We start from the raw sequence: 48,224 nt of genomic DNA, 5'->3' as shown, positions 1-48,224 counted from the left end.
TTGATTTGTGAGGAAAGGGAAAACGACGCTTTTCCCTTTCCGTGGAGCAAAAAGTCCCGGATTGGACTTTTTGCGACTCTATCACCTTTAGTCCTTGGTTCTCAGTGAAGGAAGTGCATCATGAACGAGATAGATCGCGTGGAGGCGGTTATTGTGGGGTACGTTCGATCATCCCTTATGGAAAGGGCGTCGGCGCCGCGCCAGGGCCGGGATGCGGCCCTGGAGGCCGTTATCGAGGCCCAGCCTGAGTTTGCCGAAGCCCTCGACGGCATCGGCCGGTGGGACCAGCTCCTCGTGACATGCTGGCTGCACCTCGCCCCCAGAAACACCCTGAAAGTCCATCCCAGGGGGGATACGACCCAGCCCCTTTCCGGCGTTTTCGGCACGCGCAGCCCTGTCCGCCCCAACCCCATCGCCGTCTACACGGTGGATCTTCTGAAGGTGGATGGCGGGCGGCTGCACGTCAGGGGCATCGACGCCGTGGACGGGACCCCGGTGCTGGACATCAAGCCGCATATAGGTAGGTTGGATGATTAAATGAGTGCTTGGTGCTAAGTGCTATGAGCTAAGAAAATCTGACTTCTTAGACCTTAGTCCATAGCTATGCAGTTAAGGAGCGCATCATGAACACGATGCAACGCATTACGATCCTTGTCCATGGCCGTGTCCAGGGTGTTTGCTACAGGGATTCGGCGAGGAGAAAGGCTCTGGAACTGGGTCTCGCCGGGACCGTGCAGAACCTCCCGGACGGCACGGTGAAGATCGTCGCGGAGGGGGCAGGGGATCGCCTCGAAGCCCTCATCCAGTGGGCCCGTTCAGGCCCTCCAGCGGCGGTCGTTGCCGGTCTGGATATCGAATGGGATAACGCCACAGGTATCTTCGACACGTTTCGAATTACCAGTTGAAGCAGAAAAAATGTAGTGATATTATAGATTTAGGATTTTATTAATTTTATAACCGGAGGCAGGGATGAAATACCTTACGGCACTCAGGGACGAGGCGCGCAACCGCGTGGAACAGATCGAAGAGGTCGATCTTATCGTAGGGATCCCCTGCTACAATAACCAGAGCACCATCAGTCATGTCATCCGGCAGGTCAGCCTGGGCCTGCACAAATATTTCCCTGAGAAGCGTTCCGTGATCGTCGTTTCCGACGGTGGATCCGTGGATGACTCCAGGGAGGAGGCACGGGCGGTGGAGGTCGCGCCCTTCCAGGAGATCCTGGTAACCATCTACAGGGGTGTTCCCGGCAAGGGGTCAGCACTGCGCGCTGTTCTGGAAGTTGCCCGTTTCCTCAACGCCAAGGCGTGCGTTGTCGTGGATTCAGACCTGCGGAGCATCAGCCCCCAGTGGATCAATAACCTCCTGTGTCCAATCCTGAGTGACGATTACCAGTTCGTGGCTCCCTACTACAAGCGTTTCAAGCTGGACGGGACCATCACCAACAACATCATCTACAACATGACCCGGACCCTTTACGGGAAACAGGTCCGCCAGCCAATCGGCGGGGATTTCGCCTTTTCCGCCGACGTGGTCAACTACCTGTACAACCGCGATGTCTGGGATACCGACGTGGGGAGGTTCGGCATCGATATCTGGCTGACCACCATGGCCCTGGTCAAGGGGTTCAAGGTCTGCCAGACGCGGCTGGGAGCGAAAGTCCACGATGTGAAGGACCCTTCCGAGAGCCTGGGCCCCATGTTCCGGCAGGTGGTGGCGACCCTGTTCAGCCTGATGGAAGATAACCGGTCGTTCTGGTGGGACGTCAAGGGCAGTGAAAATGTCCCTGTTGTGGGAGAGGCCATCGAAACGGAGCCGGAAAAGTTTCCCATCAACATCCAGGGTCTCATCGACGCCTTCAGGAACGGGTACAGGCAGTTCAGTCCCCTGTGGGAGACCATCCTCAGCAAGGAATCGTTCCGGGAGGTCAGGGAACTGGCCGAAGCCGGGGACGGCTTCGAACTCGACGTAGGCAAGTGGGCCCACATCCTTTACGATGCCGCGTCGACCTATCACTGCTGGCAGTCCAACCGGTTCAAACTCGTTGAGCTTCTGACCCCCCTTTACTACGCACGGGTCGCGAGTTTCGCCAGGGCGGTTGAGCACATGTCAGACGATGAGGCGGAGCAGGAGGTAGAGAGGCAGGCGAAGTTCTTCGAGGATGCAAAGCCGTACCTTCTCAAACGCTGGGCTGCGGTTGACGAGGATATCCGAAACGGGGAAACCTGCGGACAGCCTGCCTGATATGTCTTTCCTTGTACTTAACTGCGGATCGTCCAGTATCAAGGTCACCCTTTATGGTGAAGACTCCGGTGAAGTGATCCATCACTCAGTTACCGAACGGGTCACCGACCACCGCGGCAGCCTGGCCGGGATATTCCAGCAAATACAAGCACTCCTTCCCGGAGGGCTTTCCTCTCTCAGGGCGGTGGGCCACAGGGTCGTTCACGGGGGCCGGCGGTTCAGGGGGCCTGTCATCATCGATGAGGACGTCCTTGCGGGGATCCGTGGGTACGCGGAAATCGCCCCTCTCCACAACCCGCCCAATATCATGGGGATCGAGGAGTCTGCCCGGATGGCCCCGGAAGCCCTGCAGGTCGCCGTCTTCGACACTTCCTTTCACAGCGCCATCCCTTCCCATGCCCACAACTACGCCATCCCCATGGAACTTGCCAAAAAGCACCGGATCCGGCGCTACGGTTTCCACGGGATCAGCCACCAGTACATCCACTGCCGCGCCCTCGCGCTCGCGGGAAAAGGGGAGGGCGGCCTCGAAAGGGTCATCACGTGTCACCTGGGGGCCGGGTGTTCCATTGCGGCGGTCCTCAACGGGAGGTGCGTGGACACATCCATGGGTTTTACCCCCCTTGAAGGGCTGGTCATGGGAACGAGAAGCGGTGACCTGGATCCTGCCATCGTCCATTACCTCCTTTCACCGGAAGGCGGAAGGATGTCCGATGGGCAGGTCTACGATCTGCTGAACCGTGAAAGCGGCCTCAAGGGGCTTTCCGGACTGTCGGCCGACGTGCGGGATCTTATCGAGACGAGGGCGGAGGGGCACGAGGGAGCCGCCCTGGCCCTTTCGGTCTTTAACTACAGGTTGAAAAAGTATATCGCCGCGTATCACGGTGTCCTGGGAGGCGCCCAGGCCCTGGTTTTCTCAGGAGGCATCGGTGAGAATTCACCGGAGGTCAGATCCGAGGCCCTCGAGGGGCTCGGGCCCCTGGGTTTTTCCATCGATCCGGACGCCAACGTCCGCACGGTGGGGGCGGAAAGAGAGATCACAGGTGAAGGGTCGGCCGTGCGGATCTTCGTCGTCCCCACGGATGAGGACCGGATGATCTACGAAGAGGTTCGAAAACTGATAACGAAGTGATAAGAGATAAGAGATCTAAGATCAGTGTGGCAGATCAGCCGACCGCCACCCGGTTCTTACCCGCCCTTTTCGCCTTGTACATCTGCTGGTCCGCTCTCTTGACGATGGAGGCCAGATCGTCGTCGGGCCTGGCTATGGTGGCTCCCACCGTTATCGTGAAGGTGATCCTCTGATCGTTCACAGGAACACTGCTTCTCTCGATGAGCTTTCTGAAACGCTCCCCTATTGACCTGGCAGTGCCGCGATTGATGTTGGTTGTAGCGGCTATGAACTCCTCGCCGCCCCAGCGCCCCAGGATATCCATGGGACGGATAACGCCGTTGAGCGTCCGCGACACGACCTTCAGCACCTCGTCACCTGCATCATGGCCCCAGGTGTCGTTGATATCCTTGAAGTTGTCGATATCCATGAAGAAAATGGCGATCTGGGTATTGTAACGAGCTGTTTCGGCCAGCTTCGATTCCAGTGTCATCTCCAGATATCGACGGTTTCCGATGCGTGTCAGCGTATCCAGCAGAGCCAGCTGCTCGAGTTCGTCGATGCGGCGCTGGTTGGCGACATGAATGGAGTTGTCGCTGAAAATTTCCACTGCGCCAATGATCCGGCCGCCATCGTCGGTGATGGGGGAGACCCGTACAGAGACCGGGAGCCTGTGACCGTCGCGGTGGTGGAGGTAGAGGTCCTGTTCACGAGGTTGACCGTCCGTGAGAACCTCATGGAGGGGACAGCCGTCATCGCAGAGGCGTTTACCGGTATCGTCGACGTGGGCGAGGAAGTTGTCGGAGCAGGAGCGCCCCTGGGCGGTGCTTTTGGAATAACCGGTCAGCCGTTCGGCACCCTTGTTCCAGTAGGTGATGATGCGATCCTTGTCGACGAAATAGACCCCGTCGTAAAGGTTGTCCATGAGTTGCATGTAAAAGGTGTCTTTCATTGTCACCTCCCGGAACAAAAAGTAATTTATCTTATCATAATTTTCACTTGACCAGGACGTTTCTGTCGGTTAAGTTACAATTATGTAACCATGTATATGGCTGCTTTCCTGAGAAGGAGGGGATCATGGAAAACAGAAAACTTCTGCTGGTAGACGATGTGAACCTTTTTCTCCAGTTGGAAAAAACTTTTCTGACCAGGCGGTCCTTCGAGATCCATACGGCGACCAATGGGGATGAGGCCTTTCAAAAGGCCAGGGCTGTCGAGCCTGATCTCATTGTCCTGGACCTGCACATGCCCGGCATGGACGGTGATGTGGTATGCCGTCTTCTCAAGGGTGATCCCGATACCAGCTCTATTCCTGTCATCATGCTCTCCGCCGCCCAGAAGCCGGAAGACAGAAAAAGATGCCTCGATGCCGGCTGCCAGGCCTTTCTGACAAAGCCCGTCAAGAAGGATGAACTCAGCCATGCCGTAGAAGAGCAGCTCAACCTCTCGGTCAGAGACAAGTTGCGTGTCGATGTCAACTGGCCATGCCTGGTCAAGGTCGGCGATCACAAGGAGGCAGGATCTATACGGAACCTCTCGGAGGGCGGGGCTTTCCTGGCCTTCGATGAGACCCTTCACATGGGAAGTACGGTTCGTCTCCAGTTCCAGATCCCCGGGACATCTGGAATGTGCAATGTGTCGGCCAAGGTGTGCTGGAGCGGACGGTTGACTGCGGACGGTTTTCCAGGTTACGGGATCAGTTTCCAGGTAGTCAGCGCGGAGGACCTCGAGGCGATCCGGGATCATATCAGCAAGATCAGATCAGGCAGTATCGGTTCTTTGGCGGTCTCCCTGTAATTTGTGACGGCGGCGAACCTGCCGGTACGGGTGATCCCCATCCAGGTCCCGCCATTGACGAGGTCCTGCCCGGCAAAAAGGAAAGGTTTATCTTTGATAGGGTCGCAAAAAGTCCAATCCGGGACTTTTCCTGGCTCATTAATGTCCTGGGGAAAGGGAAAAGCGTCGTTTTCCCTTTCCTTACAATGACTGCTGATAGATCACCAAAGTCTGTGCGAGACTTTGGCTCAACGGGAAGGGAAAAGCGTGGTTTTCCCTTCCCTCACAGTGACTTCTGATAATCGCAAAAGATCCTGGTGGGACTTTTGCTCAACGGGAACCGAAAAGCGTGGTTTCCGGTTCCCTCACAGTGACTTCTGATAATCGCAAAAGATCCTGGTGGGACTTTTGCTCAACGGGAACCGAAAAGCGTGGTTTCCGGTTCCCTCACAGTGACTTCTGATAATCGCAAAAGATCCTGGTGGGACTTTTGCTCAACGGGAACCGAAAAGCGTGGTTTCCGGTTCCCTCACGGCTCAGTGACCTGTATTTCAGTCACTGATCCGGGCGCCCTCCCCGGGCGCGGCTGTACATCGATCCGGGCGCCCTTCCCAGGCGCGGCTTGTCATTGATTTGGGCGCCCCACGCGGGGCGCGTTGATGACTTTTTGCGAAGTCATCAACTTTAAACCGTAAACTGTTAACTGAAAACTGACCTCGGATGCCCCGCATCCGAGGTTTTGCTTGACCTTTGACCCCCTCTCTATTATCTTGAATTGTTTAATATCAACAACTTAGGAGCGTGTCGGGCGTGGGGACCACCGGCGCCGCGGACATGCAAGGGGAACGTATGTCGAAGGAACCCGATATCCAGTCAGAAAGCCGTATTCTGACGGCTCGAAAAGAGAAGGTCGAGTTGATACGGGGGTCGGGTGTAAACCCCTATCCCAATGATTTTAAAAGGGAGAATATGGCCTCCCAGGTTCACGCCGACATGGATGGTATCGAGCCGGCAAAGGTTCCCGAAACCGGGAAGAGCTACACCCTGGCAGGCCGTATCATGGCCATCCGGGATTTCGGCAAAGCCGCCTTCCTCCAGCTGGAGGACTCTTCGGCCCGGATCCAGGTCTTCATAAAAAAGGACGTCCTGGGCGAGGAGGCCCACGCCCGTTACAAGCAGTGGGACGTGGGTGACATCGTGGGGATAACGGGCACGCCCTTCGTGACCCGGACAGGAGAACTCACCATCGAGGCCGGCACTATCGTCCTTCTCACCAAGGCCGTTCGGCCTCTTCCCGAGAAATGGCACGGTCTCAAAGACGTGGAGATCCGGTACCGGCAGCGGTACGTGGATCTCATCGCCAACCCGGAAGTCCGGGAGGTTTTTAAAAAACGGACCGCCCTTATCCGGGGTATCAGGGATTATCTGGACGAAAACGGGTTCCTGGAGGTGGAGACCCCCATGATGCAGCCCATCGCCGGAGGCGCCGCTGCAAGGCCTTTCATCACCCATCACAACACCCTGGACATGGACCTGTTCCTGAGGGTGGCCCCTGAACTTTACCTGAAGCGCCTCGTGGTTGGAGGTTTCGAGCGGGTTTACGAGATCAACAGAAACTTCCGCAACGAGGGGATCTCCACAATGCACAACCCGGAGTTCACCATGCTGGAGTTCTACATGGCCTATGCCGATTACCTGGACATGATGGAGTTCACGGAGGGGCTGCTGAGATCTGCCGTGGAGGGGGCCACCGGTTCGCCGGTCCTGTCCTACCAGGGCCGGGAACTGGATTTCGGGAAGCCCTTCGTCCGCCTGGCTTTTGGCGACGCCCTGCGGTCCATTGACGGGTTCACGGAGGCAATGGAGACAGACAAGGCCAAGGCCCTGGCCTTTGCGAGGAAGAGCCATGTTCAGGTGTCCGACAAGGATCCCCTGGGCAAGGTCCACCTCAAGCTCTTCGAGCATTTCGTGGAACCGGAACTCATCGATCCCACTTTCGTCTACGATTATCCGGTCGTCGTGTCCCCGTTGTCGCGCAGAAGCGACGCCCGTCCTGAAGTAGCCGAGCGTTTCGAACTGTTCACCGTCGGCATGGAGATCGCCAACGGTTTTTCCGAGCTCAACGATCCGAGGGACCAGGAGGAGCGGTTCCGGCAGCAGGTTGAGGAACTCGCGGCAGGGGACGAGGAGGCCCACAGGATGGATTCGGATTATATCAGGGCCCTGGAGTACGGCCTGCCTCCCACGGCCGGCGAGGGCATCGGCATCGACCGACTCGTCATGCTGGTAACCGATTCGGCGTCCATCCGGGATGTGATCCTGTTCCCCCACCAGCGGGCGGAATAGCCGGAGTAGTAAGAGGAAAACATAAGCATTGACACACAGAGAGCACAGAGGCGGCCCGCTGGTAGGCCGCCCGTCCCACAGAGTTACACAGAGAAAGGCAAAAGTGAAAAGGTTTTCTGATCCAAGGCCCGAAAGGAAATTCTTTGAGATCTTTTGAGTGGATGGTGGCCATGCGCCACCTGCGTTCCCGCAAGAGCAACGCCTTCGTGTCCGTGATCACCGTGATCTCGGTCCTGGGCGTCATGGTCGGGGTAGCGGCGCTTATCACGGTCATCGCCGTCATGACGGGGTTCTCCTCCTACATGCAGGACCGGATCCTGGGGACCACCTCCCATATCCTGGTCACCGGTGTGGACGGGATCTCCCGGGTAGACAAGGTCATGGCCGAGATCCTGGAGCAGGAAGGGGTCGTGGCCGCGGCTCCCTATGTCATGGGTCAATCCCTGCTCAAGGTGGAGGGAGCCGTGACCGGGGTCGTCGTGCGGGGGATCGACCCCGCTTTAGAGGCCCAGGTCACTGAACTGGCCGCTGACATGATCCGGGGATCCATGGCCGAGCTTACCGATGACGGGATCGCCATCGGCGTGGAGCTCGCCCGACAGCACGGGCTCAAGGCCGGGGATACCGTGACCCTGGTCTCCCCGTCGGAGATCTCTTCCCCATTCGGGATGGTGCCCCTCATGGAAAGGTTCACCGTGCGCGGGATTTTCGACACCGGGATGTACGAATATGATACGGGCCTGGTACTGGTGACCCTTGGGGCGGCCCGCTCCTTCTTCGACATGGGCGAGTCGGTGAGCGGGATCGCTGTAAAAACAGACGATATCTACATGACCCATGAGATCTCCGATCGGATTCAGAAAACGGTGGGGTACTCCTACTGGGTCCGCGACTGGCGGGAGATGAACCAGAATCTGTTTTCCGCTTTGAAGCTCGAGAAGATCACCATGTTCATCATCCTGACCCTCATTATCGTGGTAGCCGCGTTCAACATCATCGGTACGCTGATCCTGGTGGTCATGGAGAAGGGCAGGGAGATCGCCATTCTCAAGGCCATGGGGGCTACGAGGAAGAACATCGGGCGCATCTTCATGCTGGAAGGGCTCATTATCGGCCTGGGAGGCACAGTCCTGGGACTGGCCATGGGGCTCGTACTTTGCTACGTCCTGGCCAACTACCAGTTCGTGGAACTGCCCGCCAGCGTTTATTACGTCACGACCCTCCCGGTCAAGGTCCAGATCCTGGATATCCTGGCTATCTGCCTGGCAGCGGTCACCGTGTCCTTCGTGGCCACTGTCTATCCGGCAAGGCGGGCCTCCCTTCTCAACCCCGTGGAGATCCTCAGGTATGAGTGACCTACGGAACCAGGTGGTTTTCGAGACGAAGGGCCTCACCAAGACCTTCACCAAGGGTGGGAAAAAGATCGAGGTCCTCAGGGAGGTGGACCTTGCCCTCGAAAAGGGAGAGGTGGTCGGGATCCTCGGCGCTTCCGGGGCCGGGAAGAGCACCCTCCTTCACCTGGCCGGCGGGCTGGACCGTCCCACCTCCGGCAGCGTCCTTTACGAGGGCCAGGACATTTTCAGACTTTCAGAACCCGCTCTGGCGGCTTTCCGCAACCGGAAGGTGGGGTTCGTTTTTCAGATGCACTACCTTCTTTCCGAGTTCACCTGTCTGGAAAACGTCATGATGCCGGGGATCATCGCGGGGCGGGATCCGCAGTCCGTTCAGGGCCGCGCAGCCGGACTCCTCGAACAGGTGGGTCTCGCCGAGAGGATGGACCACCGCCCCGGGGAACTTTCGGGAGGGGAGCAGCAAAGGGCGGCGGTGGCAAGGGCCCTCGTCAACAGCCCATCTACGGTCCTTGCCGATGAGCCTACCGGAAACCTGGACGACAGGACGGCCAGGTCGGTCCAGGACCTGTTCCTCGAGCTCAACAGCACCCACGGAACCACGTTCCTCGTGGTGACCCACAACCGGGAGATGGCTTCCAGGTTCCACCGCAGGTTCCACATCAGGGACGGCCATCTTCACCAGGAGCGATGATCTTTTGAACAGGACAAGATCGGTCATAACCACATTGCTCATTATTATGTCAGTCGGAAACGTCCTTGCAGCCCGGGCCGCGGGTGTGCCCGTTGTCCGTGAGATCAGGGTCGAGGGCAACCAGAGGGTAGACGCGTCGAGCATCAAGGGGACGCTGTCCTTCTCGGCAGGTGATCCGTTCCAGGACGCCCTGGTCACCAGAAGCGTCAAGGATCTCTATCGTCTGGGTACCTTTTCAAGGGTGTCCATCGAGGAAGAGGCCGGAGAAGAGGGAGTGATCCTCACCGTTCGCGTTGAAGAGTTCCCCATGATCCGGCGGGTCCTGATATCGGGCAACAAGGAGATCTCCGAGGCCGATCTGAAAAAGGTCCTGAAGCTCAAGGCCTTTTCCTTTGCCGATCCGGCCGGGATACCCGCTGACGTCGAGGCGATCAAGGGAGTCTATCGTGCTTCCGGTTATCACGGGGTTGTCGTGACAGCCGGCCTCGAGGAGGTGGAGGGCGGTGCCGTCGTAAAGTACCTTGTCGAGGAATCGGAAAAGAGCCTCATTCATGAGGTCGATATCATCGGAAACCGGTTTGTGGAGGACCACGAGATCCGGAAGGTCATGCAGACCAGGGAGATCGGGCCCCTTTCTTTCATGTCGGATGCCGGTGGATATGACGATCTCCGCATGGCCGATGACCTGAAAAGGATCCAGCTGCTTTATATGGAGAAGGGGTTCCTCGACATCGTGGTCCATGATCCGGAAGTCAGGGTTCACCCGGAGGGGCAAGGGATGTATATCGCCATCCGGGTGGAGGAAGGCCCGGAGTATAAACTGGGAGAAACGAAGTTCACCGGGGATTGGGACGGTCCGCCGGAGTTCACCCGGTCCCGGCCCAGCATCCAGACGGGGGACATCTTTGTCCGGAGCGGGATCTTCCAGGACATGCGGATGTACGAGGACAGCTTCCGGGACCAGGGGTACGCATGGGCCAGGATCGAGCCCCTTTTCAACCGGGACCCTTCCACAGGTGTGGTCAACCTGGACCTGGTCCTTGCCCGGGGGCCCCTGGTGCACATCCGGTGGATCCACGTGGCAGGGAACGTGAAAACACGGGATTACGTCATCAGGCGTGAAATGCGGCTGGTCGAGGGGGACCTTTACAGCCAGAAAGGGCTGGACGATTCAAAAAAATTCATCCGCGGGCTTGGTTTTTTCTCCAAGGTCGAAATCCGGCCGGCCGACGTGGGAGACGGGTTGGCGGACGTCCATGTCACCGTCGGAGAGGGGACGGCAGGTTCACTGTCGGCCGGAGCGGCATACTCAAGTGTCTCGGGGCTTGTGGGAACGCTTCAGCTGGCCCTCGGGAACTTCTCGGGGAGAGGGCAGAGACTGAACCTGAATATCGAGGCGGGCGGGGATTCCTCCACCTACAGCATCAGCTTCAGCGAGCCCCGGCTCTTTTCCGGGGTGTTCTCCCTCGGAGTGGACCTTTTCGACAAGACCAACGAATACACTCAATACAGCCAGAACAGCCGGGGAGGAAGCGTCAGGCTGGGATACAGGCTCGACGATTTTTCAAACCTGTCAGCCCGATACAAATACGTGGACTACGACGTTTACGACATCGCTCTGGATGCCAGCGCGCTGATCCTGGAACAGGAAGGTGAAAGCACAACGTCCTCTGTCCACCTGGGGTATAATTACGACTCCCGGGATTTCCCTATGGATCCCAGGGAGGGTTTCAAACTGTCCTTATCCACCGAATTTGCCGGCGGCCCCCTGGGCGGTACCAACGATTTCGTACGTTACCAGGCCGAGGGCAGCATGTATAACCCCATCGCAGGGGACCTTGTCGGCCTCGCCCACCTGGAACTGGGAGTGATCGAACCGTACGGCGATAGTGAAGTCCCGGTTACCGAGCGGTTCTTCCTGGGCGGTCTTTACACGATCAGGGGGTTCGAATATCGGAAGGTCGGCCCGTTGGAAGATGGAGAACCGGTGGGGGGGACAAAGTCCATCCTCATGAACCTGGAGGCCGCCTACCCGCTCATCAGGGACGCCAACATCAAGGGTATGCTTTTCCTCGACGGCGGGAACGTCTGGGCTGAAGATGAAAAAGTCGAAGGCCGCGACCTCAGGTTCGGTGCCGGGTTCGGGTTCAGATGGTCCGCGCCCATCGGCCTCCTCCGGCTGGAGTGGGGCTTTAACCTGGACCCGAAACCGGATGAGACCCAGCCGGGCTGGGAGTTTTCCATCGGAACACTTTTTTAGCTTTCGCTGAAAAAGTATGAAGAATCACTGTAAACCGTAAACTGTGAACCGTAAACTCGGTTATACCTTTCAAGGAGGTACGGACCCATGCGCAGGAATATGATGATACTTTTCGCCGCGGCATCCCTGATCTTCGGTGCGGTGTCGGTCCAGGCGGCCACTATGGTCAAGATAGGGATCGTCGATCTGCAGGGCGCCCTCAACGCCACTGCAGAAGGGCAGGCGGCGAAGGAAAGCCTGAAGAAGAAGCACACGACCAAACAGGAAGAGGTCGACCGGATGAAAGCCGACCTCGATCTCATGGAGGAAAAGATCAAGAGCCCGGTGCTCAGCGAGACTGCCCAGGCAGAGCTCAAGGAGAAATATCTCCAGAAAAGGTCGGAGCTCATCGAGTTTGTGACCGCTGCCAAGGATGAAGAAGAGCGCGAGAACCAGCTCCTGTCGACACGGATCCTCGAGGGCCTGGTCAAGATCGCCCAGGAGATCGCTGAGGCGGAAAAGTTCACCCTCATCCTGGAGAAAAACGGCAGCGGGGTCATCTTCTACGAGGATGCCATGGATATTACCGAACAGGTCGTCAAGATCTACAACGAGCGTTACCAGGTCGGTCAATAGCAGTGGCAAAGATCACCCTTGGCCAACTGGCCGAAAGAATAGGTGGGGAGCTTATAGGTGATCCTCACCTGGAACTTGCGGGCGTGGCGCCGCTGCACACAGCTTCTTCCGACCAGGTTTCTTTCCTTTCGAACCCGAAGTACGCCGCATCCATCCAAACGACGAGGGCCGGTGCTGTGATCGTTTCCAGAAGCCAGGAAGCGCCGGGTCTGAACCTCATCCGCACCGATGATCCGTACCTCGGATTTGCCCTTGCCATGGAGAGCTTTTACGCGCAGCCGTATGATGCCGCCGGGATCAGCCCACTTGCCTCCGTCCATCCTGGAGCCCGGATCGGCAGCGATCCCAGCCTCCACCCCTTTGCTGTGGTGTGTGACGGAGCGAGGATCGGCTCCAGGGTCACCCTCATGCCCGGGTGCTACGTGGGTCCGGGAGCGCTGGTCGATGACGATGCGGTTCTTCACCCCAACGTGGTGATCGAGAAAGAGGTGGTTGTGGGCCAACGGGTGATCGTTCACGCCGGGACCGTGATAGGCAGCGACGGTTTCGGTTTTGCCAGTGAGAAAGCCGGCCACCGGAAGATCATCCACGCCGGGACGGTCAGGGTAGAGGATGATGTTGAGATCGGAGCCGGGTGCACCATCGACCGGGCGGTCATGGGGGAGACGGTGATCGGCGCCGGCTCAAAGTTGGACAACCTGATACAGATCGGACATAACGTCCGGATAGGGAAAAACTGCATCCTGGTGGCCCAGGTCGCCATCGCGGGCAGCACCGTTCTCGAGGATAACGTCACCATGGCGGGGCAGTCGGGGGCCGCGGGACATCTGACGATAGGTGAGGGGTCGCTCGTCTACGGGAGGGCTGCCGTTGTTAAGGATGTTCCGGCGGGGTCCCAGGTGGCAGGACTCATCCCTGCTGTGGATGTCCGGGAATGGAGGCGGACCGCAGCTGCTCTCGGGAACATCGCAAGCCTGAGGAAGCGGGTGGCCGCTCTGGAAAAAGAGGTCAACAAACTCCAGGGAGGGAGTCGAGAGGGGGAGGACAGCTGATGGATATTAGCCAGATAATGAAGACCATCCCGCACCGGTACCCGTTCCTGCTCGTTGACAGGATCCTCGAGCTGGTTCCGGGCGACATGGCGGTCGGGATCAAGAACGTGACCATCAACGAGGAGTTCTTTATCGGGCACTTTCCGGGACACCCCGTGATGCCCGGTGTGCTTATCGTCGAATCCATGGCCCAGGTAGCCGCCATCCTCGCCTTCCACAGCATCATCAGCGGGGAAGGCGACAGCAGCGGACTTGCGGACAAGGTGGTGTATTTCATGTCCATCGACAAGGTCAAGTTCCGGCGGCCGGTGGTGCCGGGTGACCAACTCAGGCATGAAGTGAAGATGACCCGGAACCGGGGGTCCATCGCCAGCTTCCGGACGAAAGGTTACGTGGACGGGACCCTGGTGGCCGAGGCGGAGATGAAGGCCATGCTGGTGGACCGTGCCGAGGCTGCCGACAAGACGGCGGAAGGACACTGAGATGACCAACGGCGGCCGGAAACAGGCCACCCTTGTGGACCCTAGGGCAGCGGTGAGTCCGGGGGCCCAGCTCGACAGCGGTGTCGAGGTAGGCCCTTTCGCTGTCATCGGCGACCAGGTCCGCATAGGGGCCGGGACCAGGATCGGTCCCCACGTTGTCCTGGACGGCCGGACCACCATCGGTGAGAACAACAGGATATTCCAGTTCGCATCCGTGGGCGCCCCTCCCCAGGACCTGAAATACAGGGGGGAGGAGAGCGAGTTGATCATCGGAGACGACAACGTGATCCGTGAGTGCGTCACCATCCACAAGGGCACCGAGGGTGACAATATGGTCACCAGGATCGGAAGCGGCAACCTTATCATGGCCTACTGCCACGTTGCCCACGACTGTGTTATCGGTGACAGGGTCATTCTTGCCAACGGCGCCACCATTGCGGGTCACGTGACCATGGAGGACAACTCCTTCCTGGCAGGTTACGCGGGAGTCCACCAGTTCTGCCGCGTCGGCACCATGGCATTTGTCGCGGCCGGTTCCATTGTTGTCATGGACGTCCCCCCTTACACCACGGCACAGGGTGACAGGGCCCGGCTCGTGGGGCTCAACCTCGAGGGGCTCAAAAGAAAACAGTTCACCCCGGGTGAGATCTCCGCCCTCAAGAAGGCCTACCGGATCCTTTTCCGCTCGGGACTGGTCATGGACGAAGCCATCGATAAAGTCAGGCAGGAAGTGGAAAACACCGATCACGTCCGGCATCTTCTCGGTTTCATGGATGGTTCGCAAAGGGGGTTCACCAGGTGACACCATCCCCGGTGAAGATCGGGATCATCGCCGGGGCCGGTGAACTGCCCGGCTACGTAGCCCGTTCTCTCGCCCAGGCCGGAAAGAACCTCTACGTTGCCGCCCTGGAGGGAGCCGCGGACCAGATCGTGGAGGACGACCGATGGGAGACCGGCTGGTTCCGGATCCACGACTTGCGGGAACTCCTTGACGGTCTTAAAACCCGCGGAGTTACGGGGATCGTCCTTGCCGGAAGGGTCGCTCACGCGGAGGTTTTCAAGGCCGACACCTTTGACGGGTTTTTCCGGACGTTCCTGGAGGAGCTGGCCGATCACCGGGCATCCACCATCCTGGGCGGAATCGTGGACCTTTTTCGTGACAACGGGATGAAAGTGCTGGCTTTAGACGAGATCGTGCCGGACCTCATGCCCCCGGTCGGCCATCTCGCGGGACCGGCCCCCTCCCAGGATCTCGATCAGGACCTGGTTTTCGGGTGGCGGATCGCCAGATCCGTAGCCGATCTTGATATCGGCCAGACCGTGGTGGTCAAGGACCGTTCGGTGGTCGCCGTGGAAGCCATGGAAGGCACCGATGCTGTCATAAGGCGGGCGATCGAGGTGGCAGGCGGGGGGATCACCGTCGTGAAACTGGCTGCGATAAACCACGATTTCCGGTACGACGTGCCCACTGTCGGGAAGGAAACGGTTGCCCGGATAGCCGAGGGCGGCGGTGCCCTCGTCGTGGAGGGTGGACGCTGTACGATCCTCGGGTTCGAGGAAGTCGTCTCGGTTTGCTCCGAGGGTGGAGTCACCCTGCTTTCCTGCAGGGAGGACAAAAGCGGGGAGGTCCTTTGGACCGGAGGGTGATGATCTTCGCCGGAGAGGCTTCCGGGGATATGTACGGTGGGCTGCTGGCCGGCGCGCTTCGGGGATCAGACCCCGGTCTGAGACTTTCCGGTATCGGGGGAGATGCCATGGCCGCGGCCGGTGTGGATCTCACCGTGCACATCAGGGAACTGTCGGTCATGGGGATCTGGGAAGTGCTCCGGGATCTGAGACGGTTAAGGAAGGTCCTGGAGAAGGCCAAAAGCGCCATGAAAGCCCAGAAACCGGATGGATTGGTCCTTATCGACTTCTACAGGTTCAATATCGAACTGGCCCGCGAGGCAAAGAAACTGGGTATCCCGGTCGTCTACTACGTGGCCCCGAAGCTCTGGGCCTGGGGGAAGGGGCGCATCGTCGAGATGGATTCCCTGGTGGCCAGGGTCCTGGCCATCTTCCCTTTCGAGGAGGAGTTCTATCGATCCCACGGGGTACCGGTGACCTATGTCGGTAACCCGCTGATGGAACTTCTGGCTGCCACCGACGCCGGCCCCCTTCGGGAGGAACTGGCACTGGCAGAGGACGAAACGGTCATCAGCCTCCTGCCCGGCAGCCGGAACCCGGAGGTGCGGATGCTCCTGCCGGTTTTCCTCGAGGCTTCCGCACTCCTGTCCCGGGATCTGGGGGGGAAGGTCCGCATCCTGGTGCCGAGGGCCCACACCATACCACGGGCGGAAATGGAGCGGATGATCGATCAGTCGGGTGTGAAGGCCACGATTATCGACGGCCGTTCGAGGGAGGCCCTCGTGCTGTCTGACCTGGCCCTTGTTGCCTCCGGTACGGCCACACTTGAGGCTTTTCTGCTGGGTGTTCCGCAGGTTGTGGCTTACCGGATGGCCCGTCTCACCTACCACATCGCGAAAAGGCTCTTCAAACTCCCCAGGTTCAGTCTTCCCAACATCGTCGCCGGCCGGGAGGTGGTCACCGAGCTTCTCCAGGACGAAGTCACCCCTGAAAGGCTTGCCGCTACTGCCCTGAACCTCATCGGGAACGAGGAGGCCAGGCGCGACTATCTCGCCGCCGGTGTGGAGATGAAAAAGGTCCTGAAGGGCGAGGAGGCGTCCCGGCTGGCTGCGGGCCAATGCGCTGCCGTCTTCGGGTTCGACGACGGCCAGGCGGATGGGGATCAGGCATTATGAAACAGTCCATAAGGGTTTACAAGCGCCTGCTGCGGTATGTCCGCCCCTACATGGATAAACTCGTCATCTCGGGGATCGCCATGGTGGGGGTGGCCGGCATGACGGCCATGGCGGCGCTCCTTATCAAGAACGTCCTGGATGACGTTTTTATCGCCGGCGACAGGGAGATGCTGCTGCTGGTGCCCGCCGCCATCATCGTCATCTACCTTTTCAAAGGTTTTTTCCGCTACGTCCGCACCTACCTCATGAGCTGGACAGGGCTTAAGATCGTCCAGGATATACGGAACGAGCTCTACGAGCACCTGCACCGTCTTTCCATGTCCTTTTTCACCGAGACCCCGACGGGGGTGCTCATGTCCAGGGTCACCTACGATGTGTCCATGATGCAGAATGCCATCACCGAGGCGCTGGTGGGAGCGGTCCGCGACGTCTTTACCATCGTGGGCCTGACGGCGGTCGTTTTTTACCGCAATACGGAGCTGGGTTTTTTAGCCATTATCGGACTGCCCCTTTCCTTTTACCCCCTGACCAGGTTCGGAAGAAGCATGAAGAAAGCCAGCCGGAAAAGCCAGGAGCGCATGGGTGATCTGAGCAAGCTCATGCAGGAGCGCATCTCGGGAGCGGGGCTGATCAAGGCGTTCGGGACGGAGGAAAAGGAACTCGCGAGGTTCAAGGGAGAGAACGAGCGGCTGGTCAAGACCTTTATCAAGATACAGAGGGTCAAGGCCCTGTCCAACCCTGTCATGGAGTTCATCGGCGCCGCGTCCGTGGCCCTTATCATCTGGATCGGCGGCATGACCGTGATGAATGGCCGGATGACGGTGGGAGAGTTCTTCTCCTTCCTCGCTGCCCTCATGATGCTTTACGAGCCGGTCAAGCACATTACTTCGGTGAACAACATCATTCAGCAGGGCCTTGCAGCCTCCGAGCGTGTTTTCGCGATCCTGGATATCTCTCCGGAGATCGCCGACGCACCCGATGCCGTGGAGCTGCCTTACAGCTCAGGCCGTATCCGGTTCGAGGGTGTGAGCTTCAGGTACGGGGAAGAGTGGGTCCTGAAAAATATTGAACTGGATGTTGAACCAGGCACCAAACTGGCCATTGTCGGCACAAGCGGAGGAGGCAAGACCACCCTGGTCAACCTCATCCCCCGTTTTTACGATGCCACCGAGGGATCTGTCCTCGTCGATGATCACGATGTCCGCCATGTCACCCAGAAGAGCCTTCGCCGGCAGATCTCCATCGTTTCCCAGGAAGTTGTGCTCTTCAACGACACCATACGGAACAACATCTGCTACGGGATGGAGGGCGTTTCCGAGGAGGACCTTCAAAGGGCCCTGGATGCAGCTTACGTCCACGATTTCGTGGCAGCGCTCCCAGGGGGGATCGATACCGTCATCGGTGAGCGCGGAAGCCGGCTTTCCGGCGGCCAGCGGCAGAGGCTGTCCATCGCGCGGGCTATCCTCAAAAACTCACCGATCCTTATCCTCGATGAGGCGACAAGTTCCCTGGACACAGAGTCAGAGCACCTTGTCCAGAAAGCTCTTGAGAACCTCGTCGAGGGGAGGACGACCCTCGTCATCGCCCACCGCATCTCTACGGTGACCGACGCTGACCTGATCATCGTTGTTTCGGACGGACGGATCGTGGAATCGGGCCGACACGACCAGCTCCTCGCAGCTGAAGGGGAGTACTCGCGCCTGTATTCACTCTTGATAGAGGAAGATGGGGCCCATGGAGACCAGGAACCAGAAAACCAGGTGGTTTAGGGAGTTCCGCAAGCGTCAGGCGTACAACGTTCTGCCGGTTTTCCCACCCCTGGTACGGTCCCTGATCAGGGCGCTGGGTTTTACGCTGAGGGGGAGGTTTTCGGGCGAGGGCCCGGTGATGAAAATGGTGCAGGACGGGCAGCCCTTCGTCCTGGCGTTCTTCCACGGAAGGCAGCTCCTCCTCGTCCACGAACTCAGGGGGTGGCCGGTGGTCGTCATGACCGGTATCAGCTATATGGGCGAGATCCAGTCCCGCGTGCTGGCCGGTTTCGGGGTCACGACCGTTATGGGCTCCAGCAAGGGGGGCGGCGCCCGCGTTCTGGCCGGAATGATCAAGCTTGTCCGCAAGGGGATGGTGGGAGCCTTTGCCGTGGATGGGCCCAGGGGCCCTTATGGGGTTGTCAAGCCCGGAGCCGTGTACATATCCAAGAAGCTCGGTATCCCCCTCGTCCCGGTCACGACATCGGCATCCCCGTCAGCCCTGTTCACATCCGTCTGGGACCGTTACCTTCTCCCCATGCCCTTTTCCAGGACGCTGGTCAAATTCGGTGAGATCATGGTGCTGGACCAGGATCTGAGTGATGAAGCCATACAGAGAGACTGCCGGCTTGTAGAGAAGGTCCTGGAAAAGCTGACGAGGGGGGCCGATGAACTCGTCGGCAGGCCCTAAAAAAAGTTCCTGGTTCACGGCAACCTTCATACCGCCCCTTGTGAGGGGGATCATCCGTACGGTGACGGCCACCATGAGGGTGCGCAGCGAGGGTCTGGAGCATCTCGATTGTCTGGAAGGGACCGGCCAGAGGGTGATCCTGGCGTTTTTTCATGGTCGTCAGTTTCTCCTCACCGGTTTTCTGGTGGGCCGTAAACTGTCCGTCCTGTCCAGCCTGAGCCGGGACGGGGAGCTCCAGGCAAGTGTCATGTCGAGGCTCGGGTATGCGGTTGTCAGGGGATCGGCTTCGAGGGGCGGCGCGCGTGGACTCATCGGCCTGAAAAGGAAGATGGATGAGGGGTTCCACGCCACCTTCGCCGTGGACGGCCCCAAGGGACCGATCCACGAGGTGAAGCCCGGCGCGGTGTACCTGGCGAAAAAAATGGGGTGCCCCATCATCCCGATGACCTCTTCGGCCAGGCCGGCCCATATCTTTTCCGGAGCATGGGACCTTTACCTCCTGCCCTGGCCGTTCAGCAGGGGTGTGGTCCTTTTCGGGCCCCCCATAGCCCTGGACGGGGACACCAGCGACGCCGCCATGGCCAGGGATAGTGCCATGGTCAAAAAAACACTGCTCGACCTCCAGGAGAGGGCGGACGAGATGGTGGGAAGGAAGATAAGTTAACGGTTCACAGTTCACCGTTAACAGTCAGACCCGAACCGTTTAAAATAGGATGGAAGTGGTTGAAACTGTGAACCGTAAACCGTAAACCGTAAACTTTTTTGCAAGGAGCAGAACATGCCCATCGATCAGGAACTTCTGGACATCCTGGCCTGTCCCAGGTGCAAGGGGGCCGTGCAGCCGGAAAACGGCGGGAGTTCCCTTGTCTGTCACAGCTGCAAGTTGAGATACAGGGTTGAAGACGACATCCCTGTCATGCTCATCGACGAGGCGGAAGAGATCTGAAATTGATGGACTTTTTGCGGGTCCATCAATAAAAGGGCCGGAACTGTGCGTCTTCCGATAAACTTTCAGTTACGAAGGCCTCCGGCAGTCCTTTTGCCTTTGCTCATTCCGATTTCTCTCCTGTACGGGGTGCTCGCATCGATCCACCGTGCCCTGTACGGTGCAGGCATCCTCAGGAGGAGGAAGCTGCCGCGTCCTGTTGTAAGTGTCGGGAATCTGACGGCAGGTGGTGGAGGGAAAACTCCCTTCGTACTCTGGCTTGCAGGCGCACTCAGGGACAGGGGTGTACGGCCGGCTATCCTGTCCCGTGGTTATGGCCGTAAAGGATCGGGACCTTCCCTCGTCGACCTCCGACAGCCCTGGCAGCTGGTTGGGGACGAACCGTTCCTGATGGCTGCCAGGCTGGGCGAGGTCACCGTTGCGGTCGCGGCTGACCGGTATGAGGCGGGTCTCGCGGTTCTTCGGCATCACGACGTGGACCTTTTCATCCTGGATGACGGTTTTCAGCACAGGCGGCTTGAAAGGGATCTCGATATCCTGGTCGTGGATAATATCATGCGCTTTGGAAACGGTATGCTCCTGCCGGCCGGCACCCTGAGGGAACCCCTTTTCCGACTGGCCGATGCCGATATTGTCGTGGTGACAAGGGCATCGAACCCGGATGGCGATTTCACCAGAATGTTGCGCGGGTATACAGCAGCGCCTGTGGCATGGACCGATTATCATTCCACCGGGCTTTTATCCCTGGATGGAGACAGTGATAAACACGATGATCCTGGGTCAGCAGGCCCTTTTCTTGCCTTTTGCGGGATCGCCAGTCCCGAAGGGTTCAGACGCAGTCTCGAAAAGTCCGGGCTCGATGTCCTCGACATGATGGTCTTCCCCGATCACCATCCATACACCGATAGGGACATCGATCGCGTTATCGAAAGAGCCGGAGAGATGGGAGCCGCGGCCCTTGTAACTACCGAAAAGGATGCGGTGAGGCTGCCGCCGGTCGGGAAAAGGTCAATGCCATGTTTCGCCCTGGCCGTGGAGACCAAGGTCCACGGCGGCGGGGATACTCTCCTCGAGCCGGTGCTCGCCCTCGTGGGCAGTACATCCGGAAAGCCCCTTTCATGAGATATCAGCTTGAAAAAACGCTGCTGGCGTTGACCTCGGCCCTCTTTTGTGCCCTTCCCGAAAAGGGGGCCCTGGGCCTTGGGCGATGGCTGGGGATGCTCATCTACCATGTTATCGGTTCGAGAAGACGGCTCGCCCTTGAAAATGTCCGCCTGGCTTACGGCGACGAGCTCAAAGCCCCGGAAAGACGGGAGATCGTACGGCGCTCCTATGGGCACCTGGGCCTGAACATCGCCGAGTTCTTCCGGCTGCCGACCCTCCCTCCCCGGGAACTCCTGGACCGGGTCACCGTGGAGGGCGAGGAGAAACTCCGGGCTGCCCTCGACCAGGGGAGGGGAGTGCTTCTGCTTTCGGCCCACCTCGGCAACTGGGATTATCTCAGCGCGGCCATAGCCATGAAGGGCTACCCCCTTGCCCTTATCACCAAGGTCAGCCGCAGCGATGCCCTTAACAGGATCTGGATGGGTTACCGTGAAAAGTCAGGGGTCAGGATGCTCATGGGCAGGGGAACCATGAAGGAGAGCCTGAAACAGCTGAAAAAAGGAGGGGTTGTCGGGTTCGTCCTCGACCAGAACGCCCGCAGGAAGGAAGGTGTTTTCGTTCCTTTTTTCGGCAGGCAGGCCTGTACCCTTTCCAGCCTGGCCATTATCGCGCGCCGGACCGGGGCGCCGGTCGTGCCGGTGCACATCTTCAGGGCGGACGGGAGACACACGGTGGTGTTCGATGAACCCATCGTGACAGAGAGCCACGATAACCAGGAGGTCGATATCCTGGAAAGGACGGCAGCCTATACCCGGTGGACGGAAAAGGCCATCAGGCGCCATCCGGACCAGTGGACCTGGCTCCACGACAGGTGGAGGACGAGACCGCGGCCCTGAGAAGCCACAGGCATGGAAGTAGGGATGTAAGGGAGTAAGGGTGTAAAAATGTGGTTTTTCACCCATACCCCTTGACACCCATACCCCCTTACTAAGGGCTGGTTTCTTCTGTCAAAAAAATCATTGGAGATTTTGTTATGAGTCCCCAACCAGTGCAAACAACAGAAGCTCGGCGCCCGGCTGTCTTCCTCGACCGGGACGGGACCATCATCGACGAGACCGGCTACCTGGGCGATCCGGGGGGGGTCCATTTTTATCCCGGGGCTGTCGAAGCGATGAAAAGGCTTCAGGAGGCGGGGTATCTCCTCGTGGTCCTGACCAACCAGTCCGGCATCGCCAGGGGCTACTTCGACGAGGGGACCGCTGTTGCCGTCAACCTGGCCATGATGAAGATGCTGTCTGAGCACAGTTTGCGGATCGATGCTGTCTACTACTGCCCCCACCACCCTGACGACGGGTGCCAGTGCAGGAAGCCGCAGAACCTGATGGCCCGGCGTGCGGCGGGAGACCTTGGCGTGGACACCGGGCGCTCCTGGATGATCGGTGACACGGCCAGGGATGTGTTCATGGGTGATCAAAGCGGGCTGCACACGGTACTGGTGGAGACGGGTAAGGATGTCGAAGGCAACCTCCCCGTGGGGACGGTCCGGGTCCGGGACCTTGCGGCCGCCGTGATGCACATCCTGAAGGAGGAAGGAAAGTGAGAGTCATCCTTATACTCATGTCATTGATCCTGCTACTGGGAGCGTCGTCGCTGCTCCCGGCGGAAGGGGTGACGGCCTTCGGGCCGGGTGAGCGGCTCGAATACGTCCTGAAATGGGCCGGTATTCCTGCCGGGGATTCGGTCATGGAGATCGTGGAAGGGGATGTGGTGGATGGAGCCGTCCTGTACCGGGTCATCTCGACCGCCGAATCGAGGAGCCTGGTGGATGTGGTCTACAAGGTCCGGAACCGTTACGAGACCCATATCCACCCCGCCGATGGCCTGACGCGCAAATACGATTTCAACATGCGGGAAGGTGGAAAGAGGAGGAAACGGACTCTCATTTTCGACCAGAACGCCCTGACGGTGACACGGATCATCACAAACAAGGACGAAGTCCAGAGCCAGGTTTACGAGATCCCCGTGGGGACTCAGGACAACCTTTCCTCTCTTTACGCGCTGCGCAACATGGATCTGGTGGTGGGGGAACCTGTGAACCTCAGGGTTTTCGAGGGAAAGAAAAACTGGGAACTCGAGGTGGATATCCTGGCCGAGGAAGAGGTCAAGGTCAGGGCCGGCACCTTCCGCACATGGAAGATCCACCCGAAACTCAAGTACGAGGGGCTGTTCCGGAGAACGGGAGACCTCATCATCTGGGTGACACGGGATCAATACCGGATCCCGATCCTCATGAAAAGCAAGGTCCGCGTCGGCAGTATCGACGCGGAGCTAAAAAGCTACGTACTGGCTGATGGGGTATCCGTCTCCCCGGCCCAGGTGCTCTCCGAGCAGGAATAGCCCATGGGCCTGAGGACCGTCCTGTACAATCTGCTCCTGTTCGCCTTTCTCATCCTGGGCCTGCCCTGGATCGTTTACCAGTTCCTTTTTGTTGGAAAACGCCGGCGCGGATTCGCCCAGCGCATGGGCCGGGCGCCTGAACCGGATGGGCCGGTGATCTGGTGCCACGCCGTCTCCGTAGGGGAGGTGCTCGCCATCGAGCCCATGCTCTCCCTCCTCCAGGAGGACGAACGGACTGCGGGGCGGATCGTCCTTTCCACCGTCACGCCCACCGGCCAGGAGACGGCGAAGCGGGAGTGCGGGTTTGTTCAGCGGATCTTCTTCTTTCCACTCGATCTTCCCTTTGCTGTAAGCAGGGCACTGGACAAGGTCAGGCCGGAGATCTTCGTCACTGCCGAGACCGAGATCTGGCCTAATTTCTTCAGTGCCTGTTCCCGGAGAGATGTCCCGGTGGTCCTGGTCAACGGGCGCATCTCGGATACCTCTTTTCCCCGGTACCTGAAATTCCGATGGTTTTTCAGGCCCTTTCTGCGGGGTGTATCCCTGTTCCTCATGCAGAGTGAGGAGGACGCCCGCAGGGTCCTGGAACTGGGCGCAAGGCCGGAAACGGTGGCTGTCACCGGGAACACGAAGTACGACCGGGTGCCTCAGCCAGTACCCCTCCCGGAAGAGGTGACTCGATGGGCCTCATCCGGGTTCCTCTTTGTTGCGGGCAGCACCCACGAGGGCGAGGAAGAGGCGATCCTGGAAGCTGTCAGATCCCTGAAGGGCCGCCGGATCCGGACAGCCATCGTTCCGCGCCACCCTGAAAGGTTCGACACGGTCGCTTCTCTTCTGGACCGGAAAAGAGTTTCGTGGGAGCGCTTCTCCGGGACAGGGGACGGCGGCACACCCGATGCAGACTTCCTCCTCGTGGACGCAATGGGGGTTCTCGACGGATTTTACGCCCTGGCGGACGCCGCCTTTGTCGGCGGCAGCCTGGTCCCGGTCGGCGGGCACAACCTGCTGGAACCGGCCATGCACGGAGTCCCGGTGCTCACCGGTCCGCATCTCCACAATTTCCGCGAGATCGCGCAGACCCTCGTGGATTCGGGCGGATGCCGTGTCGTGGATGACCAGACAGCCCTCGGCCTGGAGCTGGAGAACCTGTTATCGGACGGGGTGTACAGGGAAAAGATGGGAAAACAGGCGCGGATCGGATCTGAAAGTACGAAAGGAGCTTCCCGCAGGAACCTTGACGCGATCCTTGCCATCCTCCTTCCCGGCACTCAGTCTGCGGACCCCGGGGAATACCCGCTGCGGGAAGGTCCCTCCGAAAGGGTAAGTAAATAGTCCTCACTTATCCGTTCCGTTGTGTACCTGGAGGCTGCCGTTTCAAGAACATCGGATGGAATGGGATTGTCGAGGGTATTTCCAATGGCCCTTGAAAGGGCCATTGGATCTTCCACAGGAACGAGGAACCCATACCGCCCGTTCTCGAGGATCTCTCTCGGTCCGCTGGGACAGTCGGTGGACACGACCGGCACGCCCAGGGCGAGGGCCTCCACCAGGACCATGCCGAACCCTTCCCACCTGGATGAAAGGACGAAAAGGGATGACCCGGCGAGATAGGGGAACGGGTTTTTCTGAAATCCAGGGAACTCAACATCCCCGGCGACTCCCAGCTTCTCTGCCAACTCCTTCAAACTTTCAAGGTCACCACCATCTCCCAGGATCATGAGTCGACCTTGGCGACCTTTCCTGACCATGGCGAAAGCCTGGATCAGGGTATGGAAATCCTTCTGTTTTGTCAGCCTTCCCATCCCGAGGATAACGGGCACCCCGGTCTCCTTGAACCATGGGTGGTCCGCCGGAAGGGCGGCCTTTGAAAACAGTTCTTCCGTTACGACAGGGTTGTGGATGGTGATGACCTTTTGTGGAGGAAGCCCGGTGATCTTCATGATGTCGTCAGCCACGCCCTGGGAAACCCCGATGACCAGGTCTGTCCATTTGTAGAACAGGCGCATTCCCGAAATGTAGCCTGTTCTTTTCAGCCAGCTGCTGTGCTTCAGGCTGGCAGAAACGTTGGTATGGATATTGCCGGCCAACATGCCTTTGTACTCCGAGATGAAACGGGCGAGGACGGCCGTGAGGATACCCCGGTGTTTTACAGCCAGGAGGGCATCGGGGGGGGTTGTCCTGAGGTACTTTGCGAGGCGAAAAATCGCTGAATAGGTGTGGCGGGTTCTCAGGTCGACGATGTTCACCCCCCGGGGTATCGATCCAAGGTGTGCGCCGGCGGCCCGTGAAAGCACCAGGTCGACCCGGACACCTTTTGCGACAAATTCGCGGGACAAAAGGTTCATGACATGCTCGACGCCGCCCTGTCCCGAGTACGAGACAAAAATGGCGATGTGCTTCCTGGAGTGAGAAATCATCGGGTTTTCCCCATGTCGAGAGGGGTAGGATCGATGCTTCCAGTGATCTTCCAGGGGGCGGGAGCGAGCCGGTTCTCGATGAGAAGCGATCTCCCCACCTGCACAAAGGAGAGCAGATCTTGAGTCCTGGAAAGGAGGTCGGTTGTCACTCTCTCGCCGGTATCCATGTTCCTGATGCCAAGGGGCCTGCCGTCGGGATCGACCTCCAGGATCTCACGGCCCGTGATCCAGCCGTATCCCTGGGCAAAGTTCAGGAAGGCGAACCTGTCCTTCTCATGGTCCAGGAGAGATATGCCCATGGCGTGATGATACCCCCCAAGGCCAAGGAGGTCCACCAGGGTGGGGATAATGTCCAGCTGGCTGGCGACCCTTTCATCCCGGCCGGGTTCGATAATGCCGGGAGCGTACAGAAGAAGGGGGATGTGGTACCTGTCCTCCATGGTGGCGGTGTTCCTGGCCGAGTAGTCCGCCGTTATGAGGAATATTGTCCTGCCGAACCTGTCCTCCCCGCGCATGCGCTCGATGAAGCGTCCCAGGTAATGGTCGGTGTAGCGGATCGAGTCCCTGAAATCGCCTTCGGCGTCCCCTGGCGGCGCCTTTTTGAAAGTGTCGTCCGGAAGGGTGAAGGGGGAGTGGTTGGTGAGGGATATCCACAAGGTGAAAAACGGTTCCGGCTCACTTCGGGCAATATCGTAAAGCCTGTCCAGGAGAACATGGTCCCAGCCGCCCCACGGACCGCTGGTATCTTCGGGAGTGAGTCCCAGTTCGCTCCTGCCGAGATGCTTGTCGAAACCCGCGAGGGTCGGAAGACTTGCGTGCCTGAAGTTGCTGCTGCTCTCGCCGTGCATGTAGACACTCGTATAACCGGCCTCAGCCAGGATGTGCCCGATGCCCCTGTAGCTGTTCTGCTCCAGGGAGCCCGAAAGGAACGATCCCGCCGTGGGCCCCCCGGAACGGTTGAATCCCGGGATCCCGAGGTTGATCGCTCCCAACCCTTCGATGGTCCGGTTGCCCACCGCGTAAAAGTTCTCGAAAAGAAGCCCGTCGGCTGCCAGCCTGTCAAATTCAGGGGTGGTGCCCTGATCGTTTCCGTAGGCGCCCAAGTAGCGGGGCGACCAGCTTTCCATGGTCAGGAAAACGACGTTGTACCGCTCCCGGGCGGGTCCGTCCGCAACGGCCGTTTTCCTGAAAAGGGGTGTTTCATCGCCGTACCAGACTGTCCGTGACGTTCCCAGTAACCGCCTCACGTTTTCCACAGCCTTATCCCCGGGGAGGAAAACCGGGACCTCACTTCCTCCTTCGAGAACGCTCTGCCAGACGGTGAAAAGGGGGTTGAGGGCAAGGTGGCCCAGTTCTGTCCTGCCCTGCGTGAAGGCGTTGCTCATCCTGAGGGGCCTGCCTTTAATGGTGCCGCGCAGGCCAAGCAGCAGGAATACCAGGAACAGGGCCATCCACACCGTTTCCCGGGCCGGTGAATTGTCGGCAGAGGCTTTGCCGCCAGGTCCCCTTCCGAGGACCTTTTTCCAGCCAAAGACCAGAAGTGCGGACAAGGCTGCTAAAAACAGGATCGTCCAGCCGTATTTCGAGGCCATTCCGGCGGTGGAAACGATGTCGTAACGGTCGCTGTGGACCGTGAAGATCTCGTAGGACAGGTGCCTTCCGGCGTCGGCGTAGTAGTGGACGTCAAAGAGAATCAGGCCCACTGCCGGCAGGAAGAGCGCGAGGGGGATCCAGAGGATGTGCTTTACCCATGGAAACCGGTATTTCCACATGCCTGGTATGTGCAGGAACAGAAAGAAAAGGCCGAAAAGGATGAGGAGCATGTGAAGGTCGAAGCGGAGACCGTTGAGAAAGGACAGGGAGAGTTTTGCTGCGCCGATCCCTGAAAAGGCTTCCCGGTTCACCAGCAGGAAGATAAGTCGCAGGAATGTCATGACGAAAAGGAGGAGAAAGATCCCGCGGAAAAAGAGCCGGGTCTGGATCGGCGGGTCGAACAGCGCGCCGGCGGCCAGCTTCCCCGCTTTCCTCCAGGGCCCCTGTTTTCGGGGGTCTTGAAGTCGTGACGGCTCACTCATCGCAGCTGTCCAGTGAAAAGAAATTCTCGTCGGAGAGGATGATCTTCACGTTTGTTATGGGCATGTATTCCCTGATCTCATCGAGGTCGTTGATGGTGAAGAGGTGGACCGGAACGTGGCCGAGGGAGTTCTGAACATAGGGAGAAAAATTCACGTAATTCATGGAGAAGGCCGAAAAACCTCCCCTCAGGAACCGGATTTTGTAAAGGAGCATTTTCAACCGGCTGTCGAGCCAGCCGTCGTTCCTCCCCGGAGTGATCCATAAGCTTGTGAAGATCTTCCGGTCCGCGAAGATCGCCAGTTTTCTGGCGATCTTCGACTCGACAATGATCCTGTCACTGAGTCTGTACTTTTCAAGGAGGTCCAGCATCCTGTCGGCAGCCTTTACCGTATCGTTTCCGCTCAATTCCCTCAAGTTCTTGATATCCAGCCAGAAATAGCCTTTGTCCCCCAGCTTTCCGAGAACTTCTTCCAGGGTGAGCAGTTTCCCGCTTTTCAGAGCGTATGGAAAGTTATGGGATACGATGAACGAGTCGTCCAGGGCGGTATCGTAGCGGATGTCGAACTCGACCCCCGCAGCCCCGATTTCAAAGGCGTGCTGAAAACTCTCCAGCGAGTTCTTTTCGTGGGAGCTGGTGTACCCCTTGTGACCCCAGACTTTCAAACAGCTGTCGTAAAAAGGGGCAACTTCGATCCTTGAAAAGGACAGTTCCACGAAAAGAACTGTTGAAAGAAGGAGAAGCAGGGCGCAACCGGTGAATAGCAGGGACTTTTTCATGGTAGTTGTCCAGGCCTTCCCTGGGATCATCATGGCCCGCAGGCAGCCTGGATCCCCATGATTTTCTGGCCGAATCTGACCGGGTTTAACGGCCTGAAGATCAGGTAGGTCGGTCCCCCTGTCGGGTGATCAGATAGGCCCCCTTCTCGGTTTCGACATATTTGGCCTCCAGATCGTCGAACATTTCCAGCCACATGGTCACGATCCGTTTTTCATCTCCCCGTTTCCCGTCGTCGAGGAAAATGACGGCTTCCGGAGACAACCTGTCGTAAAGCAGCGGGAGCGCGGGGTATCGGGAAAGGGGCTGAATAGTGGTGGGGGGGCCGTCTATGACGAGAAGGTCGATAGGGGGGATCTCATCCAGGACCGACAGGTCGTACCATCGAAAGGAACCGGAGTCGGTGGCAACCTCCTTCAGCGGGCTGTGATAAATACTGGCCAGTTCCAAAATCCCGTGGTTGGCCAACTCCACCTGGGTCTCGGTCCTGAATTTCAGGTCGTGTTCGAGGGAAAGAATCCTGCCTCCTGTTTTTTTTAGTGTCAGACCGGCGACCACGGTTGAGACCCCACTGCCGAGTTCGAAGACGATCCGGGGATGGGCGATCAGGATCTGTTTCATCAGGAGTTGACAGAAATCGGGGTTTCCTGCCCACCTGGCCATGGAGGGGAGCGGTAGCTTCGGGTCGAGCATCGTGTATATCGCCTGGATAGACTGCATCTGGTAAATGCCTGACTGGTAAAGGTTGTGAGTAATGAGGCTGACCTGACGGATCACTTCCAAAAGAAGAAAAAGAAATGCGGCAACGGTGACGGGGATGAGGATCACCCAGCTCAGGGAACCAACGATGTACCACAGGAGACCTCCCGCAACCCCCAGGACAATGGAGACAGGAATGATGTACTTCCTGAACGATTTATAATAATCGCTGGAAAGGGGTCTGAAAAAACCTTTGCTTCTCTTGGCTGGTGTCATTTTTTCCACCCTCAACCATCACAGGATGATCTTCCATCAGGTTACCCGTGCTATCGGCCCTTAGCTGAAGTACGGGCGTGTTCGTATAGCTCCAGATCCGGCGCGCAGATGGACTCCACGGTCTTGCGGATAAGTTCTGATCCCTTGATCCTGTTCTGATAGGTCACGTCTACCGGGGAGCGCCTTCGATGCGGGAATCGCAACCTGACGCCGAGGCGCGCCATGACCTGGGAACGCAGCAGGTCAAGATCTTCCAGGAAACCGACGATGTCTATGAACCCGAGCATCTCGATGGCATCTGCCAGGGCCGCTGGTGAGGAGTAATCACCAGCTTCCCGCAGGCCTCCAACGTAACGGACATAGGTGGTTCCCATGCTTTGCGCCCGTTCTGACTGGAGGAAATCATCGATGTCCTCTTCGATCCGGGCGTGGGAACCGGTTTTGTGACGATCGTAAAAGTAGGCTGAGAACCAGCGATCCAGAGGGTTGCGGAGACAGGTTATAAGGACATAGTCAAGTTTCTTCAACTCCACGAGACGCCTGTCGTTCCAGACGTGTCCGGTTAGGAACTTTTTTCCGGCAAAGGCCCAGTAGAGGATAAGGTTTATCCTCAGTTTCTGTACGTCCTCGTAAAGCCCTGGTTCACCGGACCTCGACTCGATGTCGGGGATCGCCGCCAGTGCCGAGGCCCTGGATTTGATATGAAATTGGGATAAACGGTAGTATTGCCTCAACGCGTTGGATACCGAAGTGCCCCCTGTTTTTGGTATGTGAATAAATATGGTTCCCAGGCCGCTGCGACTATGGGCCATGCTCTGGATTATGCTCATTCAGGGAACCCTTGTCATCCCGGTGCCACTGTGGTCGGTGGCTCCGGTCTCAGTTTTTCGTCCTGTCAAACTGCCGCCGAAGATGGTCCAACAGAAACTTAAAGACTCCCTGTGGTAGTGCCGACAACCACAAGGGAAGGTTTTGTACTTCTCTGGCCTGGCGTATCAGACCGATCCCGGCGTGCAGGGAGAACCTGATGTACCTCCATTGGTCACTGAAACGCTTGGCCCGGCCGTAGTATTCCCTATGAAGGGTGATCTCTTCAAGAAAATAAAGGCGAAAACCGCCAGGGTTGCTCATCCGGTACCTTCGGATATTGGCGGTGATACCGCCCTTCTCCCTTACGTTGACCTGAACGGGGATATTCACAAAGCGAAGCCTGTACTCATGGGCCATCCGCTTGAGAATGATATCGGGTCGAATGTGTTTCTCTCCCGGAATCCTCGGGTAGGGGTATCTCTTCATGACGGAGGTCAGGATCGCCTGCCTTTTTTCGCCCGTGTATTCGAGCATCTCCAGGTAGTTGGCAACCTTACCCTCATCAGGGTAGGGCCGGCCGGCGATGTCCCCGTTCTCACGGATACATAGAGCCCCGATACCGGCGATGGTCTTTCTGTCACTGGCCGGGATCGCCTCCCACTGTTCCCTTAGCCGGGCCAACCCGTCCGGCAGAAGGATGTCTCCTGCGTCCAGGGTCATGAACAGCAAACCCCGGGCGTGTTCAAGGGCGGTGTTGTGGGCCCCTGTCTTGCCCATGTTTTCCTGGTAAAGATAAACGATCTTGAAGGAGCCCTTTCCGCCCCAAAGTTCGACAGTCCCCCGGGTATCGTCCGTGGATCCATCATCGACAACGAGGGCTTCCAGATCCTTGCACGAGGAGTCCTCCACACTCTGGAGGGTCTCGCTCAGCGACACCGCCCGGTTATATGCGGGAATGAACAGCGTGAAATATGGCATGTCGGTGTTTTTCAGCTTCAGGATGCGGAGTCCATTTCCCGGTTCAAACCCTTATCCACGTTTCAGGAATGAGATCTTGTGTGTCCAGGTCTTCGGCCAAGAACCATCTCTTTGGAGTGTACACTATCTTCTGGGGACTCCTGTCCAGCCAGGCGCCCCACCAGCTGAAGGTGCTGTTTGCCGTGATGTGCTGACGGCACGAACTCATGAGAAACAGTTCCTCCGCGTCACAGCTTAACCCTTCCCTGGTCGTGAAAAATGTATTTTCAGGAAAGGACATGTTCGCCCGTACCCAGTCCGGTTCATCACTGAAAACAAAAAACCTTGACTTGTCGCTGACTTCCAGAGCTCTTCGGATGCACTCTTCGTAATATTCCTTACCGCAGGTCCCGTATCTGGCAAGGTTCTGAGGTTTGGCAACATAATCTCCCCGGCGGACATGGACACTCACAGAATCGCATCCGACGATCTCAGCATGCAGAAATCCCGCCCTGGCTGAAACCGATTTCAATTTGTATTTTTCAACGATGATATCAGCTACATCAGCGAAATATTTTTCGGAATGGAAGCGTCCTTTCAGGAAGACATTATCCTCAAGTTCCAACACCAGCGGATCAAAAGTGTATTGTCTTTCAGGGTAAAAAACCGGAGGCATGAAACTTACACCGAGCTTCTGCCGGAATGGCAGGAGCAGCCATGTCGAAATTTTTCCGCGTATTAGCTTCCGTATCTCTTCTTCGGTGGCAAACTTCTCGGAGACATGGAAAACATCCAGGTGGTATTTTCTATAGGAATTTCCTCGAAGGCGTCTGATATCCAGCTTCAGTTCGACGCCCCTGGCAAGACTCAGACGCTTGCCGGCGGCATACTGAAACATCTGGTTACCCAACCCCCCAGTCAGTCGTATGATCACCATCAGGTTATCTTTGCTTCAGGCGCCAAAAAAATATCCGAAAGTCTCGATATCTTTTTTGAAATGAACGGAAATGAGCTCTGCAAGGCTGTCATTGTAGTAACTGCGATATACAGCACGGTCCTTCGCCTTCCTCTTGTGGGGCAGGGGAGGAGGATCGATACCGATCCTGCGGCACGCTTCCTCGTAATCTCCCTGGAGGTTCTCATACTTCCCGATAAAGTCGACCAGGATGCGGCCGTCCAGGTCTTTCAGGTAGTCGGTCTGAAGCTCGATGGAGGTGTCGATGTGGTACTGGTAGGGCCGATCCGTGTCCAGTTTCCACCGGATAAAAGTGTCAAAATCCGGGATTCCCTTCAAAAGATGTGGACGTTCCCGCTGCAGGTGATGCCACGAACTGACCTGCAGGTCCCAGGGGTTGCGCACGAAGGCGAACTTGAACAACTTGTCGAAAAGTTCCCTGGGCAGCATCTCCTTCGCGGCGATGATCTTCGCGTGGCGGGGAAGTTTGCTGGCGATGCGGTGACCCGTCATGTGGCTCAAGCGGCTGGCGATGAACTGAGGCAGGAAAAGAGGGTCGCGGTACCTCAACGGCGCCAGTGCGGCCCGCACGCTGGTGCCCCCGGTCTTGGCGATGTGGACGAACAGGAAGTTGTATTTGACTGAAAGCAGCATTACCTTTGTCCTGTGACGGAATAAAGTTACCGGAATCGTGGTGAAAATTTAATTCCCTAAATAGATGGAATGGGAGCCTATGTCAATGTGGCAAAGGAAATGCCGCTTTCAGCTGAAAAAGAAGTGCACATGTGATCCGGCGCACTGGTGCACCAGAACCAGGAACCTAGAACCTGGAACCTGGAACCTGGAACCTGGAACCTGTCCCCATCATTTCCTGATACACTGCCAGGTTCCCATTCACCATGGCCTCTACGGAGAACCTGTCCCGGACAAGTTTCCGCCCGCCGACGCCCAGACCGGCGGCCAGGTCACGGTCGGTCAGGAGCCTGACGACGGCCCGGGCGAGGCTCACAGGGTCGCCGGGCTCAACGAGAACGCCGTTCACCCCGTCCACCACGGCCTCCGGGATCCCGCCGGCCCTGGTTCCCACGATGGGGACGCCTGCCGCCGCTGCCTGGAGAAGGGAGACTCCAAGACCTTCCATGAGCGCAGGGTGGATGACCAGGTCCAGACACCCCAGATAGTCATCCAGGTCCTCCCTGAAGCCCACGAAGCGGACCTTGTCGACAACCCCTGACTCGCGACATAGTTCTTTCAGCTCAGCTTCCTCAGGCCCCTTGCCGAAAAAGAGGAAGGTGGCATCCGGTACGGTGTCCAGTATTTCCGGGATCGCCTTGATCAGGAACCGGTGTCCTTTTCGGTCAATGAGTTGGGCGATCACGCCGCATACAGGCCCATCGGAAGGAAGATCGAACTGCTCCTGAAAGGTGCTCTTGTCCCACGGACCTGTGTAGCGGTCAGGATCCACGGCACTGGGAACGCACGTGATCTTCCCCGGCGGCACCCCCTCCGAGGCCAGGACCTCCCTGATCCCCTCCGATATGGTGATAACCCGGTCGTAGAGCCGGTATTTCAAACCTACGGCAAGCCCGGACTCGGGGTTGTCCACCCGTCTTGTCAGCAGGCAGCGGGTTCCGGTGACGCGGGCAGCCACCCCCCCCAGGACGTCGGCCCCCCTGCGGCTGTGCAGGTGGACGATGTCGGGCCGTTCCCGCCTGAGGATGGAAACCATGCGGACCAGGAAAGCGAGGTCGAGGTCACCGCCGGCAGGCACGGCATAAAGGGTGTCGACGCTGTCTGATGCTGCACCGGCGATAGCGCTTCCCTTAGGGCAGACGAGAACATTATGGACATCCGGATGGCCCGAAAGGCCCCTCAGGAGATAGGAAACCTGGAGGGCGCCCCCGTAAAGGTTCATGCCGGTTTCCACGTGCAAAATCCGCATCGGCTTTCTCATGGTGCCGTCAGAAGACGCCGGGCGGTCCGGATGACCTCTTCCGCAGATATGGCCTTCATGCAGGTGAAGTCGCCATCGCATGTGGGACTCCGTCGGCATGGAGAGCAGTCAAGTTTGTGATACAGGACTTCGCCTGAGGTGCCCGTTGTGTCCAGGTAGGGCCGCGTCGCGCCGAAAAGGGCGATGGTCGGGACCTCCAGGGCGATCCCCATGTGGGTCAGACCGGTGTCCACCCCGATGAGCAGCGATGAGCGGGCGATCACAGCCCCGGCCTGCTGCAGGGAGGTTTTCCCCGCCAGGTTGATAATTCCAGACGCATTTTCTGCCATACGGTCAGCGGCTTCCACATCTCCCCAGCCCCCAAGGATCACGGTTTTTAGGCCAAGTTCACAAAAAAGGTGGTGCGCTACCTTAGGCCACCTTTTTTGTATCCAGTGTTTCTGGGGCCTGGTTGTGAAGGGAGCAAAAACGATGTATTCGGAACCGATGGATCTCTTGAACTGACGTGCATACTTTTCAGCGTCATCGGAAAGGGCCATTTCCATTTCGAACGGTTCCGTTTCAAGGCCCAGGGCTTCAGCCAGCAGGAGATACTGGGAGCTGAGTCCGTCCGAGGCCCCTTCACGGGAAATGACTTCAGTCATGAGAAATCGGCTCCCTTCCCTGGAACCGATACCCACACGCTCCCGAGCACCGGAAAGCCACACCCATATTCCGCTCTTTAAAAGGCCCTGGGCATCAACTGCAAGATCGAAACGGCGCTTTCTCAGGTCCGCCACAAATGAACGGATCTCCTTCAAAAGAGTGAGGTACCGCCTGTCCCTTAAAAGTTTTCTCCACCTGGCCCTGGGCCAGACAATGATCTCGTCAAGACCCGGGTTGGCTTCGAGAACAGCTTTCGATGTTTCCTCGACGAGCCAGGTGAGCCTGGCCTGGGGCCAGGTCCTTTTGAAGGCCCCGATGAGCGGCGAGGCCATGACCAGGTCGCCGATGGCAGAAAGCCGTACGATCAGAACTTTATCCATAAAGTGGTTAAACGCTCCCAATTCTTGCTAATAGTGAGCTTCAGAATTCACACAAATAACAGTACAAGATGATCAGCTGCCGTTCATCGATCCCTCGATCAATTCCAGCATCCTTGTAGCATGAGAATCCCAGCTGAAACGATTGACTGCCCGCATCCTGGCATACTGGCGCATCCCGTCGAATTCGGCGGGATTTGAGAAGATCTCGTCCAGGATAGCCGCGAGCTGTTCATCGTCGCCGGGTTGTATAAGAAAGCCCGTCTTACCCTGTTCGATAGCGTCAGGGATGCCCCCCGTGTCCGAACCGATGACAATCGTACCCATAGCACCGGCTTCGATGAAGGTGATGCCGAAGCCTTCAACGTCAAAGGCCCTTTCATCTATCTCGCTGGGCATGCAATACACATCACATGCGGCATAGAGTTCCGGTTTATCCTTTTCAGGGACGAATCCCAAAAGGGATACACTTTCATTGAGACCATACTCGCTGATCAACTGTTCAATATCTGCTCGATATCCTCCTGACCCGGCAATGGCAAGAAGCACTTCAGGGTGTTTGCTCCTTATTTTCGAAACCGCTTTTATTACCGTCAGATGCCCCTTTCGTTTGACAAGGCGGCTTAACATCAGGATAACTTTGCGGTCTTGCCATCCCAGCTTTTCCCGGTGAAAGGTTTGATCGGGACCCTGAAAGTTTTCGACAGGGATCCCGGGGGGAAGAATCCAGAGGTTGGGAAATTCGCCCAACCTCTCGACGAGGGTCTTTGTGTACCGGGTGTTGGCGATGACACAGGTGCAGGCGAGAATGTTTTTCCTTAAGGTATCAGGTCTTTGGGCCAGCAGTCGGAGTGTTTCGTTGCCATGAAGGAAGCTGACACACTTCCAGCCAAGGAAGTACTTAAGCCAGCGGTACACCTTGACGTTGTTGATAACGAGTGAATAGAGGACGACTCGTTTTCCGTACCTCAGACGAAGCCGGATGAGCAGCCATAACAACCGGAGATCGGTGGTGTTTTTAGTGCGAAAAGGTCTTTTCAATTTAAAAAACTTGATAGTCGTTCCTTCATAAGCTGGGGAATTGAGATATTTTTCAAGACCGGCTACGACAACCGAAAGGTTTTTATCCTCCAGTTTGCGTCCTATCCAGTAAGCCGTGTTCTGGATACCACCCCCTTCGGGTGATGGGTCATCGTAGATGATGAGGTGAATGTAGCCGGCAGCTCCAGGGGTGCTCATCAGGTCCAGTCCTCAGCTCACTTCAGAAACGGCGACGAGTTGCCTCTGTATGGCCTCGTAAACCATCTTTGCACTGATGGAATCCATGCAGTTCGGTTTTATTTCGCAGGTATTCCTGTAACAGACCAGACAATCGAGGTCCGGAACGATCATCTCTCCACGTCCAAAAAGTTCTATCTCGGCAGAGCTCGTGGGGCCGAACAGAACAACTACACGGCAGCCCACAGACAGGGCTACATGCATGGCCAGTGAATCGCCCGAGAGAACAACCTGGCAATGACTTGCTATTGCGGCGAAATGACGCAGAGGATTGTCAGTGCCAGTATCAAAAACTGGTGGTTTCACAGTTGAAGCTATTTGTTTGTTCCTTTCTTTTTCCTCAGGGCCACCTAGTAAAAGGATCTGGACCTCCCTGCCCATATTGGCCTCGACAAGGTCGATCAGCTCTACAAATCCTTTTTCTGTCCATTGCTTTAGTTTCCATCGGCTGCCACCACCAGTGTGAATACCAAGGATAGGTCGGGAAAGATCGATTCCCTTATTCAACAGGTCTTCCCGTGCTGACCCATACTCTTCGTCACTGAGATCAAGCACATAATTCATCTCTTCCCTGGGAATACCCAAAATCTCACACATGACCTCCTGATAAGACTTTATGTTTGCCTTTTTCAGGTCGTCAAAAAGCCCCAGTCGGAGCCAATCCTCCGCTTCAGGATTCGAAGCTGTGACAAAGCCGTTTTCATGGAGCTGGTAACCGGTCTTTGTTTTTCCTCGAGCCATGGCTGCCAATCCCGAGGAAGTTTTACCAGCGTCCAGATTGATGACCCAATCAAAATTCCTTGTGGAAAGGTGAACCAGTGCATCGGTACCGAATGGGATGATCTCTGTCAGGTAGGGGTTGTTCTCAAGTATCGGTACAGCCTCCCGACGGGTGATCCAGGTTATGGTGGAACCAGGCTATAACTGCTCAATGACCGGGAGAATGCAGGTTGTCCTAAGTACGTCACCTATTGCATCGAGCTTGATAATGAGAAATTTTTTACGGATCTTCGCATAATGTTTGCAGTGGCACAGACAGCCCTCCACCTTGTGCCATTTGCATGGACGGTCCCCCAGAAAAAATTGGCAATCGTATGCGATCTCCCTATCCATTTAAGAACTCATTCGTCCTGGTTATCTCTCAGCCGTGAACTCATAAATCATCTCCCTGGCGCCCCAAAATCGCGATTGATCTGGTTTTCGCGATTTTGGGGATAAAAAACCTTGTTGGTATGGTAGGTTACGTTAACCGAACGAACTTTCCACAAATAACCAACAAGGTGATGAAATGATAACGAAAACGCTGCTTCCTTTCAAGCTTGAAACGACCCACGATACGATTACTCCTCATGCCGGTTTGGCCCTTTTTGGCGAGTTTGCACACGGCCTTGGACTACCCGAGCTTGTTGACAGCCATATGCCACTGCCGGGTAGCGGGGCCGGTTATCGTCCGTCCCAGTTTGTGATGCCGATGGTGGGTCACCTTGCCGAGAACGGATTGGTGGTGTTCGATGAGTTTCGGGAGGGCAATGACAGCCCCGGCGCGAGGAACCTGGATTTTATCGAGGCGTTTCGCCTGGTGGTGGTGCGGCGTCCGGTTCAGGGGGACCTGTTCCGTTTGTTCGAGCTGAAGGTCCTTCCCGAGGAGTGGCGTCATCATCAACTCCGGACGGCGCGTTGGCGATTGTACCAGGTGGCGGGCAAGGTTGCGCGTCACGCCGGCCAGATCTCTCTGAAAATCCGGCGGGCGTATTATGGATTTTTCCAGATGATCCGCCGGAGGATCCGCATCGTGTCCATGGCATAGCGGACGGTTCTGAAAACAGCGGGTTACGTGTTCCTGAGCCTGGCTGCCGCAGGCAGGGGGGAACCATACCCGAAATCCGCTGATTGGGCCCTTTTGGCCGGGGCTTCGGCGCTGGTCGACAGCACCTGACGGCAATTAGACCGGTTCATCGGACCCAAAGCGAAAAAACAGCCTCTCAGACGCTCCGACCGGAGGCCGGCCCAGACCAATCGCGGATTTCGGGTATGGGCTCTCGTTTGACCTTATGGCGGCAACTATGGTAGCAAACTCTGACAGGGGTACGATCCCTGAAACTGGCCGGCAGCAGGTTCGCCGGTTCTCTCCGGTTGGAGGTCAAAGGCATGCCAAGGGGGAAAGACAGAGGGTTCGAACCGACGCATACGATGCCCAGGCGGGAGCGAACCGTCGCGAAGGATCCGGAACAAAGAGCCCACCTCGTGCCTTTAACGGGCAGCAAGGCCGGAACCCATTACCCCGTTCTGGACGACAGGATGACGATCCTGGGCCGCGATCCCCAGTGCCAGATCCGCCTGGAGGACCCGGACGCGTCCCGAAGGCATGCCGCGATCCAGCCCTTCGGCCGGGAATTTTACATCATGGACATGGGAAGCACCAACGGCACCCTGATAAACGGCCATCTGGAGGAAAAACGGATCCTTCGCCATGGCGACAAGATCACCATCGGGAAGCAGGTGTTTCAGTTCCTTCTTACCGCTCCGGACGGCAGCCCCATTCTCATCTCTCCCACAGGCTGAATCCCAGTCGAAATATGAATAAAAAACTGGGTAAATACAACGTCCTGGAAGAGATAGGACGGGGCGGTATGGCCGTTGTGTACCGTGCCCGGCAGGAGTCTCTCGACCGCATCGTCGCCATAAAGGAACTGGATCTTTCCCGGGCCGGTCCCGACCCCAAAGCCCTTGAGCGCTTTCAACTGGAAGCCAGAGCGGCCGCCTCCCTCGATCACCCTTCCATCATTACGGTCCACGATTTCTGGGAAAGGTCCAACAAGGCCTATATCGCCATGGAGTTCGTGGACGGCCTCGAGCTCAAGGAAGCCCTGGCTGTTGCGGGCACCCTGGAGCCGATGACCGCGGTCCGGATCGGTATCGCCCTGTGCAAGGCGCTCAGCTACGCCCACGAACGGGGGATCGTGCACAGGGACGTCAAGCCGGGCAACGTCATGCTTTCGGCCCAGGGCAGCGTCAAGCTGGCCGATTTCGGCATCGTCCTCGTCTCCGGCTCGGCCGACCTGACCACGACCGGCCAGGTCATCGGCACCCCGTCGTTCATGTCGCCGGAACAGATCAAGGGCGAACCGGTAGGCCCGCCATCGGACATCTTCAGCCTCGGTGTCGTCCTTTACGAGACGCTGACCGGCGTCAAGCCGTTCACCGGGCCGTCTGACGTGGCTGTGACCCACGCCATCGTCAGGAGTCGTCCGGTCAGGATCCGGAAACGTAACCCGAGGGTTCCCCGCCGCCTGGTACGGGTGATCATGAAGTCGCTTCGGAAAAAGCCGACCAAGCGGTTCGCCACCATGGACGAGATGGCAGCGGCTCTGGAAAGGTCCCTGGCAAGGCGGGCGCCCTCCACTGCCCAGGCCGTTTCAGCCCTGGTGGCCTCCGTGAGGCTTCCTCAGGGTGGTCAAGAGGTGACGATGCCTTTGGCGGTGGAGTCCACGCCCGCCGCGAAAAAATCGCGGGTCTTCCTGCTCCTGCTGCCGGCGGCCGTTCTCATCCTCGCTCTCGTGCTGTGGCCCCGCGAGCCGCCTCCGGAACCGGGACTGCCCGGGGGGACCGCGCCGTCTCCGGCAGCGGTACAGACCGTTCCTGTCACCGTCATCGCCTATCCCTGGGCAGAAATTCTGCTGGATGGAAAATCGCAGGGCTATACACCCAGGGCCAGGCCGCTTGCGATCGCGCCGGGACGCCACACCATGGTCCTGAGAAACCCCCACCTGGGGAAGAAAACAGTGACGCTGGATCTGAAGGCGGGAGTTGAAGAAACGGTCACGGTGGATCTTGCGGAGGGTCAAAAGTGATCTTTGCCCGACGGACCCTGGTTGCGGCCTCCGCGATCATCACTGTGTGTCTGCTGGCGCCTGGAGGACTCCGGGCAGAGGATGTGCCAAGGACGGTCCAACAGGGCCAGTCCCTCTCCCTCATCTGCAAGGATGCCTACGGGGACGCAGGCCTCTATGAGATCGTGAGCCTTTATAACGGGATCGAGGATCCCACCAGGGTGGCTCCGGGGCACCTGCTCCGGCTGCCCTACGCCGGCGTGACCACCCTTGGGAAGGGACAGAGCCTCAGCGCCCTGGCCAGCAGAGTGTGGGGTGATCCAGGGTTTTACACCCTTCTCGTCTGGGCCAACGAAATAAAAGACCCCTCGCGGGTTCCTGCGGGCACCCGTTTGACGGTGCCGTTCCTGTTTCCCTACCGGCTCAAGCGGGGAGAAAGCGTTTCGGCGGTGGCGGAGCGTTTCTACGGGGATCCCAGGCAGTTCCATCCCATCCTCACAGCCAGCGCCATTGCTGATCCTGCCCGCGTCGCGGCCGGGTCCCGGCTCCTGGTCCCCTATGTCCTGTCCAGGCCGGCACCGGAACGAGCGGCTGAACCGTCCAGGCCCGCCACGCCTCTAAAGCCCGTCATTAAGAAGAGTCCACCGGCCCCGGCTCCGAAGGAAGACCCTCAAAGGCAAAGATCCCTGGCCCTCCTCGACCAGGCCGAGACCGCTTTCAGGTCAGGGCAATACGGGGATGCCTGGACGATGGGAAACGATGCCGCGAAGGGGTTGGATGCCAAGGAAAAGGCCAGGGCCCTGCGCCTTCTCGCCGCCGGACAGTACGCCTTCGGCAGAATGGACAATGCCCTTGCCGACCTGAAGGCGGCCCGCGAACTGGACCCGGATTTCAAACCCGATCCGGCCTATGTGAATCCGGAGATGATGGCCCTCTATGAGAGGGCCCGTGGAAAATAGAAAGTAGAAAGTGGAAACCTGCCAGCTGAGAGCTGGAAACAGGTCAAGCCTTTGGTGTTCACGTTCCCCCTCCCTGTTTAAGCCTTTCCCTGCGGCCCTCTGTGACTAGACCTGGGAGCGGTCGCCTTTGTGTACTATGTGTGAAGGCTTTTGATCTGGCTCTTAATGCTTTTGATCTTCTCCTGGCTCCCGGCTCCTGAATGCTGGCTCCTTGCCCTTTTCCAGCCGCTTCTTTACCTCTCTCAGCAGTTGCCCCAGGCTCTCCCTTTTGAGAGCGCTCACCGTCAGGGCACCGTACCTTTTGCGAAGGTTGGGCAGGACGCCGCTGTCCACGAGGTCGGACTTGTTGAGGACCAGCATTACCGGAATGGATGAAAGGCCGAGGGATTCCAGCGTCTCTTCCACCGTCGCGATCTGTTCACCCAGGTCGGGGACGGAGGCGTCGGCAAGGTGGAGGATGAGATCGGCGTCCCCGATCTCCTCGAAGGTGGCGGCAAAGGCGCGCTCCAGCTCCGGAGGCAGGTCGTGGATGAGGCCCACCGTGTCGGTGAGGACGCACAGGGGACCTTCTGAAGTGGTCAGGCGGCGGCTTACAGGGTCCAGGGTGGCGAAGAGCTTGTCCTCGGCCACCTCGTCGCTTCCGGTCAGGGTGTTTAACAAGGTGCTCTTCCCCACGTTGGTGTAGCCCACGATGGAAACGATGGGGACCGGGTCCTGGCCCCTTTGTTTGCGGCGGGTCTTCCTTTCCTTCGTCAGGCGGGACAGGTCCTTTTCCAGTTTGCCGATGCGCTGGCGGATGCGGCGCCGGTCCACCTCCAGCTTGGTCTCACCCGGCCCCCGGGTACCGATACCGCCGGCGAGCCTGGACAGGGCGGTTCCCTTGCCCACCAGCCGGGGAAGCAGGTAGCGCAGCTGGGCCAGCTCCACCTGGATCTTGCCGCCGCGGCTCCGGGCGTGCTGGGCGAAGATGTCCAGGATGAGCATGGTGCGGTCGATGACCTTGAGCTCGGTATCATCGGTGATGGCGCGCAGCTGGGAGGGCGACAGGTCCCGGTTGAACACGAGAGTGTCCACGGCCAGGTCCAGGGCGGCGATGCTGGCGTCTCCCAGTTTGCCCTGCCCGATGACGGTGCGCGGGTCCGGTTTCTTTCGCGTCTGGAGGAGGGTGGAGGCCACCACGAGACCGGCGGTACGTGCCAATTCGGCAAGCTCCGCCATGGACTCTTCAGCCTTTTCGGTCGAATCGCCGGTGATCCCTACCAGCATGACCCGCGACACCCCCTCGGTGACGATCCCGCGGATCTGCCGCCGCATCTGCTCTTCCGCGAGCTCGATGAGTTCCAGGGGGTCGTCGCGCATCTCGTGGGGGTTCGGGAAGGACCGGATGGTCCACCGCTGGTCTCCCGACGGCACGAGGTAGCCAAGGTGGGTCTGGCCCGGCAAGCCGTCGGGCTGGACCTCCACGGCGACGACGATGTCCAGGCGGACCATGCTCAGGTCGGTAAGGTCTTCCCGGGTGAGGCCGCCGGGTTCAAGATGGGTGTGGACGAGGCGAAGGCCCCGGAGGTTTCCGGGGGAAAAGCGATAGAGACGAAGGTCGGGGATGAAAACGCTGCTGCGGTCGCCGACGAGGATGTGGGTGACCTGGCCCCGCCGGTCCATGAGGAGCCCGAGCTGCCGGTTGGTCTCCCGGGACAGCTCCGCCAGCCGCCGGACCGTCTCGGGCGGTACGATCTCTCCTGCTCGTGGTTTGGACCTGCCCAGGCGCTCGATGCGCTTTACCTGGTTGCCCCGCAGGCCGGTGGTCTTGCCTTCGATCTTTGCTATGGCTTCCTCCCTGCGCCTTCCTCCTGGCGAGGATGGTAGCCCCTAACGTGTTTCCCCGCAAGGAGGAAGCAATCCCAAATTCAAGATTCAAAAAAGAGAAAACTGGCGAGTAGGCTATAACCTGGTTTTGCACACAAGTGCATTTAGGCTTATATTGCACGTTGTGAACCTTTTGAATCTTGAATTGACTCTCAAAAATCACTGCTACCTCAAACGCCTCGAAGAGCCGCACATCTACGACGCGGCCGCGGACGAGCTGTACCTCCTTGACGACGAATCGTTGGGGAGGATCCTTGCCCTGTCCGAAGGCGCTGACGATCCCGAAGCGGCCGGTCTCCTGGCCGAAGCCGGCCTTCTCCAGGAAATGCCCCGGAAGGTGTCCGTCCAGGTGCCCGGGCGATCAGCCGATCCGTCTCTGCGATATCTGGAGGTACAGGTCACCGGCCGGTGCGACAAGGCGTGCCGTCACTGCTACCTGGGACCTCCCCGTCCTGTCGACATGAGCGTTGGAACCTTCCGTTCGGTCCTGGACCAGTTCGCCGTTATGCAGGGGCTCAAGGTTATGGTTTCAGGGGGTGAGGCCGCCGTTCACCCTGAATTCGAAGCCCTGGCCGATCTGCTGCCTGAAGCGCCATTCAGGGCAGTGCTCATAACCCACGGAGAGTGGATAGGGCCTGTCGAGGCCTGCCGGCTTGGCGAGCGGTTCCACCAGGTCCAGGTCTCACTGGACGGGATGGGCGAGGGGCACGACGCCCTGCGGGGAGCGGGATCATTCGACAGGGCGGTGGCGGGGATCATGGCCCTGCGGGAGGCCGGGGTCCCGGTGGCGGTGGGGACCATGGTCCACGACGGCAACCTGGAGCAGTTCGAGGCCATGTCCCGGCTCCTGGAACGGTTCAATGTGGAAGAGTGGAGCATCGACGTGCCGTGCCCCGCGGGGCGCTGGCATGACCATCCGGCTGCAGGGGCGGCGTTAAGAACGGCCAGCGAAAAACTGCGTTTCGCTTACGGGGGAGGTTTCCATGGGGGATCAGCGGGCCTCGCCTGCGGTTCGGCCCTCATGACGGTGGCGCCCGACGGAACAGCGGCCAAGTGCGGGTTCTACTTCGACCATCCCGCAGGCAACGTTCTGGTGGACGGGTTGGCAGAGGTATGGTCGAAAGTGGAGCACATTCCCCTGGGCACCCTTGCCTGTGATTGTGAACTCAAGGATGTGTGCGCGGGGGGATGCCGGTACAGGGCCGAGGTGCTGGGGGGGTCGAAACTGGCCCCCGACGCGGTGCAGTGCTACTTTAGGGGAGTTAAATAAATTCCAGATTCCATATTCCAAATTTCAAAAAGGCCTAGTAAACTGGAAATATATATCTGGAATTAGTCTTTAAAGGAGGTGATCGTTATGAAGCTGATCAAGATCAGGAAGGAGAGCAAGGGGCTCTGCAAGTGCTGCAGCTCCTGCTGAAAAACGGGGGGGCCGGTATTTATCGGCCCCGTTTTTAACAATAATAATTTAAATGGGTCAGGAGCCTGCCGGAGAAACCCGCGCAGGTTTCTGACCCATTTAAATTATGCGAAGCCCTTCAGCGATCCCACGCTGGACAGCTTTTTCTCCACGTAATCCCCGATAGCGGCCTTGTCGGTCTCCTCGATATCGAGGAACTGGACACCCACGCCGGAAGCTCCGTCGGCCCTGACCCGTCCCGACCACCGCACCTGAACCATGGATCGGATAGTGGAGCTCCTTTGCGGCAGGGAGAAGACTATGTCGAGGACCTCCCCGGACTCCGGAGGCGGATCGATCTCAATGAACAGCCCCCCGACGGAGATTGTGTGGATCCAGGCGTCCAGCTCCCTTTCTCCGTGACGGACGTTGGAGGGTAGATGGGTCGGCACCCGCGGATTTGTCCTCCTGGCGATGACAATGACCCTTTCGATGGCCTCGAGAAGCTCATCCCTTTTGAGAGGCTTCGCCACGAAGGCGTTGCAGCCGGCTGCGTAACAGCGGTCCTTGAACTCCTCCCGGGTCGCTGAACTTACCATGATGACGGGGATGTTGCGGGTAGCCGGATGGGCCTTTATTTCCCTGCACACGGCATCACCTTCCATGCCGGGCATGATGAGGTCCAGGATCACCAGGTCAGGTCTCTTTTGCCTGAGGATTTCCAGCGCCTCGTCCCCGGACCTGGCGATACTGAAGGTAAAGGAATCCCTCTCGAGGTAGCTTCTCTCGAGATCCAGAAAAAGTTCGGTATCGTCTACCAGCAGGATGTGCATAACTTATAATCGCCCTTTTCCGGTTGCCGACCGCTTGAATTTAACTCGTTTTTATATGACATTAGTGTAGCATTTTCCAATAAATTAAATCCAGGAGCCTGCCGAGAACCTTGCCTGTATCCTGGATCAAAATAGTTTCCGAACACGAGGAGTGTGTCAACCATGTTCGTGATCTTTTTCAACAGCCGGCGCCCGATACGCCGCGGCGGGGCGCTGACATGAGCGGCACATGGCTGGACCTCCTGGGCCGGGGCGGAGTCCTCATGATCCCCATCGTCCTTTGCTCCATCGTGGGGCTTGCCCTCATTTTCGACCGGCTTTACAGTTACCGGAAGATGCGGCTGGAGGGGTTCACCGTTCCCGAAGGTGTAAAGAGCGCCCTTCGAAGGGGTGACCTTACCGGGGTCCGTGACATGGTCGATCATGAAGTGGCCGGCGGCCGCGTTCTTCTGGAGGCCCTCTCACGCCACCATGAGGGGGTGGGGGGGATCAGGGCGTCTTTCGCTCTCGCCGCCTCCGACCTTGTACGCCGCATGGAAACATCCCTGAGGGGTCTTGCCACGGTGGCCGCTCTGGCTCCTCTCCTCGGCCTGCTGGGTACGGTTATCGGAATGATACGGGCTTTCATGGTCATCGAGCGCCATGGTTCGGCGGTGAGCCCGGCTTTACTGGCAGGGGGGATATGGGAGGCGCTGCTCACCACCGCGGCCGGTCTCACGGTAGCCATCCCCTGCCTCCTGTTCCACAACCTGTTCCAGGGACGTATCGAACGGGTGGAAGGGGAACTGAACCGGATGGCAACGGAGCTTTCCGATGCGGTCCATGAATAACGTGCCGGGGTTCAGGACCCCCCGCCGGCCGGTCCTCGAGCTGGGGATGACACCCCTCATCGATATCGTTTTCCTGCTCCTCCTCTTTTTCATGCTGACCTCCCGCTTCGTGGTCCACGAGGGGATCCAGGTGGACCTCCCGGTCACCGACAAACCCCACGCCATCGCTGCCCGGCAAACCCATCGCCTCACCGTCCGATCCGATGGGACCATTATGCTGGCAGGTAAGTCCATGACCTTGCGGGAACTGGGCCTGTTCCTCGATCGCCAGGACGATGCGTTCCTTCAGACCCCCTTCGAGATCCTCTCCGACCGGCGGGCGTCGGTGCAGACGGTAGTTTCGCTCCTGGAACTTCTCAGGGACCGTGGCGCCGCCCGCGTCTCCCTGGGTACCGTGCGGGCAGACGGCATGGCTGCTCCCTGACTACGATTTTTGGTACATTAAGGGGCCGAACAAATTTTATAGACACTTGACACCGGTACCCTCCCTTGCTATTTCCTTTAAGCCGATTTGCTCTCACATCAGTCTGCTCTGCTGTCCTTCCGAAAGAAGCGCCCTTTCCAGACAAGATTGATGAATCCGCAAAGTGGCTCGATGAGACTTTTTGCGACCCTGTCAAAGTTCCACCGTAACTTTTTACGACCCTGTCAAGATTGACACATGGGTAAACCTTTGTTAACGATTTACTATTTGGCAATATCATTTGTGAGGGGACGAAATGTCCAGGGAAATACCATTCGTATTTTTTTGCGCTGTTCTGGCTGCCGCGGTATTCACCGCTCCCGCGCAGGCTGCCGACTGTGCCGCATGCCATGCCGAATGGTCCCAGAAGATCTCGGGGATGAAGGCCGTCCATTCTCCCTTCGAGGAGACTGACTGCGAGTCGTGCCATGACGATCACGGCGACGCCAACAATCTGGTCCTGGTCGAGGAAGGAAATGCCCTGTGTTTCCAGTGCCACGATGAACCGGCCGAGGGGATGAAGATCCACCCTGTTATCGAGGATGACGGGTGCCTGGGCTGCCACGACCCCCATGGTTCGAACAACCCTTCCCTTCTCACAGAGGCCCCGGCCGACCTGTGTGTCGGATGCCACGATGACCCTTCCGGACAGGCTGTGGTCCACGAGGCCGCCGCGGACGGAGGGTGCGTGGACTGCCACGATCCCCATTCCTCGAAGAACGGCTCTCTTCTGGTAAAATCCGGCCCGGAGCTTTGTTCAGAATGCCACGATGACCCGGCCCAGGCTGGAGCTCTGCACAGCATCATCGAGGACGAGGGATGCCTGATCTGCCATGATCCCCACGGATCAGCCAACAAGACGCTCCTGGTCCAGGATCCGGCAACCCTCTGTTTCGAATGCCACGACGACCCTGCGGAAAAGGGCGATCTGCACCCCATCATCGAGGATGAGGGCTGTTCCGGCTGCCACGACCCCCACAGTTCGAACAACCCTTCCCTTCTCACAGAGGCCCCGGCCGACCTGTGTGTCGGATGCCACGATGACCCTTCCGGACAGGCTGTGGTCCACGAGGCCGCCGCGGACGGAGGGTGCGTGGACTGCCACGATCCCCATTCCTCGAAGAACGGCTCTCTTCTGGTAAAATCCGGCCCGGAGCTTTGTTCAGAATGCCACGATGACCCGGCCCAGGCTGGAGCTCTGCACAGCAT

Annotated in this window: 46 protein-coding genes and 2 pseudogenes; 32 read left to right on the top strand and 16 right to left on the bottom strand. The window is 58.3% G+C overall.

Going from position 1 to position 48,224, the window contains the following annotated elements; genetic code table 11:
• Positions 1 to 120 precede the first annotated feature (120 nt).
• The 4 genes from tsaA to P1S46_01010 all read left to right on the top strand — a co-directional run bounded on the left by tsaA (position 121) and on the right by P1S46_01010 (position 3,376).
• The gene (tsaA, locus tag P1S46_01025; protein MDF1535069.1) at positions 121 to 537 is read left to right on the top strand and encodes a tRNA (N6-threonylcarbamoyladenosine(37)-N6)-methyltransferase TrmO; all 417 of its coding nucleotides are present in this window, start codon (positions 121 to 123) and stop codon (positions 535 to 537) included.
• A 95-nt stretch (positions 538 to 632) separates the two neighbouring features.
• Positions 633 to 905, top strand: a complete 273-nt coding sequence (locus P1S46_01020; protein ID MDF1535068.1) for an acylphosphatase — start codon at positions 633 to 635, stop codon at positions 903 to 905.
• A gap of 64 nt (positions 906 to 969) precedes the next feature.
• Positions 970 to 2,244, top strand: a complete 1,275-nt coding sequence (locus P1S46_01015; GenBank protein MDF1535067.1) for a glycosyltransferase — start codon at positions 970 to 972, stop codon at positions 2,242 to 2,244.
• A 1-nt stretch (position 2,245) separates the two neighbouring features.
• The gene (locus P1S46_01010) at positions 2,246 to 3,376 is read left to right on the top strand and encodes an acetate/propionate family kinase (protein MDF1535066.1); all 1,131 of its coding nucleotides are present in this window, start codon (positions 2,246 to 2,248) and stop codon (positions 3,374 to 3,376) included.
• A gap of 34 nt (positions 3,377 to 3,410) precedes the next feature.
• Here P1S46_01010 and P1S46_01005 read toward each other — a convergent pair whose 3' ends face one another.
• Positions 3,411 to 4,307, bottom strand: coding sequence for a sensor domain-containing diguanylate cyclase (locus P1S46_01005; GenBank protein ID MDF1535065.1), 897 nt, complete (start codon positions 4,305 to 4,307; stop codon positions 3,411 to 3,413).
• Positions 4,308 to 4,432: 125 nt separating this feature from the next.
• On the opposite strand from P1S46_01005, the gene P1S46_01000 reads away from it, so the two are divergent.
• Entirely contained in the window at positions 4,433 to 5,152 is a 720-nt protein-coding gene (locus P1S46_01000; protein ID MDF1535064.1) for a response regulator, read from the top strand.
• Here P1S46_01000 and P1S46_00995 read toward each other — a convergent pair.
• Positions 5,134 to 5,244 (bottom strand): annotated as a pseudogene (locus tag P1S46_00995) (NRDE family protein). The gene P1S46_01000 and the pseudogene P1S46_00995 sit on opposite strands and share 19 nt — an antisense overlap.
• A gap of 736 nt (positions 5,245 to 5,980) precedes the next feature.
• On the opposite strand from P1S46_00995, the gene lysS reads away from it, so the two are divergent.
• The 19 genes from lysS to P1S46_00900 all read left to right on the top strand — a co-directional run bounded on the left by lysS (position 5,981) and on the right by P1S46_00900 (position 24,948).
• Entirely contained in the window at positions 5,981 to 7,477 is a 1,497-nt protein-coding gene (gene lysS, locus P1S46_00990; protein MDF1535063.1) for a lysine--tRNA ligase, read from the top strand.
• Positions 7,478 to 7,620: 143 nt separating this feature from the next.
• Positions 7,621 to 8,832 carry a lipoprotein-releasing ABC transporter permease subunit gene (locus P1S46_00985; protein ID MDF1535062.1) on the top strand — a complete coding sequence of 404 codons (1,212 nt, stop codon included), beginning with the start codon at positions 7,621 to 7,623 and terminating at the stop codon, positions 8,830 to 8,832.
• A complete protein-coding gene (locus tag P1S46_00980; protein MDF1535061.1) occupies positions 8,825 to 9,520 on the top strand; it encodes an ABC transporter ATP-binding protein in 696 nt (231 codons plus the stop codon). Before P1S46_00985 ends, P1S46_00980 begins: the two co-directional genes overlap by 8 nt.
• Positions 9,521 to 9,566: 46 nt before the next feature.
• On the top strand, positions 9,567 to 11,780 hold the full coding sequence (gene bamA, locus P1S46_00975; GenBank protein MDF1535060.1) for an outer membrane protein assembly factor BamA: 2,214 nt from the start codon (positions 9,567 to 9,569) through the stop codon (positions 11,778 to 11,780).
• Between the two features lie 87 nt (positions 11,781 to 11,867).
• Positions 11,868 to 12,395, top strand: a complete 528-nt coding sequence (locus P1S46_00970; GenBank protein ID MDF1535059.1) for an OmpH family outer membrane protein — start codon at positions 11,868 to 11,870, stop codon at positions 12,393 to 12,395.
• A gap of 2 nt (positions 12,396 to 12,397) precedes the next feature.
• Positions 12,398 to 13,447: a UDP-3-O-(3-hydroxymyristoyl)glucosamine N-acyltransferase gene (lpxD, locus tag P1S46_00965; GenBank protein ID MDF1535058.1), complete on the top strand. Its 1,050-nt coding sequence runs from the start codon at positions 12,398 to 12,400 to the stop codon at positions 13,445 to 13,447.
• Complete coding sequence (gene fabZ, locus P1S46_00960; GenBank protein MDF1535057.1) at positions 13,447 to 13,929, top strand: 3-hydroxyacyl-ACP dehydratase FabZ; 483 nt, start codon at positions 13,447 to 13,449, stop codon at positions 13,927 to 13,929. Before lpxD ends, fabZ begins: the two co-directional genes overlap by 1 nt.
• 1 nt (position 13,930) lies before the next feature.
• A complete protein-coding gene (lpxA, locus tag P1S46_00955; protein ID MDF1535056.1) occupies positions 13,931 to 14,731 on the top strand; it encodes an acyl-ACP--UDP-N-acetylglucosamine O-acyltransferase in 801 nt (266 codons plus the stop codon).
• Positions 14,728 to 15,576 carry a UDP-2,3-diacylglucosamine diphosphatase LpxI gene (gene lpxI / locus P1S46_00950; protein ID MDF1535055.1) on the top strand — a complete coding sequence of 283 codons (849 nt, stop codon included), beginning with the start codon at positions 14,728 to 14,730 and terminating at the stop codon, positions 15,574 to 15,576. The genes lpxA and lpxI overlap by 4 nt, the downstream gene beginning before the upstream one ends.
• Positions 15,561 to 16,730, top strand: coding sequence for a lipid-A-disaccharide synthase (lpxB, locus tag P1S46_00945; protein ID MDF1535054.1), 1,170 nt, complete (start codon positions 15,561 to 15,563; stop codon positions 16,728 to 16,730). The genes lpxI and lpxB overlap by 16 nt, the downstream gene beginning before the upstream one ends.
• Positions 16,727 to 18,499 (top strand): lipid A export permease/ATP-binding protein MsbA, encoded by a 1,773-nt coding sequence (gene msbA, locus P1S46_00940; protein MDF1535053.1) that lies wholly within the window; start codon positions 16,727 to 16,729, stop codon positions 18,497 to 18,499. The genes lpxB and msbA overlap by 4 nt, the downstream gene beginning before the upstream one ends.
• Complete coding sequence (locus P1S46_00935; protein MDF1535052.1) at positions 18,465 to 19,169, top strand: DUF374 domain-containing protein; 705 nt, start codon at positions 18,465 to 18,467, stop codon at positions 19,167 to 19,169. Before msbA ends, P1S46_00935 begins: the two co-directional genes overlap by 35 nt.
• Complete coding sequence (locus tag P1S46_00930) at positions 19,147 to 19,833, top strand: lysophospholipid acyltransferase family protein (protein ID MDF1535051.1); 687 nt, start codon at positions 19,147 to 19,149, stop codon at positions 19,831 to 19,833. The genes P1S46_00935 and P1S46_00930 overlap by 23 nt, the downstream gene beginning before the upstream one ends.
• A 114-nt stretch (positions 19,834 to 19,947) precedes the next feature.
• The gene (locus P1S46_00925; protein ID MDF1535050.1) at positions 19,948 to 20,115 is read left to right on the top strand and encodes a Trm112 family protein; all 168 of its coding nucleotides are present in this window, start codon (positions 19,948 to 19,950) and stop codon (positions 20,113 to 20,115) included.
• Between the two features lie 99 nt (positions 20,116 to 20,214).
• Positions 20,215 to 21,237, top strand: a complete 1,023-nt coding sequence (gene lpxK / locus P1S46_00920) for a tetraacyldisaccharide 4'-kinase (protein ID MDF1535049.1) — start codon at positions 20,215 to 20,217, stop codon at positions 21,235 to 21,237.
• A complete protein-coding gene (locus P1S46_00915) occupies positions 21,234 to 22,115 on the top strand; it encodes a lysophospholipid acyltransferase family protein (protein MDF1535048.1) in 882 nt (293 codons plus the stop codon). Before lpxK ends, P1S46_00915 begins: the two co-directional genes overlap by 4 nt.
• A gap of 137 nt (positions 22,116 to 22,252) precedes the next feature.
• Entirely contained in the window at positions 22,253 to 22,819 is a 567-nt protein-coding gene (locus tag P1S46_00910) for an HAD family hydrolase (GenBank protein MDF1535047.1), read from the top strand.
• Positions 22,816 to 23,616 carry a DUF3108 domain-containing protein gene (locus P1S46_00905; GenBank protein ID MDF1535046.1) on the top strand — a complete coding sequence of 267 codons (801 nt, stop codon included), beginning with the start codon at positions 22,816 to 22,818 and terminating at the stop codon, positions 23,614 to 23,616. The genes P1S46_00910 and P1S46_00905 overlap by 4 nt, the downstream gene beginning before the upstream one ends.
• 3 nt (positions 23,617 to 23,619) lie before the next feature.
• Positions 23,620 to 24,948 carry a 3-deoxy-D-manno-octulosonic acid transferase gene (locus tag P1S46_00900; GenBank protein ID MDF1535045.1) on the top strand — a complete coding sequence of 443 codons (1,329 nt, stop codon included), beginning with the start codon at positions 23,620 to 23,622 and terminating at the stop codon, positions 24,946 to 24,948.
• Here the strand turns inward: P1S46_00900 and P1S46_00895 are convergent.
• The 12 genes from P1S46_00895 to P1S46_00840 form a co-directional block, all read right to left on the bottom strand.
• The gene (locus tag P1S46_00895; GenBank protein ID MDF1535044.1) at positions 24,885 to 26,033 is read right to left on the bottom strand and encodes a glycosyltransferase; all 1,149 of its coding nucleotides are present in this window, start codon (positions 26,031 to 26,033) and stop codon (positions 24,885 to 24,887) included. The genes P1S46_00900 and P1S46_00895 overlap by 64 nt on opposite strands.
• Positions 26,030 to 28,108 carry an LTA synthase family protein gene (locus P1S46_00890; protein MDF1535043.1) on the bottom strand — a complete coding sequence of 693 codons (2,079 nt, stop codon included), beginning with the start codon at positions 28,106 to 28,108 and terminating at the stop codon, positions 26,030 to 26,032. Before P1S46_00890 ends, P1S46_00895 begins: the two co-directional genes overlap by 4 nt.
• On the bottom strand, positions 28,101 to 28,886 hold the full coding sequence (locus P1S46_00885) for a glycerophosphodiester phosphodiesterase (GenBank protein ID MDF1535042.1): 786 nt from the start codon (positions 28,884 to 28,886) through the stop codon (positions 28,101 to 28,103). Before P1S46_00885 ends, P1S46_00890 begins: the two co-directional genes overlap by 8 nt.
• Before the next feature lie 100 nt (positions 28,887 to 28,986).
• A complete protein-coding gene (locus P1S46_00880) occupies positions 28,987 to 29,859 on the bottom strand; it encodes a class I SAM-dependent methyltransferase (protein MDF1535041.1) in 873 nt (290 codons plus the stop codon).
• 50 nt (positions 29,860 to 29,909) lie between these two features.
• Positions 29,910 to 30,689 (bottom strand): sulfotransferase family 2 domain-containing protein, encoded by a 780-nt coding sequence (locus P1S46_00875; protein ID MDF1535040.1) that lies wholly within the window; start codon positions 30,687 to 30,689, stop codon positions 29,910 to 29,912.
• 49 nt (positions 30,690 to 30,738) lie between these two features.
• Entirely contained in the window at positions 30,739 to 31,647 is a 909-nt protein-coding gene (locus P1S46_00870; GenBank protein ID MDF1535039.1) for a glycosyltransferase family A protein, read from the bottom strand.
• 43 nt (positions 31,648 to 31,690) lie between these two features.
• On the bottom strand, positions 31,691 to 32,524 hold the full coding sequence (locus P1S46_00865) for an alpha-1,2-fucosyltransferase (GenBank protein ID MDF1535038.1): 834 nt from the start codon (positions 32,522 to 32,524) through the stop codon (positions 31,691 to 31,693).
• 54 nt (positions 32,525 to 32,578) lie between these two features.
• Complete coding sequence (locus P1S46_00860; protein ID MDF1535037.1) at positions 32,579 to 33,235, bottom strand: sulfotransferase family 2 domain-containing protein; 657 nt, start codon at positions 33,233 to 33,235, stop codon at positions 32,579 to 32,581.
• Between the two features lie 166 nt (positions 33,236 to 33,401).
• Complete coding sequence (locus P1S46_00855; GenBank protein MDF1535036.1) at positions 33,402 to 34,523, bottom strand: glycosyltransferase family 4 protein; 1,122 nt, start codon at positions 34,521 to 34,523, stop codon at positions 33,402 to 33,404.
• A gap of 8 nt (positions 34,524 to 34,531) precedes the next feature.
• Complete coding sequence (locus P1S46_00850) at positions 34,532 to 35,560, bottom strand: glycosyltransferase family 9 protein (GenBank protein ID MDF1535035.1); 1,029 nt, start codon at positions 35,558 to 35,560, stop codon at positions 34,532 to 34,534.
• 72 nt (positions 35,561 to 35,632) lie between these two features.
• On the bottom strand, positions 35,633 to 36,796 hold the full coding sequence (locus P1S46_00845) for a glycosyltransferase family 4 protein (GenBank protein MDF1535034.1): 1,164 nt from the start codon (positions 36,794 to 36,796) through the stop codon (positions 35,633 to 35,635).
• A gap of 12 nt (positions 36,797 to 36,808) precedes the next feature.
• Positions 36,809 to 37,654 (bottom strand): glycosyltransferase family 9 protein, encoded by an 846-nt coding sequence (locus tag P1S46_00840; protein MDF1535033.1) that lies wholly within the window; start codon positions 37,652 to 37,654, stop codon positions 36,809 to 36,811.
• A gap of 413 nt (positions 37,655 to 38,067) precedes the next feature.
• On the opposite strand from P1S46_00840, the pseudogene P1S46_00835 reads away from it, so the two are divergent.
• The 4 genes and pseudogenes from P1S46_00835 to P1S46_00820 all read left to right on the top strand — a co-directional run bounded on the left by P1S46_00835 (position 38,068) and on the right by P1S46_00820 (position 41,624).
• Positions 38,068 to 38,642, top strand: a pseudogene (locus P1S46_00835) (hypothetical protein).
• Between the two features lie 341 nt (positions 38,643 to 38,983).
• Positions 38,984 to 39,397: an FHA domain-containing protein gene (locus P1S46_00830; GenBank protein MDF1535032.1), complete on the top strand. Its 414-nt coding sequence runs from the start codon at positions 38,984 to 38,986 to the stop codon at positions 39,395 to 39,397.
• 14 nt (positions 39,398 to 39,411) lie between these two features.
• Positions 39,412 to 40,686, top strand: a complete 1,275-nt coding sequence (locus P1S46_00825; protein MDF1535031.1) for a serine/threonine-protein kinase — start codon at positions 39,412 to 39,414, stop codon at positions 40,684 to 40,686.
• On the top strand, positions 40,683 to 41,624 hold the full coding sequence (locus P1S46_00820) for a LysM peptidoglycan-binding domain-containing protein (protein MDF1535030.1): 942 nt from the start codon (positions 40,683 to 40,685) through the stop codon (positions 41,622 to 41,624). The genes P1S46_00825 and P1S46_00820 overlap by 4 nt, the downstream gene beginning before the upstream one ends.
• A gap of 162 nt (positions 41,625 to 41,786) precedes the next feature.
• Here the strand turns inward: P1S46_00820 and hflX are convergent, their stop codons facing one another.
• The gene (hflX, locus tag P1S46_00815) at positions 41,787 to 43,286 is read right to left on the bottom strand and encodes a GTPase HflX (GenBank protein MDF1535029.1); all 1,500 of its coding nucleotides are present in this window, start codon (positions 43,284 to 43,286) and stop codon (positions 41,787 to 41,789) included.
• Between the two features lie 349 nt (positions 43,287 to 43,635).
• Here hflX and P1S46_00810 point away from each other — a divergent pair, with 349 nt between their 5' ends.
• Complete coding sequence (locus P1S46_00810; protein ID MDF1535028.1) at positions 43,636 to 44,760, top strand: radical SAM protein; 1,125 nt, start codon at positions 43,636 to 43,638, stop codon at positions 44,758 to 44,760.
• Positions 44,761 to 45,014: 254 nt separating this feature from the next.
• Here the strand turns inward: P1S46_00810 and P1S46_00805 are convergent, their stop codons facing one another.
• Positions 45,015 to 45,722 carry a response regulator gene (locus tag P1S46_00805; protein MDF1535027.1) on the bottom strand — a complete coding sequence of 236 codons (708 nt, stop codon included), beginning with the start codon at positions 45,720 to 45,722 and terminating at the stop codon, positions 45,015 to 45,017.
• Positions 45,723 to 45,940: 218 nt separating this feature from the next.
• On the opposite strand from P1S46_00805, the gene P1S46_00800 reads away from it, so the two are divergent.
• From P1S46_00800 to P1S46_00790, 3 genes are all read left to right on the top strand, one after another.
• Positions 45,941 to 46,552 carry a MotA/TolQ/ExbB proton channel family protein gene (locus P1S46_00800; protein MDF1535026.1) on the top strand — a complete coding sequence of 204 codons (612 nt, stop codon included), beginning with the start codon at positions 45,941 to 45,943 and terminating at the stop codon, positions 46,550 to 46,552.
• Complete coding sequence (locus P1S46_00795) at positions 46,536 to 46,976, top strand: biopolymer transporter ExbD (protein MDF1535025.1); 441 nt, start codon at positions 46,536 to 46,538, stop codon at positions 46,974 to 46,976. Before P1S46_00800 ends, P1S46_00795 begins: the two co-directional genes overlap by 17 nt.
• A gap of 295 nt (positions 46,977 to 47,271) precedes the next feature.
• Positions 47,272 to 48,224, top strand: a 953-nt coding sequence (locus tag P1S46_00790; GenBank protein MDF1535024.1) for a cytochrome c3 family protein, incomplete at its 3' end; no start/stop codon positions are given.

This window comes from bacterium, from assembly GCA_029210545.1.
Classification (GTDB): Bacteria; BMS3Abin14; BMS3Abin14; order BMS3Abin14; family BMS3Abin14; genus JARGFV01.
The sequence above is the reverse complement of the archived record's forward strand: the minus strand, read 5'-3'. Positions and strand labels throughout refer to the sequence as shown.

Bases quoted from the DNA above. Each gene is read 5' to 3' on its own strand.
- P1S46_01005 (MDF1535065.1), bottom strand. From the start codon at position 4,307: ATGAAAGACACCTTTTACATGCAACTCATGGACAACCTTTACGACGGG.
- P1S46_00930 (MDF1535051.1), top strand. From the start codon at position 19,147: ATGAACTCGTCGGCAGGCCCTAAAAAAAGTTCCTGGTTCACGGCAACC.
- P1S46_01015 (MDF1535067.1), top strand. From the start codon at position 970: ATGAAATACCTTACGGCACTCAGGGACGAGGCGCGCAACCGCGTGGAA.
- fabZ (MDF1535057.1), top strand. From the start codon at position 13,447: ATGGATATTAGCCAGATAATGAAGACCATCCCGCACCGGTACCCGTTC.
- P1S46_00910 (MDF1535047.1), top strand. From the start codon at position 22,253: ATGAGTCCCCAACCAGTGCAAACAACAGAAGCTCGGCGCCCGGCTGTC.
- P1S46_00895 (MDF1535044.1), bottom strand. From the start codon at position 26,033: ATGATTTCTCACTCCAGGAAGCACATCGCCATTTTTGTCTCGTACTCG.
- P1S46_00845 (MDF1535034.1), bottom strand. From the start codon at position 36,796: ATGAGCACCCCTGGAGCTGCCGGCTACATTCACCTCATCATCTACGAT.
- lpxA (MDF1535056.1), top strand. From the start codon at position 13,931: ATGACCAACGGCGGCCGGAAACAGGCCACCCTTGTGGACCCTAGGGCA.
- P1S46_00880 (MDF1535041.1), bottom strand. From the start codon at position 29,859: ATGACACCAGCCAAGAGAAGCAAAGGTTTTTTCAGACCCCTTTCCAGC.
- P1S46_00980 (MDF1535061.1), top strand. From the start codon at position 8,825: ATGAGTGACCTACGGAACCAGGTGGTTTTCGAGACGAAGGGCCTCACC.
- P1S46_01000 (MDF1535064.1), top strand. From the start codon at position 4,433: ATGGAAAACAGAAAACTTCTGCTGGTAGACGATGTGAACCTTTTTCTC.
- tsaA (MDF1535069.1), top strand. From the start codon at position 121: ATGAACGAGATAGATCGCGTGGAGGCGGTTATTGTGGGGTACGTTCGA.
- P1S46_00900 (MDF1535045.1), top strand. From the start codon at position 23,620: ATGGGCCTGAGGACCGTCCTGTACAATCTGCTCCTGTTCGCCTTTCTC.
- P1S46_00970 (MDF1535059.1), top strand. From the start codon at position 11,868: ATGCGCAGGAATATGATGATACTTTTCGCCGCGGCATCCCTGATCTTC.
- hflX (MDF1535029.1), bottom strand. From the start codon at position 43,286: ATGGACCGGCGGGGCCAGGTCACCCACATCCTCGTCGGCGACCGCAGC.
- P1S46_00870 (MDF1535039.1), bottom strand. From the start codon at position 31,647: ATGCCATATTTCACGCTGTTCATTCCCGCATATAACCGGGCGGTGTCG.
- P1S46_00875 (MDF1535040.1), bottom strand. From the start codon at position 30,689: ATGAGCATAATCCAGAGCATGGCCCATAGTCGCAGCGGCCTGGGAACC.
- P1S46_00890 (MDF1535043.1), bottom strand. From the start codon at position 28,108: ATGAGTGAGCCGTCACGACTTCAAGACCCCCGAAAACAGGGGCCCTGG.
- P1S46_01020 (MDF1535068.1), top strand. From the start codon at position 633: ATGCAACGCATTACGATCCTTGTCCATGGCCGTGTCCAGGGTGTTTGC.
- P1S46_00800 (MDF1535026.1), top strand. From the start codon at position 45,941: ATGAGCGGCACATGGCTGGACCTCCTGGGCCGGGGCGGAGTCCTCATG.
- bamA (MDF1535060.1), top strand. From the start codon at position 9,567: ATGTCAGTCGGAAACGTCCTTGCAGCCCGGGCCGCGGGTGTGCCCGTT.
- P1S46_00865 (MDF1535038.1), bottom strand. From the start codon at position 32,524: ATGTTTCAGTATGCCGCCGGCAAGCGTCTGAGTCTTGCCAGGGGCGTC.
- P1S46_00850 (MDF1535035.1), bottom strand. From the start codon at position 35,560: ATGGATAAAGTTCTGATCGTACGGCTTTCTGCCATCGGCGACCTGGTC.
- P1S46_01010 (MDF1535066.1), top strand. From the start codon at position 2,246: ATGTCTTTCCTTGTACTTAACTGCGGATCGTCCAGTATCAAGGTCACC.
- P1S46_00935 (MDF1535052.1), top strand. From the start codon at position 18,465: ATGGAGACCAGGAACCAGAAAACCAGGTGGTTTAGGGAGTTCCGCAAG.
- P1S46_00805 (MDF1535027.1), bottom strand. From the start codon at position 45,722: ATGCACATCCTGCTGGTAGACGATACCGAACTTTTTCTGGATCTCGAG.
- P1S46_00830 (MDF1535032.1), top strand. From the start codon at position 38,984: ATGCCAAGGGGGAAAGACAGAGGGTTCGAACCGACGCATACGATGCCC.
- P1S46_00795 (MDF1535025.1), top strand. From the start codon at position 46,536: ATGCGGTCCATGAATAACGTGCCGGGGTTCAGGACCCCCCGCCGGCCG.
- msbA (MDF1535053.1), top strand. From the start codon at position 16,727: ATGAAACAGTCCATAAGGGTTTACAAGCGCCTGCTGCGGTATGTCCGC.
- P1S46_00885 (MDF1535042.1), bottom strand. From the start codon at position 28,886: ATGAAAAAGTCCCTGCTATTCACCGGTTGCGCCCTGCTTCTCCTTCTT.
- lysS (MDF1535063.1), top strand. From the start codon at position 5,981: ATGTCGAAGGAACCCGATATCCAGTCAGAAAGCCGTATTCTGACGGCT.
- P1S46_00825 (MDF1535031.1), top strand. From the start codon at position 39,412: ATGAATAAAAAACTGGGTAAATACAACGTCCTGGAAGAGATAGGACGG.
- P1S46_00855 (MDF1535036.1), bottom strand. From the start codon at position 34,523: ATGCGGATTTTGCACGTGGAAACCGGCATGAACCTTTACGGGGGCGCC.
- P1S46_00860 (MDF1535037.1), bottom strand. From the start codon at position 33,235: ATGCTGCTTTCAGTCAAATACAACTTCCTGTTCGTCCACATCGCCAAG.
- P1S46_00915 (MDF1535048.1), top strand. From the start codon at position 21,234: ATGAGATATCAGCTTGAAAAAACGCTGCTGGCGTTGACCTCGGCCCTC.
- P1S46_00925 (MDF1535050.1), top strand. From the start codon at position 19,948: ATGCCCATCGATCAGGAACTTCTGGACATCCTGGCCTGTCCCAGGTGC.